Below are 57,671 nucleotides of genomic sequence, written 5' to 3'. Positions count from 1 at the left end.
CAAAGGATCTTTTTTCCTTGGTAGTCGTGTCTATTATGATCACTCCTCCAGATTATCCCACCGCTCGTCCTTTATGGATGGAGTGTTACTAAATCCATCATCATCTATAAGATAAGGTCATTCACACCTTTATTCAGATAGGAGTTTTTTTATGTCGGACAATGAAAAAAGTCAAATAGAAAAACGGGGCAGTACCAGACGTACCTTTTTAAAGAATTCCGGATTAGCGGTCGGTGGCCTCATTTTAGGGGGCGCCGTGGGAAGCATATTTGATGGGAATTCTGATAGTGATGTGAAAACAGAACAAAAGAATCAAACTCAAGGCAATAATCCGAATGAAGCCTTGATGTTTTTTTATCCAGAAGAATATCAGACGACAGCGGCAGCTGCTGAGCGCATATTTCCAAAGGATGAAACGGGACCCGGGGCGCTGGAATTGAATGCGGCGATATACATTGACCATCAACTTAACAGTGGATGGGGCGTAAATGAAAAAGATTATAAGCTTGGACCCTATTATAAGCCAGAGCCAACACAAGGTGAACAGGTTAAACTTTACCGAAAGGATTTGTTCAGGCTAGGCTTAAAAGAATTGAATGCCTATAGTAACAAAAACTATCAAAAGAAATTTACGGATTTGGACGCTACTGGACAGGATGAAGTTTTGGCTGCGTTTGAGAAAGGCGAAGCGAGTTCACTTTCTGGCGTATCTTCATCGGCATTTTTCCAATTGTTAAGAACTCTGACTATTGAAGGGGTTTATGCCGATCCATTGTACGGAGGAAATAAGGAGATGCTTGGTTGGCAGATGCGGAAATACCCTGGTTCTCGAATGGGGTATACAAAGGAAATCCAAAGCAAGGATTTTGTAAAGCTAGATCCAAATAGCCTTCAGAGTCATATGAAGCATTAATCTCGGAAAGGGCTGAAACATATGGCAAAAAAACTATCAAAGGTACCCGTCGTCATTGTCGGCATGGGATGGGCTGGGGGTATCATCGCCTCGGAATTAACGAAAGCGGGAATTAAGGTTGTTGGACTTGAACGCGGGAAAGAACGGGATATGAGCGATTATTCAATGGTGCATGACGAATTGCGATTCCAACATCGTGAAGAATTGATGCAAGATCTGTCAAAAGAGACGATTACCCACCGCAATAATCTGAAGATGAGAGCGCTCCCTATGCGAAGTTATGGAACATTTATCGTAGGTGAAGGTCTTGGGGGGGCTGGAAGTCATTGGAATGGGCAAACCTACCGTTTCCTTCCTTATGATTTTGAGATTAGGTCGCTAACTGAAAAAAGGTATGGCAAAAATAAAATTAAATCAGACTATCCCATTCAGGACTGGGGCATTACATATGACGATATGGAACCATATTATGATACCTTTGAAAAAATGGCAGGCATTTCCGGTGAAACCGTTGAGCTATATGGAAAACGTTCCAATCCCTATCCAACAGGTCCGATGATAAAAACACCTGTTTTGGCGGAATTTGAACAAGCAGCGAAGAAGCTGGGCTACAAACCATATATGATCCCTTCTGCAAATCTATCAGAGAATTACAAAAACCCGGATGGCATTTCCCGTTCAGCCTGTCAATATTGTGCGTATTGTGAAAACTTCGGGTGTGAGTACGGGGCAAAAGCAGATCCGGTCGTTACGGTCATTCCCGTTGCAAAAGAAACGGGTAACCTTGACCTGCGCACCTATTCAAACGTCACCCGTATTGTAAATGACGGACGGAAAGCGACAGGTGTTATTTATGTGGATACCTTCACTGGCGAAGAATTCGAGCAGCCGGCAGAAGTAGTGGTATTAGCGAGTTATGTATTTAATAATGTCAGGCTTTTGCTTAATTCCAAGCTTGGAACACCTTATGATCCAAAAACGAAAAACGGTGTAATTGGCAAGAACTATTGTTACCAAGTAAGTTCAGGATATTCAAGCCTTTATTATAATGATCGTGAGTTCAATATATATGGTGGTGCAGGAGCTTTAGGTATAGAAATCCCGGATTTCGCAGGTGATAATTTTGACCATTCGGATGTAAACTTCCTTCATGGAGCAGGAATTCGTACAACCCAGTATGGTAACAGGCCGATAGCGAATAATAACTCACCAATCGGAACACCTTCTTGGGGCGCTGAATTCAAAAAGCAATCAATCAAATATGCCAATAGCATCCTGCAAGTCAAATCTCAAGGAGCCAGTATGCCACATACACAAAATTACCTTGATTTGGATCCCACTTACAAAGATGTTTACGGTATGCCCTTAATGCGGATGACGTATGATTATACCGCCCAAGATCGCGAGTTAGTTAAATACATGGCGAAAGTAACAAGGTCGATTGCTAAAAAAATGGGTCCTGACCATATTGATACGGTCGCTGAACAAGGGGATTTTAACGTAAACACAGATACGAATACGCATAACACAGGCGGAGTCATCATGGGGACCGATCCCAACGATTCAGCCGTTAACACATACCTGCAAATGTGGGATGCTGAAAATGTATTTGTTGCCGGCTCTTCGGCATTTCCACATAACAGCTCGTTTAACCCGACTGGTACACTAGGAGCCTTTTCATATCGAGCGGCTGAAGGAATCGTGAAATACCTTAAAAAAGGCGGCTCTCTCGTCTAAAAGCTCTTCCTTTGACCGTACATAAACAGGATCTGTTCCCAAAAAAATTGGGGATTGGTCCTGTTTTTTGGTGAATTTTATTCAAAGCAACAAATATTGTATGTCTCATTCCAGTCTAATTGCCTTGTTTAATGGACATATTAAACAACATACCAAAAACGTAAATGCGGAGGTTTGAAAAATGAGAGGCAAATGGAAGATCACAATTTTATCCTCTATCCTTTCTGTAAGCTTTCTAACAGCTTGTAATGCCGGTAATAAGGACTTTAATGATCGAGAGGACGTAGATTACCGTCCCGTCCGCTATGAAAGCGACACGAATCCAACGGATAATAATGATGCAGAAAATCGATCATTCAAGCATGATGAAAACCCAGATCAAACAGACAAGCAAATGGAAAAGGGCGATAATCTTGAATTTAACAAATCAAGAGGTGACTTATAAAGCTTGACCAGAGAAAAAAAAAATCAGCTAAAATCTTTTGATGATACTTTGCAAAAGAAGGAAAAAGATGATTGGCTTTATTATCATTATGTAGACCTCGTTATTTATGGACTTTTAGCGGAAGAATGAAAATGAATCATATAAAAAAAGCTTGGAAGTTCCGAGCTTTTTTTATTTATTTTATTTTTGGGGAATAAGGGGCAGGATCGTTTAACAAATCATTGGGTGAATTTGGTAGAATGTATGAATATGAAGAAAAAACATACATACACGGTGGGGGAGATCTTTTGAAAACTAATCATTACAATATATGCTTTATATTAATAGTATCTTTGATGATCATTTCTGGATGCACTGGTCAAGATAACAAAGACAGCATAGCTTCCATTTCGGTTAATTCCGATTCTGAATATACGAATACTTTTAAAAAATTAAATGTAGGGGAATTGTATGATTTTGATTTCAAATTAAATGAAGCAGATAAAACGTGGGTAAATGTGTGGATGGAACGTTACAAAGATGGAAAGAAAGAGCCTCAACCGTTTGCTAAACTATCCTATGGGAATAGCCCCAACAAAGTGGAGGAAGGAAATGTAGGATTTGGAATGATAAATACGAATGATTCGCGTTTAGTTTTTCTTTACGCACCCCATGTAACTGCACCGCCACAAAATATAGACAAAATCCATTCTGATCATGTTTTTACAGGATGGGATTATGCTGTAGGGGAAGATAAAATGACATTAAAATTGGGCGAAACCTATGTATTAGGTGCTTATAGAGAATCTGATGGAAACTCGATAAGGACATACAATTTACTAGACGAAAATGAAGTGAAGAAGATGATAAGTGATGATAAAATTGTCTTTTTGCTTAAAATGAAAATTGAAAAAAAATAAAACAGATATATTGTATGTACATATACTTATGAAGGTAAGCCGTATCGAATCGAAGGTGCACGTTTCTCTGATACCACTGAGGAAGCGGGCTAGCGGATGAGGTTCCTATGAACGTTCATTATGGGAATGGTAGGATAATCATGTGTTGCTGTAGAACTAATGAACAAGAAGACAAATATAAGGAGGACACTATGAGTAAATTCAGTTTGTTTGGCAAGTTCAGTGTACAAGAAGGCGAACGTGACACAATGGTGGAAATCTTGTTGGAAGCAGCGGAATCAATGGAGAATGTAAATGAGTGCGAGATATATCTTGTGAATATTTCTGAAACCGAACCAAATACTGTTTTTGTTTATGAAGTATGGAGTAATGAAACTGCCCATCAAGCGTCACTTACACTTGAAGCAACACAAACCTTAATAAAGCGTGCAAAGCCAATCATTACTGGAATGGAGAGAATCGGCACCTTACAGACAAGGGGAGGGAAGGGCATTTCACACGATGCTTGATTCACGATTCAAGGATTCAAGGGTACAATCCCGTTAATAAATGAACCGGGCAGGATACAAGAATAAATCTTTACCATTAATACTAGTTACCAGATACAGCAAAATTGTGGGTATCATACTTTCCATTTTACAGCTTTGTTGGCTTGGTCATTATATTTTTTATTGTTCAAAAAGTCATTAGTATGGGGATTGACCAATCAAAAGAAGGTAAGGCTTTAAGGTCCGAACTTAACGAAATCAAAAAACTGCTTAAAGATTTAAACGGAAGATAAACATAAAAATGAAAGGCTCCATTTAATTTGGAGCGTTTTTTTGTTTTCCGTTCAGGTGTAACAAGACGTTAAGGTATGATCAATAGAAGCCGTTGCTTGTCGTGCACTTGAAAGTAACTTTCCTTAATGATAAAAATATTGCCATTTCGCTAATTTCAAGTCAATATTATGTAGGTATGAATTGATGGATAAGGAATGATTAAATGAAAAGAATTATATTAATGCTCTTGGCTGCAGCTGTTATCATGATCGGGTTGGTCTTGAATCATGCGATTGCCAAGAAGGATAAGGCCATCTATGTTGCTGTCAATGGAGATGATCAAAGTGCCGGCACAAAATCAAAGCCATTTCGCACACTCAATAAAGCCGCTTCTGAAGCGAAAGCAGGGACGACTGTCTACATACGAAAAGGAATTTACAATGAAAAGCTAGTCGTGAAACATAGCGGAACAAAATTAAAACCAATCATTTTTAGAGCTTACAAAACGGAAAAAGTGATTATTAGTGGGAAAAATTCAAAGGATGTTGAAGGTGATACATCCTTAATTACGATTAATAATAAAAATAATCTTACAATAAAAGGTTTGATGATACAGGATTTAACGACCGATTTATCGGATGAAACAGTCATGGGGATTTATGTAACAGGGTCCAGCAGTCACATTACATTGGAACATAACCATGTGCACCGGATAAAAACACGTGCAGCCGATGGCAATGGTCATGGAATCGCGATCTACGGAACAGGTAAAATGAGAGACATAAATGTTTTGGGAAATACAGTAGAAGATTTAAAACTTGGTTTCAGCGAATCTCTTGTTCTTAATGGAAACATTGACGGCTTTAAGGTGGAAAACAACATAGTTCGCCGAAATGACAATATTGGCATTGATCTGATTGGTTACGAAGGCACCTCTACTGATAAAAATGCTGACTTTGTACGTAATGGAGTCGTAAAAAAAAATCGGGTTTATGAAATATCTTCTTTTGGCAATCCAGCTTATGGGGAAGAGTATTCCGCCGCAGGAATTTATGTGGATGGCGGGAAGAATATAGCCATTGAAAAAAATACCGTTTATCAAAGCGATATCGGAATAGAAGCAACCTCAGAGCATCCTGGAAAATATGCTGATCAGATAAACATAACAAACAATACGATATATCATAACTTTTTCACCGGAATATCAATTGGAGGGTATGATGAAAAGCGGGGCGGGACTAAAAATTCTCTTATCTCGCAAAACATTATGTATCGCAATGATACAAAGGGTATCGATGGTGGCCAGCTTTTATTGCAGCATGATATAAGTAACAACGTGATCGAAAAGAATATTTTGACTGCCGGACCATCCCGCATATTCATCGCTAACTATTTTTCAACAAATAAAGAAAATGATCTAGTGAAGAATGTATTTCATCAAGAAAAAGGAAAAAAGGGGATATGGGTTTGGAAGGAAGAAGACTATACATCTTTTCCTATTTTCAAAAAAGCCTCAAAAAGTGATGCAAAATCCAGTTATTTAGATCCTGGATTTGTTAATTCGAATAAATATGATTTTAGGCTGAAAAAAGATTCACCTGCAAAGTCCATTGTAGACTGAATGTCGCAGGTTAACATAAACTCCCTTATTAACATAAAAAAAAAGGCTGCCAATTTGGTTGCCTTTTTTTATTGCAAAAGAAAAAATCGGCAGATCTGCATTCTAGGTTTGATTGATAATGAATCATTGGCTGGTTTGGTTAACATAGCAAAAAAACCGATTTTGAACCTTATCATAATTGTATTCATTATCGGACATAGCTATATGAAAGTGGTTTAATCCTGAGTGAGGTGAAGAAAATTGTGAAACAATTATTTAAGCTAAGATCTGCTTGGTTTCCAGTTTGGTTAATTACATTACTCATGTTAATCATGATAAGTGTTTACTTACCTGTCTTTAGTGGTGCGAATAAAAATGTACCAAATGTTCCCTTAATCTTTGTGAACGAAGATCAAGGCACTGTTGGAGCCTCTATATTAATGAAACTTAAAGAAAAACAAAATGGAAACTCCTTTAATTGGAAGGCCGCTGACAATGAGAAAAAAGCATTGAATCAATTAAAAAACAATCAGGCACATGGTGCACTAATTATTCCGGCTGATTTTTCAAAAGAAATATCCGAGGTGCAAAAATCGCTACTGTCAGGAAAAGAAACGGGAAGACCAGCAACATTGAAGATTTTATTAAATGAAGGGATTGGCCAATCATCGTCCATGATTGCAAGCAACGTCCTGCAACTGGTTGCTGCGTCCACAAACCAGGAAGTCAGCGGTGAAATAAAAATTATATTAAATCAAAAAGGGATTTCCTTGTCCCCTGAAAACGCATCCCTGATGGATAATCCAGTTCAGTTCAAGACGGAAAATGTACTGGGTCTTCCGGATAATCTCAATAAAGGAATGACGCCATTCGTAATGGTCATCATTTCTTCGATAACAGGGATGATGGGGGCAAATATGATTCGCGGGTACCTTAGGAAAGCAAACGGCGATCTTGAAAACAATGGTTCTTCCTTGAGCTATACAAAAATCCTTAAAGCAGAAATGATATTTAGCATCATTTTAGCCTTTGGTGTCTCCTCCGTTTCCCAAATAGGTGTTTTTGGCTTCTTTGGGAGTTCACACACGTCCAGCATTTTTTTGATTTATCCATTTTCCTTTTTCTGCTGTCTGACCATGATTTCCTTATTCAAATCGCTTTCCTTAATCTTTGGTGGATGGGGGATGCTTGTGATGTTTCCAATAAACATCATGGGCATTTTTTCAAGTGGCGGACCGATACCTTTATCAACCCTGCCTATTGTCCATCGTATATTTAGCTATATCCTGCCTACGAAATATATGGTAGATGGCATGAGGGCGCTGCTATATTATAATGGCAGGATGCAAGCAGGACTCGGCACGGCTTTATTCGCCATATCCGTTTATTTCATTGTCACCCTCGCCATCATCATTGCTTTCATTGTATATTCATCAAATAGAGACAGAAATAATGCGAGTGAGGAAGAGGAAGAGAATATGCAAGTACCAATTGACAGTGAAATTCATGTCAAAAAATAATGATTACCGTATGGAAGAAGAATTGGATAGGACCGAATTACGGGAGCAAAAAGAAAGATACAGGTTTGTAGATCGGATTGAGTTTGCGGATGGAGCAACATCCAAAAAAAAGGCTATATCGCTGTAGAGTGCATCTTAGCACTAGGAAAAATGGGAAAAACTTACCTAGTGGGTAAGTTTTTTCGGCTAGAAGTTACTTCGAGAGATAAACGCGGGCTTCATAAGGTTTTAATGTATTTGAAGAAATCGTATCACAGCCTTGATCCGCATAGTTAGTGATTAACAGTTGTCCAGCTTCACCATTCAGATGCCTTGGCCATTCAAAGGGGGCCGCTTCCTCTGTAAAGTTACATAGAACCAGTAATGTTTCATGATCCAATGTACGTGTATACGCATATATTTGCTCATTCTCTTTTAATACAAGGTCATATGCACCGTACACAATTATGTCATGTTCTTTTCTTAGCTTAATTAGTTTCTGATAGTAGTAAAAGATGGAATTCGAGTCTTCCAATGCTTGCTTCACATTAATTTCCGCATGGTTTGGGTTCACTTTTAACCAAGGAGTGCCTGTAGTAAAACCTGCATTTTGACTATCGTCCCATTGCATGGGAGTCCTGGCGTTATCACGGCCTTTCATATAAATGGATTCCATTACTTTAGCTTGATCCTCTTGACCCTCTATCACTTTTTCACGGTACATATTCAGAATCTCGATATCCTTATAATCATCAAGATCCAATTTAACATTTGTCATGCCTATTTCCTCACCTTGGTAGATATAAGGCGTTCCCTGCATCATATGAAGGAAGGTTCCAAGCATTTTTGCGGATTCCACTCGGTAAGATGTATCATTGCCAAAGCGAGAGACCATTCTTGGCTGATCATGGTTGTTCAAATAAAGGCTATTCCAACCTTTTCCTTCCAATCCTTTCTGCCATTTTGTCATGCATTCTTTAAGATCGTCCAGCTTTAAAGGCTGTACATCCCATTTCCCGCCTGGTCCTGAATCCAAATCCATATGCTCGAATGTGAAAATCATATTTAGCTCAGTACCTCCATTGTTCGCATACTTAGTGGCATCTTCAACCGATGCCCCAGGACATTCGCCGACTGTCATCATGTCATATTTCGAAAGTACCTCACGATTCATCTCCTGCAGATACTCATGGACATGAGGACCATTCATGAAGAAATCGCCGCCCCAATCGTATCGCTTTCCGCCTGGTGTGCTGGGCAATCCTTCGGCTTTGGAAATGAGGTTAATCACATCCATTCGAAAACCATCAATGCCCTTATCAAGCCACCATATCATCATGTCATGAATTTCTTTTCTTACCGCAGGGTTTGCCCAATTTAAATCAGGCTGTTTTTTGCTGAACAGATGAAGGTAGTATTCATCTGTTTCTTGATCATATTGCCAAGCTGGACCACTAAAGACCGATGTCCAGTTGTTTGGCTCTTTTCCATCTTTGCCGGGGCGCCAAATATAGTAGTCTCTGTAAGAATCATCTTTTGATGAACGGGATTCAATGAACCATTTATGTTCATCCGATGAGTGATTAACAACAAGATCCATCATCAATTTCATATTTCGTGAATGTAATCCTTCTAAAAGGTCTTCCCAGTCATTCAAGGTACCAAACTCATCCATAATGTCTTGATAGTCACTAATATCATAGCCATTATCATCGTTTGGAGATTTGAAAACAGGGGATAGCCAAACGACATTGACTCCTAATTCATGTAAATAATCAAGTTTTGAAATAATTCCAGGCAAATCGCCGATTCCGTCCCCATTACTATCCATGAAACTCCGGGGATATATTTGATAAACAACACTTTCTTTCCACCATTTTCTCTCCAATTTCATCTTCCTTCCACTTTTAATTTGTTTCTTAAGTCTCATTCTGCCGTTATTTAACAGCACCTTTCGTCACGCCACTAATAATCCATTTTTGAGCGATGATATAAACAAGGACCATAGGGGAGAGTGCCATTAAATAGGAGGCAAATGCTAAGTTATAATTGGTTGTAAACTGGGACTGGAATACATATTGGACCAGCGGCAATGTCATCGAATCACGATCACTTAAAATAACAAGCGGTAACATAAAATCATTCCATGCCCACAAGCATGTTAAAATTCCGACTGTTGCGTTTATTGGGCTTAATAACGGAAAAATGACTTTCCAAAAAACTGTCCAAATACTTGCCCCATCCACATAAGCTGCTTCTTCCAATGACTTAGGGATCGAACGTATATAGCCCACATAAATAAAAATATTAAAAGCCAAGCCGTATACAATATAGAGAAAGATAAGTCCTGTCATATTATTCAATCCAAATAGGCTCGTTTGCTTGACAACAGGCAACATGATGATCGGAAAAGGTACAAACATCGCACTGACAAAATAGTAATAAAGCAACTTGAAGAATCGTCTATGCATATTACGGGCAATGGCATAAGCCACCATCGAATTAGTCAGTAAGGTAAGAGCAACTGTAAAAACGGTAACGATAAAACTATTTTTAATAGATTGGAAAAAATTCGTCAGGCGAATGGCTTCGGCGAAGTTTTCCCATCGTAATGTTTGGGGCAGTGCCAAAAGTGAGTTGCTCATTTCATCTGGTGACTTGAATGCTGTCACGATTGTAAGGTAGAGGGGAAATAAGATAACCAATGAGCAAATAATGAGCAGTATGGTTATAGGCCAATTTATTTTTTTACTTTCCATTACATATCCACCTCACGTTTTTGAAGGAATTTAATTTGGAGGATTGAAATAACCACAATTAAAATAAAGTAGACCACGGAATTTGCCGCCTGATAAGCGAATTCCCCCCCTGAGAAGCCCCCTTTATATATCAATACCGAAATGGCTTCCGTTGATTGACCTGGACCTCCATTTGTCATTGCAATAATATGGTCAAACACCATTAAAAAGTTTTTCATCGCGAGCACCATATTTATGGTGAAGAAAGATGCAATAAGTGGAAATGTAATGTGTTTAAAACTTTTCCATTTCCCCGCCCCATCTAAACTGGCAGCTTCGTACAATTCGGTTGGAATCGTTTGTAATCCTGCCAAATAGAGAATGGTATTAAATGCAACGGCTTGCCATACAGCCACAATCACAATTCCAACCCATGCTAAATCCGGGTTACCAAGAATATTTTGTGTTAAAGATGTGATGCCCAGCTTTTCAGCAATTTGAGGAATGAAAAATGCAAATAGGTAATTAAAGATAAACCCAACGATTAATACGCTTAGAATATTCGGCACGAAAAACACGGCTCTAAGTGTATTTTGAAATTTAATCTTGGCATTAAGTCCTATGGCAATGGCCAAACTAATGATATTTACGAGTAAAGTGGAAACAATGGCAAATTTAAATGTAAAGCCATAGGATGCCAAGATACGCTGGTCTTGGAATAAATTCACATAGTTTTTCAAGCCAACAAAATTAAAATCCCCATACCCTTTATAATTTGTAAAACTATAAATCATTCCTTGAAAAACTGGAACTGTATGAAATACAAAAAATATTAAAAATGCTGGAAGCACCATCCAGTAATAGGTCTTGGATTGTTTGACCACTCGTTTTTCCCCCTTGTCATTCTCTCGCTTTGACTTTATTCCACTCATCATCCAGTTTTGCAAGGAACGGTTTGACTTCTCCTTTAATTAAAAAATCCTGTACTAAATTGGCTGCCTGCATACTAGCAGGGAAATAGTGTTCCGGAAAACCAGTAATTTTTTGTTGTACAAAATAAGGATTTAGCTCCTTTAAAGCTTCATCATTTTGTAAAACATTTTTAACAGCAGAAAAACTGTTTTGTTCTTTAATGTAATACTGTGAATTTTCCTTTTCTAATAAAAAATGAATGAACATTAACGCTTCTTTTTTATGTGGTGTATTTTTGGACATCGTTAATGCAGTATCTACACCCGATACGAGTTTGTTTTGAGAAGAATCATTGGATGCAGGTAAGGGAAAGGAGCCGAGTTTTATATCTGGGTTAATGGCTTTAATGGCTGAGATGGCCCAGCTTCCCTGGATATACATAACTGAATCGCCATTTGCAAACGCCCGATTGCCTGCATTATAGTCACGACCAAAATTATCCTTATGACCGTAATCGAGCAATGTAAGCATTTTTTCCGAAGTTTCCTTGTAACGCTCCGTAAAAGTTGTTTTATTGGAAATGCGGTCTTGAATAAAGCCGTCCCCCTGCAAGTTACCTGCTAAAGCATTAAAAGAGACCATTGCAGTCCAAGCATCTTTGTACGTAAAATAAAAAGGTAATTCTCCCTCTTTTTGAATCTTTTTCGATAGGTTAATCAATTCATCCCATGTTTCAGGGACTTGTAAGCCTAACTCTTTAAATTTATCCTTGTTATACAAAAGCATATTAGCATTCGTCGCAAAGGGAATTCCATTATCCTCATTACTCGTTCTGCCTAATAAATTGAGCATATTAACATAGTCCGGTATAACTTTATTGATCGCTGGATCCTTTGAAAAATCGTAAAATAATCCTTCCTCTGCAATATCTCCATACGTAGCATTACCTCCAATCGCTAAAAGGTCCGGTACATCTTCTTTCACCAACCTCGTCCGTAATACCGTCTCGGAATCAGGAACGTTATTCTGTTCAATATCAATATGGGGGTGCAATTTTTCAAACCTCTCAATTAACTGATCGAATGTCGCTACAGCTTCAGGCTTATTTTGAAAAAATTCAATATGGATTTTTTCATCGGCCGTCGTTTGATTCGTACATCCTGCAAGTAAACTGGCTATAAATGCTGTAGTACAGAGGCAACGCCACTTATTCTTCATATACGCAACTCCCGTCTGAAAATTTCGTCTATTTTATGCGTAAGTAAACGTTTACTTAAATGCTATTAATGATTTAGAGTAAACGTTTACGTTAAGCCATTTATTATTGGAGTGATAATAGTGCAGTCACTATGTCCACCCCAATTCATACATTCGTTTTTATTCGCTATAGGCACGGACTGTATCACGTTCCGCAATATGATGAGGATAACGCTGGTTTATTTTTAAAGTTGGATTCAATAAAAGTTGAATGGAATCTTTACCCATCTTATATAAGGGCTGCGCTACCGTCGTAAGCGGGGGAATGGCCTTCTCGGCTGTAGCGGTATTATCGTATCCAATAATGGATATTTCTTCCGGTACACTGATGCCTTTTTTATATAATAGTGATAATGCACCTACAGCCATTTCATCGCTTGCACAAAATACAGCTCTTACTTTCGGGTAATTTTTCAATAAGTTCTTCATCCCCTCAATACCACTCTTGAAAGAAAAATCTCCAAACGTGATCATTTCCTTGGTCACTGTTATTCCAACGTTATTTAATGCATCTTTAAAGCCTTCAATACGTGGAGTTGTCGAAATGACATCGCTCTCCGTACCTGCAATCATTCCAATATCAGCATGGCCTTTTTTTACTAAATATGTAGTGGCATCGTAAGCAGCTTGATAATCATCTACTTTAATAAATGGAAGTGGATATTCTGATTCTGTGGCTACTAATACAACCGGTACTTTATTTGTTTCAATTGTTTTATAGTAATCTAGCGTGATAAATTCACTGACGATGATAATTCCATCCACTCGTTTTTCATACAATGCCTGCAAGTAGTTGATCGTTCGTTTACCATCATGATTCGTTTTACAAATCATTACACTGTAACCGAACTCATGTGCCTGTTCTTCGATTCCGGCTAAAACCTCACTTGCAAATAAATCGGATACGTTGGGAACGAGTACTCCTATCGTTTTAGTTTTGCGATTAATTAAACCTCTAGCAACGGCATTAGGTTGATAACCAAGTTCTTCTATTACCTTTTTCACTCGCTGTTGTGTTTCATCCGAGTAGCCAGGCAAATTATTTAGAATACGAGAAACAGTCGCAACGGATACATTTGCTTGTTTTGCTACATCTTTAATGGTAATCGACATGTTGCACCAACTTTCTACGTAAACGTTTTCTAAAAAAACAGTAACATATAAATAAAGCGGTTTCAATACAATTTATTTCAAAATTTGAATATTCTAACATGGATCGTTTGAATGGTTTCATAGGCAATCATTAAAAAAGACAAATATTATAAAAGCAGTGGAAAAGGGTGGGGAAGGGTCACCGGTGATAATTATAGCGGCCTCGAGATATGGAGAAATGCCCAAGATAGTAAATGCACCACATAAATGAAATCAAAAAAATAATCACTGAATATAAAAAAATATCTAGAACAGAAATTATCTAAGCAAATAGGCGGTTATTTCTACTTTTGGGAGAAAAACCAGACTTTGGCGATGGAAGATGAACCAAACAAGGGAAACCTCAGCTCTGAATCAGGATAAATGAAGCGTCTTTTGGAAGCGGAAGTTCGCTGCTGAAAATAATCCCGACTTCCGTTAGACCCCGGGTTCGTTCAGAAGGAAGAGCTCCGTTTATTTGGACTGATCATCAATCAACAGAGTAACTTTTTTGTTTTTACTGTCTATCCAAAGCGGATTAACCATACTTCATTTTGCGGTAACGGAATATCTTGTGAAGAAATAAAATTCGAAAATATCTGAAAAATCATTGAAAACGTTTTACGCATGTGCTAGGGTGTTTTTAGAAAACGTTTACCCAGAAGGTGGGTAAAAATTACAAGTAAAGATGCAGCAAGGAAAGCCGTTGTAACTGTTTCTGGCATTCGGAAAGAAAAGCAGTGCTTAGAAAAGTTTGGAAGAGACTAGATTATTACGCTATTGCTGTCAATGTAGCGAATTGATGTTGAGAAAGATTACAACAGGAGGTCTCCTTTCGCCAATCCCCCTGGGTAATCGATTTCCGGATTCGCTAAATGATGTTGATGCAACGGTAACCACCAGTACTCAAAGCCGCATTCTGTTCAAGTGATGAAATGGCTGTCTACTCACGAACATTGATTTTGCCATCATTTCCTATGAGGCAGAACCCACTTTCAGCAACGTAAACGTTTACGTTGCTTTGACGATTTAGTTCTGTGCAGGCCGAATCTACCGCATATAAAGTTGGAGATTTACAGAAAATAAGACCAATACTTGAAATTAAAATGAGAAGGAGTTTTTAAGATGGTAAAAGTAACTGTTTGGAATGAAAATCGACATGAACAAAAAAATCCAGTTGTAAGGGAAGTCTACCCTGAAGGTATTCATGGTGTAATTGCTGCCTTTTTGCAAGAAGCAGGATTCCATACAAAAACAGCTACATTGGATGAGCCCGAACATGGTTTAACAGATGCTGTTTTAGAAGAAACAGATGTGCTGATTTGGTGGGGGCATTTAGCTCACGATGAAGTAAATGACGTAGTCGTTGAAAAGGTCAAACAGTGTGTATTGGATGGGATGGGCTTAATCGTATTGCATTCTGGTCATTTTTCCAAAATATTCAAAGCGTTAATGGGGACGAGCTGTGATTTGAAATGGCGTGAAGCGGATGAGAAAGAGCGTCTGTGGGTTGTAGCGCCAAGCCATCCAATTGTAGAAGGAATTGGAGAGTTTATCGAATTAGAAAAAGAAGAAATGTACGGGGAACATTTTGACATCCCGGCTCCAGACGAATTAGTCTTTACGAGCTGGTTCGAAGGCGGGGAAGTTTTCCGCAGTGGCTGCACATATACACGAGGCAATGGAAAAGTCTTTTATTTTAGGCCAGGCCATGAAACGTATCCAACCTATCACAATAAAGATATTCAACGTGTCATTATGAATGGCGTGAAATGGGCACACCCAGTTGACAGAAAACGTCCTATATACGGAAATGCTGAACCACTGGAACGAATTGCAGTGAAAAATTAAGGCTATTAAAGGGGAAACTGATTATGAAAACAGTAAAAGTAGGAATCATCGGTTGTGGAAGTATCGCTCAACACCGCCATTTACCGGAATATAAAATGAACAAAGAAGTCGAGATCGTAGCGGTTTGTGATATAAATGAACAGCGCGCCCTTGAAGTTTCCAAGCAATATGGTGCAAAAGCGTATACAAATCATGAAGAATTACTCGCAAGCGGCACGGTGGACGCAGTGAGTGTTTGCACGCCAAACTATTTGCATGCACCCATATCCATATTAGCTTTAAACAAAGGCGTTCATGTATTGTGTGAAAAACCAATGGCTACATCAAAGGAAGAAGCTCAGGCCATGATTCAAGCTGCAAAAGATAGTGGCAAAAAACTTATGATCGGTCATAATCAACGCTTCGTTTCATCACATCAAAAAGCACGGGAACTAATCGAATGTGGTGAAATGGGAAGAATCTACAGCTTCCGGACCGCATTTGGTCATGGGGGGCCTGAGCAATGGAGTGTTGACGGTAAAGAGAGCTGGTTCTTTAAAAAGAATGAAGCGTTTATTGGAGCCATGGGAGATTTGGGTGTGCATAAAACAGATTTACTTCGTTACATTCTTGGTGAAGAAATCGTTGAAGTAGGTGCATTTGTACAAACGAGTGCCAAAGAATTTGCCAATGTCGATGACAATGCGGTTTGTGTATTGAAAACGGAAAGTGGAATTATTGGAACGCTCGCAGCTAGTTGGGCGTACGTTGGACAAGAAGATAACTCCACGATTATTTACGGTGAGAAAGGAATTCTTCGTATAGAAGATCATCCAACGTATTCCTTAATCGTTCAATACGCAACAGGGGAAGTTGCCAATTATGAGCTGGGCAAAATTCAATCAAACGATGAGGGCGGCCAAGATAACTCACATGTGATTGAGCAATTTGTAGATGCCATCGTAGAAGATAAAGAGCCAGCCGTTTCAGGTGAGGAAGGGGCAAAATCCCTATCTGTTATTCTAGCCGCTTTAGAATCTCATGAAACCAAACAAATGGTAAGTACCTTTTTAGCGATAAAAGAGGCAGCAGTTTAATATTGTCGGGGTCCTTGGTTCTCCTGCGATGAACTTCTTTACTGGTAGCTTAAAAAAGGCTATCTATCAAATGGGTCGAGCGTCTATCAAGGTGCCGGAAGGAAAATGAAAGTTGTACGTGAGCAAGTATATTTAGGTAAAAAACTGAGTAGGCGTTCGTCCAGAAGATTTTCATGATGAGCCAGTTTTCATTGAAGCCTCACCCAATACTCTCGTAATAAAGATATTCGTATTTCTTTTACTACCAAACCCATTAAAAAGAAAGCAGTCTCTAATAATACTTGTATGGACTTTGAGATATATTGCTTTATAAATAAATTGTGAAGGATAAGGATTGTTTGTTCCAATCTGCCGGAAAAAGCAGTTGTGGAGGTGCCTTGCCGCGAATCGAAATGGCATTACACCAGCGTATATGGGTGAACTTCCAGAACAGCTTGCGCCGCTGAATCGTTCAAATACATATGTATTGACCATTGAAGAGGCCATGATGACAAAAATGGCCAAATATTATATCAGGCAGCGATGCGCTGGATCCGCATAAAGCGGCAGAACTTTCAATGATGATATCATCAGCAAGTGTGACGACTAAATTGAAGAAAATGGCAAGATGCGCCAAAAATATAAAACGAATCAAGAAGCCATCAGACAGTACTACTGTCTGATGGTCGATGATAGTCATTCAATACTTTAAGCGAAAATGAGGGACTCCTATGGCCACAACAAAACGTCTGCATAGTCGTAAGTCTTGTTCCTGATGAAGCACCATCTGTCCTCATTTTATTATGTAGGCATTCGTAGATGCCAAAAGTCCATCTAATACAACACTAAGGATTTTTTGAAGGATAGGTTTGGATAAAAAATCCTTCCGTTTCCGACCATTCCCCATAGAGGATAGTCTCATTCGTTTTATAAATTTATTTCTGAAGCTTCTTCATAAGCCATTCTTTTGATTTTTTTACGGATTGAAGTTCTTCCTCTTTTATTTTGCCGTCCTCGATTACTAAGATAGAAGGAGGTTCATCTCCAGAATCCAGTCCAAGCATATCAGGTGTGACACTTCCTGTCTCCGTATGAAGCTTTACACTGATTTCCCCGCCTGGCTCAAGATATAAATCACGCACTTTCCGAAGAGTAAATACACCTTGTTTTCGAAGCATGGTACGTACCTGCTCAAGATCCAGATGATTATTTTTCATTTGTTTCATATCCCATTCGCCATTACGGATTATCAATGAAGGTTGCCCTTTGAGCAACTTTTTCATGCTATCTTTTTTCAGGGCGCAAACCTCTATAAAAACCCCCAAAGGCAAATGGCAAATCAATCATTGAATCACCTCATCTACTGTACTATTTCTCCCCTATTGACAAGATTTAAACCAAATAGTACTAGGATTAATTTTTCTATAATGGCACTTTTTATTATAGAGTAGAGATTTATGGACTGAAGGAAAATGGGTTGAACGAATGGATACGGGTATCGAAGGAGAGAAATTTGGTTTTTATCGGATCGCAAAAAAATGTATCCATATAAAGACGCCAGCGTATTTCTTCACTTGCTTTCTTCTCTTTGCAGCGGAGGTATCATCCAAAAGGGCTATTGTAAGCAAATGAATGAATATAATTCTGTTTTTGTATCAAAATAATGAATGTCCAAAGGCTTTTCTGTTTTTGGTGAAGCAGTCTAATATTGGAATTGTTTGCACAGTTTTTTATTTGGGATAACCTGAGAGGGAATACTCGAGATCTGTTTTTGCTCCAGCTAGTCTTCATTTCTCATTCTTGTACAAACGCATCGCATGGAGGTGACATGATTATTGAAGTTTAACAAGAAAAAAATCAACGTTGTGGATATTCAAACAGCGAAGAAAAGTGTGTTTGCCACAGGTGTGGGAAACGCCATGGAGTGGTTTGATTTTGGCTTATATTCCTATTTGGCTGTTATCATTAGTGAAAACTTTTTTAGTGCTGTTGAGAATGATGAGCTAAAATTAGTGTTCACTTTTGCAACCTTTGCCATCGCTTTTTTAATGCGCCCCATTGGCGGTATTATATTCGGTAAAATCGGAGATAGATTAGGAAGAAAAGTCGTTTTAACAACCACGATCATTTTGATGGCTTTTTCAACTTTACTGATTGGTTTATTACCTACATATGATCAAATTGGTATTTGGGCGCCGATCCTTTTATTGATCGCCAGAATTATTCAAGGTTTTTCAACTGGCGGGGAATACGCTGGTGCAATGGTCTATATTGCAGAATCTTCTCCAGATAATAAACGTAATATGCTTGGTAGTGGTTTGGAAATTGGTACGCTGACAGGGTATATATTAGCTTCAATACTTGCCAGTGCACTCTTTATTGTTTTATCTGATCAACAGATGGCCTCATGGGGCTGGAGAATCCCATTTCTACTCGGCTTACCCTTAGGGCTGATTGGATTGTATTTAAGAAAAAGTTTAGAAGAATCACCGATTTTTGAAAATGAACTTTCTGGTGACGAAGTCCAAGAGGAAGGCTTCCTATCTATTCTAAAAAATCACAAGAAAGATATTATCGTATGCTTTGTAGCTGTTGCCTTCTTTAATATTACAAGCTATATGCTATTATCATACATGCCTTCTTATTTAGATACGATCATTGGATTATCGAGTACTGTAGGAACCGTATTAATTACAGTTATCATGGTAATCATGGTGCCGCTAACTTTAATGTTTGGAAAGCTCAGTGATAAAATAGGCAACAAGACGATTTTATTACTCGGTTTAGGCGGATTGACCTTATTATCTGCCATTTCTTTTTATTTGATAAACTTGAATGCTTTAGTATTTATTTCGTTAGGGATCTTCATTTTAGGTGTACTGCTTTCAACCTATGAAGGCACGATACCCGGATCGTTACCAACGATGTTCTATACGGATATTCGATATCGGACATTGTCAGTGACCTTTAATGTCTCGGTTTCAATATTCGGCGGAACCACTCCATTGGTTTGCACATGGCTTGTTCACCAAACGGGAAATAACTTAGCACCTGGATTTTATCTGACAGTGGTGAGTATTATCGGATTTTTAGTGATATTATTCTTGTTCGATAGTACTTCAGGAAAATCCCTAAAAGGGTCTTACCCAACAGTCGCATCTAAATCCGATTTTCAGGAAGCAGTTGAAAATCCAAAAGATTCACTATGGTGGCAAAATGAACGAAGAGACAAATAAGTGTAATTAAATAGCATCAGTCAGCCGAATGACTACCCGAAATATAGACACTCGAACAAGAGCGTCTGTATTTCGGGTTTTTGTTTTATGTTGGTAATCACGATCAATAAAGTCATGAGGAAACACGAAGGAGTTATGGATGGAAATGACCATTCAAACAAAGGTTCTTGCTTAATTTGGAAGCATCATCCGGCAAGTGGTTTGCTCATTCCCCAATTAATGATCTTTGACTGAAATGCGGAGCGATTTTTATCCAAAATATCGGAGGAAGTAGAAAAGGGCATTTTCATATCAGTCTTGAATTTAATAAAGAAGTATGTCAAACAAAATTGGAGGTGAAATTTATGAAAGTACGCTTGAAATGTGTAACGAGAGAAAATTGGGAAGAGGCATTGGCACTGAAAGTGAAGGAACGGCAAAGGAACTTTGTACCGCCAGTAGCCGTATCACTTGCTAAAGTTTATATAAAACCAGACGGGGATAATATCGTTTATTTGCCCTTCGCCATCTATGACGGAAAGATGATGATCGGCTTTATCATGCATGCTTACGATGAAAATACGGCGAATATGTATTGGATAAACGGATTCATGATTGATGAGAGTCATCAAGGTAAAGGGTATGGCAGGGCGGCACTGTCTGAGATGGTTCATTGGATAGCGAATAGGTTTACTGGTTGTAAAGAAATTCGGCTCACGGTATTCAAAGAAAACGAAAATGCACGGGAATTATATAAACGTTTTGGCTTCCTTCCCACAGGGGATGTATATGGACAAGAAGATGTGTGGTTTCTGCCTCTAAAATAACGACGGTTCTCCTGAATGAATAAGGGGTGTTTTTAAGGATAGAAGGATGGACTTCTAAAAAATACATGTAAAAACCATCTCCTATCCTGACAAAATAGGAGATGCATCAAAATGATGGAAGCCTGTCGGTTATATAACCATGATGATCTCGGAAATGGATGAAATCGATCGGTTTTATCCATGTTAACGCTAATAATTGATATGAATTGATTCAAAATACGCTCTTAACATAATTAATTGAATGAATGACAGATTTTAAGGGTAAATTTGTTTAAAATTATGGGGCCTTTTGTGGATTTCATGGCAGCTTGAAATTAGGGACGTACTTGTCCTTTTGTTACACGGATGGTTTTTTATTGAGAAACAAGAATGAGGTGGGGCAGATCCATTCTCTCGACTTACATAGCTAATCAATAATGACATGCTGAAATTCCGGCATTTTCTTATCTTTTCGAAAACTGTCTGCAGAGTTGCCAATCATTTTCTTGAAAACTTTACTAAAATAATTCGCATTATCATAGCCTGTTTCCGTTGCGATTTCCTGAATCGTCTTATTTGTGATTGATAAGAGTTCCATTGCTTTCTGTATCCGTATCTTCGTCAGAAATTGAATAGGGGTCGTTTTCATGTACTTTTGGAATTTATTCGTAAAATAGTATTTGGACAGTCCGGCATGCTTGGCGATGGATTCCAATGATAGCGGTTCCTGATAGTTTGTCGTCATGAACTGAATCGCCATCAGGATATCATCCGGTATCCCAGGTTGTGGGCTATCCAGTCCTTTCGCAAAACGGTATAGTCCCATGATAAATTCATAGGCAAATGCAGAAGAAGTAAAGGTATCCTCTATGCCTTCATTTAACGCAAATTGATAGATTTTCTGAAGCAAAAAAATTAACGGGGCATTGGCATCCACTGGGACGACCAAGTCAAATTGTTTGATCAGGTGGTCCCAGCATTCCTCGGCTTTATCTCCCTTCAGAGTAATGAAGATAAATTCCCACTCCGGACTTTTTTCAGGAAGATAATAACAATGTTCACTTGGTACTTTGACGATAAATGCTTCGCCAGGTTTAATTGCATACGTTTTTTCACCTACCCGGACTTCTCCATATCCTTTCAGTGTATATTGGAAAATACACGTTTTTAAATCATTTGGTCGCATACGGCCATCCCAGTAATAATCAGTCGACGTTCGTTTTTCCAAACCGATGGAGGTTATCAGAGCTGCCTCAGTTAAAGGCTCTTTTGAAATATGATAGACAAAGCTATGGTTATGGTCATTTGATCGAGATAGCAATATATTACCTCTTTTCCGATTTTATTTACCATTGCCTGGATATTGGAAGCGCTGTATTATTTATTTTAACAATATGTTAATTAAAATTTACTAAATTTTCAACACTAACTTTTAATGGAGGATGACAAATGAAAAAGATTACATTCATCGGCGCGGGAAGTACCATTTTTACCAAAAACGTATTGGGTGACTGCATGTTGTCTCCGTCCCTCCAGGATTTTGAATTTGCTTTGTTCGATATTGACCCCGACCGTCTTTTAGAATCAGGAGTATTGCTCAACGCTTTGAAAAGAACAGTAAATGCCGGTGTTACGATCAAGACATACACAGATCGAAAAGAAGCATTGCATGGTGCAAAATATGTGATTAATGCCATTCAAGTCGGAGGATACAAGCCGAGTACAGTCATTGATTTTGACATTCCGAAAAAGTATGGCCTCCGTCAGACAATTGCCGACACAATTGGAATTGGGGGACTGTTCCGTGCGCTGCGTACGATTCCCGTCATGCTGGAGATTGCTAAGGATATCGAAGAAGTTTGCCCGGATGCTTGGCTCTTGAATTACACAAACCCGATGGCCACACTAACAGGAGCTGTTTTACGGCATACAAATGTGAAAATGGTTGGCTTATGCCATAGCGTTCAAGTATGTACAAGCGATCTACTAAAAGATCTTGCTATTCCATACGAAAACATTGAAGAACGAATTGCCGGCATTAATCATATGGCATGGCTGCTTGAAATCAAATCCAATGGCAAGGATTTATATCCTGAAATTAAGAAACGGGCGAAAGAAAAGCAAAAATCAAAGCATCATGACATGGTCCGCTATGAGCTAATGGACAAATTCGGATACTATGTGACGGAATCTTCTGAACATAACTCGGAATATCATCCTTTTTTCATTAAAGACAAATATCCTGAATTAATTGAACGATTCAATATTCCCCTAGATGAATATCCACGTCGATGTGAAGAACAAATTGCCAATTGGTTAAGAACGAAAGAAGAGCTGATGAATGACGAAAATGTAACGCATGAGCGCTCCAAAGAGTATGGATCGCGCATTATCGAAGCGATGGAAACGAACGAACCATTCGTATTTGGCGGCAACGTGTTAAATACCGGCGGCCTCATTTCCAATTTGCCGGAAAAAGCAGTTGTAGAGGTGCCTTGTATTGCGAATCGAAATGGCATTACACCAGCCTATATGGGTGAACTTCCGGAACAGCTTGCAGCGTTGAACCGCTCAAATATCAATACACAGCTATTGACCATTGAAGCAGCTATGACAAAATCATCCGAAAAAATTTATCAGGCCGCTATGCTTGATCCTCATACGGCGGCTGAGCTTTCCATGGATGATATTATCAGCTTGTGTGACGACTTAATTGAAGCGCATGGCGAGATGCTCCCGGAATATAAAATGGATAAAAAAGCTATCAAACAGTAAAACTTTCCGAAGTTAAATATCAGAACATTCTGATTATATAATCGTGAGCGATATCTTTCCATGCTACACTCATTTTGTTCAGTAAAATTTACTAAAAATTGAGGGAAGTCAAATGGCAACAATTAAAGATATTGCCAAACAAACGAATTTATCCGCTTCTACCGTGTCGCGAGTCTTAAATCATGATGAAACACTTTCTGCTTCACCAGAAACGAAACAAAGAGTTTTCCAGATGGCCAGAGAATTAAATTATCGGACGGTCAAAAGCAGGCGCATGCAAAATCTGGTCCATCAAAAAGAAGCAGGTAAAACAGGAGATACAAAAATTGGAATGGTACTGCTTCAGTCACAAAAGGAAGAAGCAAAAGATCCATACTGGCAGTCCATTCGGGAAGGCATTGAAAAAGAAAGTGCCGACAGGGGAATCACTTCGTTAAAGTTAATACGGCTTCAGCATATGGTCAAAGCAAAAGATGATCTTTCAGAACTGGACGGATTAGTTGTGGTTGGACGGATAGACACACAGATTCTTGAATCAATTTACGAATATAACCGCAATATTGTTCTTATTAACCAAGACGCGCATAAAGATCAATTCGATTCAATCATCTTTGATTACGAAAAAGCAGCCAGCCTGGCGATGGATCATCTGGGTGATTGTGGGTACAAGCGAATTGGCTATATTGGAGGGACAGAACGAATATCCGTCGAAGAAGCACAGGCATTGAAGAAGAAGGTTTATATACCTGACGCGCGCAAAACCGTTTATGAAAGCAAAATGAAGGAGCGAAATGCCTATGATCGGGATTTACTGTTTGTAAAAGAATATTCCATTCACTCCGGCTACGATTTAATGAAAGGTGCGGTTGGAAAGGGCAGCTTGCCAGAAGCATTTTTTATCGCGAGTGACTCAATGGCAATTGGTGCCATAAGAGCGCTTCAGGAGGCAAATATCCGTGTTCCGGATGATGTAGCAATCGTCAGTTTTAACGATATCGAAATGGCCCAATTTACAACACCGCCGCTGACAACCGTGAAAATCCCCACGGAAGAAATGGGCCGGTTTGGCGTCAAAATGATGCTTGATAGGTTAGAAGGCCGGGAAATGCCTGTAAAGATTATCGTTCCAACCACTTTAATTGTCCGGGAGAGCTGCGGTGTAAAAATGAAGAAGCTGGCAGAAAATCATCCACTAAAAGATATTCATTTGGAGGGAAATCCATGAAAAAACGAATGGTATTATCCGTACTTTCTATATCAGCATTGATTGCACTGACAGCCTGTGGAAATAACAGCGTGGATAGCGGAGGAGAAAGCGGCGGTCAAGTTAAATTGACACTTATGTCCACGGCAACGGTAAAAGCGGACATGGATACGTTTAAAGAAATCGTAGCGGATTTCGAGAAAGAAAACCCAAATATTGATATTGAAGATACATACCCAGGGGACGGTTACGAAGACCTTGCACGCGTTAAAATGGCAGCGGATGACATGCCTGACCTATTCGACACGCACGGGTGGGCAAAAAGTCGGTATGGGGAGTACACTGAAGATTTAGGTGATATGGAATGGGCAGCAAACTTGGATCCGGCGATGAAGCCTATTTTGACGGACGATGAAGGAAAACTTCACGCCTTTCCAATTAACCAGGCTCTGGACGGATTGTCTTACAATAAAACCCTTCTAGATGAATATGGCATTGAAGCACCGTCTACATTCGATGAATTCATGGAGGCACTTGAAGCCGTTAAAGAAAAAAGTAATGGAAAAGTCGTACCATTTTGGCTGGGAGGGTCTGATAAAAGCCAATTTGGCCAATATTTTGATCAATTTTCAACGCCGCTCCTTATCACCGATAAAGAAGACAGCTATAAAAAAGAGCTTTTGGACGGGTCCTTTGATTGGTCCAACTACACGTATCTTCCTGAAAAGCTGAAAGAAATGAATGATAAGGGATTGTTGAATAAAGACGTGCTGACAGCCCAATTAACACAGGGTCCAGAATTGATGGCACAAAATAAAATTGCGTTTACGATGCTGAACGGTTCTATTGGCCGTGAAGTAACGAAGCTGAATCCGGAATTGAAAGTTGGCACCATGCCGGTTCCCGCTATTCATCCCGGCGATTCACCTAGCTGGATCGGGGGAGAACGACTGACGCTTGCCGTATCGAAAAAATCGGAACATCTTGAAGAAGCAAAGCAATTTATCGAGTATATTGCCCAGCCGGAAGTAGCGAAAAAATTCGCGGAAGGAACGTCTCTTCCATCAGCGTTGACAAATGTAGAAGCAGACAATTACTTTGCGGAATTTTATAAACAATATGAAGGAACACAGATTCAGCCTTATTTTGATCGCATGTATTTGCCAAGCGGTATGTGGGATCCGATGGGCTCAACGGGACAAGAACTTATTGCTGGGACGATGGAGCCCGAACAGGTTTCTAAAAAAATGGCACAGGAATACACACGGTTAAGAGGTAAATAGCAGCATTTGGAAAAGGAGCGGACACCAGCTCCTTTTCTCCAATAGCTTAGAAAAAGGAGCTGGATAAAATGGCTGTAGTGCTGACGAAGGCAGCTGAAAAAACGAAAACGACGAGTCGAAAAATGAAAAAAACCCGGCGGGAATCTTCACTGTGGTGGATGTATCTGCCTAGTGCCCTGATTGTGTGTTTGTTTATTATCTATCCATTCTTGGACGGCATCAGGATCTCATTTACAAACTGGAACGGCTTCTCACAGACGTATGACTATGTTGGGCTTGATCAATATAAGCGGATGTTTGCCGACCCTGATACATGGCTAGTGGTGAAAAATACATTGCTTTTTGGCATTGGCAGCACGATTTTACAAAACATCGTTGGACTAGGATACGCTCTATTGCTCAATCACAATTTAAAAGTACGATCCTTTACGAGAACGATCATTTATTTGCCTGTTATTATCAGCCCACTTATTATGGGGTACATCTGGTATTTCTTCTTTGCATTCCAGGGCGGTGCGTTAAACGATATTATGATGTTTTTTGGCAAAGAGCCAATAAACGCACTCGGCAATCCAGCGGTCAATCCTTACATAATTGTATTCGTTAACACATTCCAGTTTGTTGGTATTGCGATGATTATTTATCTTGCTGGTTTGCAAAGCATTTCAAAAGATTACTTTGAAGCAGCGGATATTGATGGGGCGACTGGCTGGCAAAAGTTTAAAAACATTACCATTCCTCTATTAATGCCTTCAATCACGATTAATATCGTACTGAACATTATCGGCGGATTAAAACTGTTTGATGTAATCGTTGCATTGACGAACGGCGGTCCGGGAAATGCATCTCAGTCGATGTCGACATTTATGTATAACTTGTATTTTTCAAGACAGGATGCGGGTTACGCCGCAACGCAAGGGATATTAATGGCGCTGATTATTTTAGTCATCAGTATGGCTGCGCTTTTCTACTTTAAACGAAAAGAGGTTGAAGCTTAATGGGGCAACTTTCATCACGGACGAAATGGTTGCTGACCGCACTGGCGCTGTTAATCACTGCGTTTCACCTGATCCCATTTTATATTTTGATTACGACGTCCTTAAAAAAGACGGGCGATTTTACATCCAAATGGTCTTTTCCCGATTACTTTGACACAGAAAACTTCGCGCTCGCGTGGGAACATGCTAATCTGGGGAATGCATTTGTAAACACGGCAATCATTACAATCCTCTCTGCCGTGCTTCTCATCTTTTTCGGCTCCATGTCAGCATATGCACTGGCAAGAAGAACTACAAAGCTAAACAAATACATGTATTTTCTATTTGTCGGGGTTATGGTTATCCCCCCACTGACAGCACTTGTTCCATTGTACCGACTTGTTGTCGATATCGGGCTCATGAATACGCATTTGGTTGCGATTTTAAACAACGTCGCCGCCTTTATGCCATTGACGATTTTCTTATATGCAGGTTTTATCCGCTCAACCATTCCCAAAGAATTAGAAGAAGCCGCAAAACTAGACGGCGCCAGCACGCTAGGTGTATTTTTCAAAGTGGTATTTCCACTTTTGAAACCGATTACAGCAACAGTGTTGATCATTTCATCCGTATACATTTGGAACGACTACCAATTTGCAATTTTCTTCCTTCAAGATTCAAGTGTGCAGACATTGACCGTTGCACTTGCAGGCTTCTTTGGACAGAATGCCAGCCAGCTCAACCTCGTTGCTGCCGCCGCTTTAATGGCGTCGCTTCCTATGGTGATCGTATTCCTATTTCTGCAGAGGTTCTTCGTCGAAGGACTTGCGGCTGGAAGTGTAAAGGGATGATCGTTCAGGTCCGGTTTTATAACGGGCCTTTTTTTGTTGAACACCCCCACCTCGAAAACCTACTGTTTCCTTGGATTATCAAATCAGGTTTTTTAATTGAACTAGATGTGCGTCTTTACGAGCGCAAGCACTGTATCCAATGATTTTCCGATTATAAAGGTCGACAAATACATAGGGTATTTATGCTATAATTCCCAATATAAAAGATTGGAGAGAGAAACAATGAACTGGGTAGACTTCATGGCACTTTCTGGTATACTATTTTATTTAATTCCAATAGCATTTATTGCTTGGTTTTTAATCAGCTTTATCAAAACTCAAAAGGAAAGAAACACTTTACTAAGAGACATTTCGTTAAAGTTAGATAATGATAAAATGGCCAAAAAGGAAGAGTGATAAAAATACTCTTTCTTTTTCATTGTTCATTTTATTATTTCTGACAAAGTTGCTTGCCGTTTGGATATTGGTTTATTTAACTAGCGTGAATATACAAAGTATTAAACGCAGCTTCCTTTTATTATAGATGAATTCCTGAAGTAATAATTCCGTATTGTTGAAATGGAAACAAAAACTCCATATAATATGGGTAATGCACCATCGGGCGGGAGGACAGGCCATGAACAAAGAGGAACAGTTCATAATCGGTTTCAGGGAATTATATAACAAGATGGTTTGGCTTAATAAAGATAAGATGGAAGAGGGCCTCAAGGGTTATAAGCCTTCAGAAGTACATTGCATCGAATATATTGAAAAGAATATAGATTCCAACGTGACAAAACTTGCGGAGTCCTTTTATATGACTCGCGGTGCCATAAGTAGGTTGACTAAGAAGCTCATAAAAAAAGGCCTTATCGAAAGCTACCAGAAGTCGGATAACAAGAAAGAAATTTATTTTAGGCTTACTGAGCAAGGGAAGGAAGTTTATAAAATCCATGAGGAGCTGCACAAAGAATTTCAAGAGCGGGATAAAGGTGTATTTGAACAGGTAACCGAGGAACAATTTGACAGTATGCTAAGCTTCTTGGAAAAGTATAACAGCCATTTGGATGCAGAAATAAAAAAACAGGATCTTGGTATTAAGTCTTGATAAATTTGAACAAGGGAATGAAATCAAAGGCAGCCCAACTCTACGGAGAACGGGCTGCCTTTTTATTACTGTTATTTTGTTGACAAGGAAACAAAATAACGTTATTGTTTTGTTGACGAGGAAACAAAAAGATAACTGTTGAGGAGAATATCCAAATGTCCAAATTCAGATCACACAATGAACGGAATACAGAACGAACCATCAATAAACACGCTTTGATATTCGGTCTTATCTCTGTGTTTCTTTGCGGGATAGGCTTCAGTATCATAATGCCGGTCGTTCCATTTTTAGTGCAGCCTTATACAAGCAATCCGGGAGAACAAGCTATAGCCGTAACGCTTCTGACCTCTGTATATGCCGTTTGCGTGTTTTTCGCGGCCCCCGTACTTGGAGCTTTGAGCGACAAATATGGCCGCCGTCCAATGCTATTGGTTTGCCTTTTTGGTTCCGCAATCGGGTATATAGTTTTCGGATTGGGCGGAGCTTTATGGGTGTTGTTTGCTGGGCGCATAATAGAAGGTATAACAGGCGGAAGCATAAGCACGATCTTCGCCTATTTTGCAGACATCATTCCTCCAGAACAGAGAACCAAATATTTTGGATGGGTAAGTGCGGTTGTTGGAGTGGGCACCGTCATTGGCCCCGCTCTAGGCGGATTTCTTGCCAAGTTTGGTTATTCTGTACCCATGTATTTTGGAGCCATAATAACATTATTGAATGTTGTTTATGGAGCCTTATATATGCCTGAGAGCCTTGACAAAAATAATCGACTGAAAGAGATTCCCTTTGTAAGACTGAATCCTTTTACACAGCTGGTGAACGTACTTTCCATGAAAAACTTAAAAAGGCTGCTGGTCTCAGCGTTCTTGCTTTGGATCCCCAACGGATCTTTACAGGCAATTTTTTCACAATTTACCATGGACACTTTCAGTTGGAAGCCTGCACTAATCGGACTTATGTTTTCGATCATGGGCTTCCAGGACATCATTTCGCAAGGTTTCATAATGCCAAAGCTTTTGAAAACATGCAGTGATAATCAGATAGCCATCCTTGGAATGGTTTCGGAGATCATAGGCTACAGTTTGATTGCACTATCTGCATTATTTTCATTCTATCCTCTTTTTATTGCGGGGATGTTTATATTTGGGTTTGGTGATTCGGTCTTCGGTCCTTCATTCAATGGGATGCTCTCGAAGTCTGTCGATTCCAGTGAACAAGGAAGGATTCAAGGAGCCAGCCAATCTATTCAGGCTTTCGCAAGAATGATTGGGCCTCTCATTGGCGGTCAAATCTATGTAACATTTGGTCATGCTGCACCCGCTTTTATGGGGATGATCCTTATAGCAGCGGCAATAGCGGTTTTGCATAAGGGTACGTAGGCGTATAGGTAAATTGCCATCATTGTCTAACTTAGTGCAGCCGATTCATGATCCACTAATGGCGGGAGGCACCCTCGATACTGAAAATTAATGATTGGAGTTTCCTGCCCATTTTAGTTGCTTGTCTTTGCTTGTAAACTTCTTCTGTGTAATACACTCTTTTGCCGATAGAAAAACAGCCGCTAATCATATACGATTAGCGGCTGTTTTTTCCTTGCTTCATTTAACTAACTGGGTCTTTCCATAATTGTGGAGACTTTTTTATTATGGACATGTACTTGATTACGACCAGCTCGTTTTGCTGAGTATAAAGCTTCATCTGCTTTATGTAAAAGCTGATGTAGTGTTTCCCCTGTCCCGAACGTTGCCTCGGAAACCCCGCAGCTTATTGTAACAGAAATCATCTCATCAGCAGTACTTAAAGGATTTGTCTCTATAAACCTACGCAACTGATTAGCTAAGGTTTCGCCTTCTGATACCGTCCCCTTCAGTGCAAGCACGAACTCTTCACCGCCATAACGAGCAAAGAGAATATCTTCACTCAATTGCAATTGACAAGCGCTTACTACATGTTTTAGTAATTGATCACCAACATTATGACCATAAGTATCATTCACTCTTTTAAAATAATCTATATCAATTAAAATGATCGTAAATGGCAGGGAAACCTCTTTTGCTGGAGGAAACACTTTCTCGCATTTTTCAAAAAATGCCCGACGATTATAAATTTGTGTAAGCTCATCATGATAAGCTAGATGCTCTAATTTCATCTGCAGTCTTTTAAGCTCCGTGATATCCGTGAAAATAATCAATGAGCCTACAATATTACCATGATGCAATGAAGAAGTACGAACTTGATAAATATGTCTGGAATGATCGATAGCTAATTCTATTTCACAAGTAAACGCATTATTCCCTAACTTTAAAGGAAATGAGTCTCCTGATGTTAGTTTGAACCAAATCTTAGCAAAATCCATACCAAACAAGGATTCATTCAATTTTGGAAACATGCTTTTACACGCTTTGTTAAACTCAATTAAACGATAGGATTCATCCAATACAATAACACCATCATTGATACTATTGAAAATCGTATCTTTTGCGATGGGCATGAGAGTAAACATACGTGATGAGCTAATGGACCATAAATATAAAAGCGAAGAAATCCATAAAACCATTGGTACTGGATCGAATCCTGGGGGAGTTAATCCAAGTAAGTATATAAAAGCTGTTAGCATAGGGAGAAATTGGCCACAAATTAACGAGAATATTTGCAGTCGATAAATCTTGGCCGTCTCTTTCCAGTGAGAGAGTAATAGTAAAAAAGCTACAAACATACAAGCAAATGTGAAAACACCATGAATCATATACCATATTCCTATCTCTTGGTGAATATATGGAGCTCCCAAAGCTGGGTCAATTTCAAATATTCTATAATGAAAATGATGTAAATCATTCGTGGCAACCATTATTAAACTAATAAAAGGGATAGTAAGAAGAAAAACACCCATTTTTCTTGTGATTTTTATTCCTAGATACTGCATGATAAACATTAAACCTAAAGGTGGAGAAAAGGGCATGCCAATATATTCAATGATCGTCCAGAACTTTATTTGTTCAAGTGTTGTCGCCATTAAGTAAAAAGCAGAAGCGAAACAATATATCGTAATGGAAGCAGAGTAAAGAACAAAAAAATTAGCAATATTGGTATAGTTATATCGCTTGAAAAAAACAAATAGGCATAAATACAAATTAAGTACTCCTGAGGTACAGATTACAGTAATAAAAGCAGTCAATTGTGAATTCACGGTTATAAACCCCATTTTGAATAAAACTTTATCCTAAATGTAGCATACATGAAAATAAATGGGGAGATTTTGTAGAATAACTTCTTTATAGCGTTATTGTTAAAAAAGGGGATTGTTTAGAGGACGTAGCCAACAGACTACTAATCCTAGGGATCCTATTTCTTGTATGACTTCCCGTCAAATCTGGATTATTCTACTCTATCGAATCAAAGTCAGATAGATACGATAATCATTTTCTTAGTAAAAAGGAAATGGTTTTCAAAAAAACGTGATTACCGCTATTGGGAATATGAAGGTTATATAAAACAGACTATAAAAATGCAGAGGATACATGACAAAATGTGCCCCTGCATTTTTAGAGTAGAGAAAGCAATGATACACGTAAGAATTGGCTTACTTTACATATACTTTGCAAGCCAGTCAAATCATGATTGTTGGTTCAGTGGTGATTGTGATATTCCTGTAACAAACATTTTCTACAATGGATGTGAAGTGGAAGACTTCAAAAAACAAGTTTAGGAGCGAACCTAATGAAATCCATGAAAATTCTGCTATCCATTATATTGACAATGATGATACTAGCCGTCTCGGGCTGCAGTACGATGCAACAGGAGGAAGAAGATGAACCACAATTAATTGCTAACAAATCAAATGGGAAAATGGCGTTTTGGGATAAACAGAAAAGAGGAGCGAATTTTATGAATTCCACATCTTTACCCGAAAACTACAAAGCGGCGAAGGAGTTCAATATAGAATTTATTCGCTTGGCTCCGGATAAATGGGCAAAGGATCGTGACTTCCTGTTCAATGACAAGCCTGATGTTCATCCTGAAAGAGATTTTCTGATAGGTAGTGCAAATGAATACGAAGGGATCGATGAGGAGGATTTTGCAGAGTTGGAGGCAGATCTCGATGCTGCGTATGAACGGGGATCAAAAGTTGTCCTGACAGTGCTTAGTCTTCCGGGCAACCGTTGGAGGCAGTTCAATCATTATGAAAATGATGATCGTATTTGGAAAGATACTAAGTATCATGAACAATCTGCATCATTTTGGAGAGATCTTGCACAGAGATTGAAGAATCATCCGGCTGTGGTAGGCTATAACCTGATTAATGAACCACATCCCGAAACAGCTACAGGTTTCGGTGATTTTTGGACAGAGGATTATCGGGAGTGGTATAACAATGTAGAACATACAGCAGCCGATTTAAATGAATTGTATAAAACGATCGTCGATTCTGTTCGAACGGTGGATAAAGAAACACCCATAATCCTTAATTCGGGTCTGTATGCAACGCCATGGGCATTTGAATATTTAAAACCGATTAAGGACGATAAAGTTTTATATGCGTTCCATATGTATGAGCCATATGAAATGACCAGTCAAAATAAACGAAAAGGATTTACCTATAAATATCCTGGGCCGGTAGTAGTGGGAGAAAGGCAAACGGAGAAAGTGTTTAACAAAAATGCATTAGAGGAATTTTTGGAACCTGTAACGAAATGGTCAAAACAAAACAACATACCAGCAAATCGAATTATCGTCGAAGAATTTGGCATAAATCGATTAGTGGAAGGCTCAGATAAATATATGGCTGACCTCATTTCAATTTTCAACCAATATGGATGGCATTGGGCCTTTTATGCATTCCGCGAAGATACGTGGGAGGGGATGGATTATCAACTCGGGAATCAGGCGCCAAATTGGAAATACTGGGAGGCGCTGGAGAATGGAGAAAAGCCAAACCGAGAAGAAATTGAAGTACATAATCCGATTTGGAATGTGTTGAAAAAGGAATTAAAGGGAAATTAACTTCGATTTGTAATAAAACATAAAAAAAAGTGAAGTCTTAATGATAAGGTTTCACTTTTTTGATGGTATAAGGGGAGTTTTTAATGAATATTTTGATAGCTGATGATGAAAAACGATTGACAGACATATTGAAGACTTATTTTGAGAAGGAAGGATTCAATGTGTATGTTGCATACGATGGCGATGAGGCTCTGAGCCTCTTCTTTTCCCATAAAATCGATTTGGTTGTACTGGATTGGATGATGCCAAAATTAAACGGCATGGAAGTCTGTTCTGAAATAAAGAAAGTGAGCTTGGTGAAAGTGGTGATGCTTACAGCAAGATCATCCAATGATGATGAATTCCGTGCTCTGGATATTGGTGCCGATGAGTATATACGTAAACCATTTGACCCGCGAATTTTGATCATTAGAGTCAAAAAAATGCTTGGTTTGGAAAAAACAGTCAGAATCAGGGATTTAAAAATGGATTACCTGAAAATGAAAGTATACAAAAATGGTAAAGAGGTCAAGCTCTCCAAAAAAGAGTTTGAGTTGCTGACATTTTTGTATAAAAATAAAGGTCAGATTTTGGCTCGTGATACGTTGTTATCAATGGTATGGGGGATGAGCTATATCGGCGAAGAAAGAACAGTCGACACTCACATCAATAGATTGCGCGACAAGATTGGTGCCGATAATATCCTCACGCATAGGGGATTGGGGTATAGCTTTCATGATAAAGAGCAATAAAATAAGCATTAAGCTATTATCGATGGTCAGCATCATAATGGTTATCGTTTTCGGTGCTTCCTATTTATTGAACAACTATTTTCTATCTGATTATTATTTGTATAAGATGAAACAAAAACTTACATCAACTTATGATGAAATAAATGAAATGAGTATCAGTGAAATAAGGGAAATGAAAAGTTCCACTGAAAATATTAACAATGTCACGATTGTCGTCATCGAAAACAAAGGGAATATCGATGATTTGAATGAGCGGATGCAATTTAGTCTATATAAAGAGAAAATTCCATTGAACAAGTTTTGGATGTCCGAGGATACATTAAAAAAAGTAAGCGAGGGCATTCCAGTCAAACAGCTTTATAACCAAGGGAAAATTAAATCCAGCTTGCTTACACTATTATATGAGCAGGAGGGACATCTGGTTTTAATCGGGGCAGTTATCGTCCATAACTCCGATGCCATGAAAATTATCAATCAATTGTATTTTTACTCCATCGCTTTCGGGACCATCATTACGTTATTGTTGGTTGCCTATTATTCCAAAAAAATCATTACTCCATTGGAAAAGCTGAAAAGCGTGGCGAAAGATATTGCCAATTTGGACTTTAAACAAGTACATATAAAGTCAGGTGATGAAATTGAAGATCTATCTCACATTATCAATGATATGAGCTGTCGCTTGAAAAATGCCCATCTGCAATTGGAACAGAAAAATCAAAATTTGAATTCCTTGGTATCTAACATATCCCATGAGGTGAAGACACCTTTATCATTAATACAAGCCTATACAGTTGGTATAAAGGATGGCTTAGATGATGGTACATATACGAATGTCATTCTAGAGCAGGTGAAGAATACTTCTGATATGGTGGACCACTTAATTCTGCTTGCTAAAGTGCAGGCACTGGATATCAGCACGGAAACGTTTGATTTAAGAGCGTTTCTTCAACAGTTAATTGTTCACTATAAAATCTTATTGAGTAATAAAGGCATGGAAGTGCGCGAGGACTTGGCTTCAGCCGGGAATTGCATGGTGAAAGCAGATAAAAGCCAAATGGATATCGTCTTCAAAAACCTCATTGCCAATGCGATTAAATATGGGGAAGAGGCTTTTATTTTCATAACTTTGAACAATGAACCCGACGGCAGTTTGAAATTCGAAATAATAAATAAAACAACGATAGTTAAAAAAGAACATTTACAAAATATATGGAATTCTTTTTATGTTATAGAAGAATCGAGAAATAAAGAAATTTCCGGAACGGGTTTAGGCCTGGCAATAGTGGCCAATATATTGGCAAAAAATGATGTAAGATACGAAGCAACTTTAAAAGGAGAGAACATTCACTTTACGATCTGGTTTGAAACACAGTGAAGCATCACCACATTGGTGATGCTTCAGTTTGTAGACAAGAGGGGGTTCGGAATTAAAAATTCCGAACCCCTTTTTAAATTATCTTCGAATGTTCGCTGGATTTTAGAGATCAGGGCTCTACTAGCCCCCTTTGTTAGGAAAGTTTTGGACCTTGCCATGTCCAATTGGTAATCTTTTTTACATTCATGGAAGCGAAAGTAAGCATCGCCTGCATCGACAATTTTCGCATAGACAGGTTTTACATCTTGATGATGACGCAGATGATCAGACCTTCCACATGTGTTTGCCAGATATGCCGTGTCCTTGATGAATTTTGCTGTTTGTACATCGTGATAAAGATGAGCAGGTTGCACAGGTGTGTTGGGGCGATTTGTACTCACGATAGCCACCTTTATTCGTTATTGAGTAGGTTAATAGCGGACGTGAAGTCAATGGCAGCCTATATTTTTCCAACCAAATAGTTCGGTGGCACCAATTGATCTAACGTAATCATTTCAAGTTGATCTTGCTGAACAGAATTATGTTTAGAAGGCATCCTCATCACCTCAAGTTTTAATCCTCCTATTTTAAAACAAAAATGACTCGAGGTAAAAGTGTTCCATCTAAAGGTAAAACAAAGTTGATTGGAACGGAAGGTACGAGACTCCTGCGGGAAAAGCGCGTCTAGGGGAGACACCGTAGGCGTAATGCGCCGAGGAGGCTTCCCGACCGCCCGCGGAAAGCGAGTGCCTGGAGTGGAAAGCTCGTCAACATTGGTGATGCTTTTTTTTTGTCATAATTCTGTGACATATCGGAGGTACTATATACATCATAAATGAAATGTCATTTATTTATTAAATCCGACGATCGAAATAAAGGAATGAAAGGGTGGGGGAACTGTGAGAAGAGCGAGAGTAGGGAAAATTATTATTTTTACTTTAATATTGATAGCAGCTCTGAAAGTAACAAAACATTTTGACATAAACTCGGTTTCTACAGAAAAAATGATGGAAATTCAAAAAGTGGTAGATGAAACAAGTGTCGGGAAAATACAAGTGGATTGGAAAGAGGTAGCTGCCATTGCAAGTGTGGAATATGGAATAGACGCAATGTCAACGGCCGAATTAGAAAAGACGACAAACCTATTCATGGAGAAGAGGAAGAACCAATACCGATTGAAGGAAATGGATGAAGTGTATGAAGCACTGGGTTATGATGCAAAACAAAAAAAGGAAGTTAAAGCTTATTTGAAGCATTTAGATGCTGTGATTGATTTTTCAATGAAAAAAGAAGATAGCGTGCAAATGAATTTCATTTCAAGCTTAAAGGAGGGAGCCATAGAAAATTATAAAGAGTATGGCATTTTGCCTTCTATTACAATTGCACAAGCTATTTTAGAATCAGGTTGGGGAAAATCGGATTTGTCAGTGAAGTATAACAATATCTTCGGGATAAAAAGTTATAACTGGGATGGAGAGTCGGCCAATATTAGGACGAGTGAATTTCTTGATGAGGAAATTCAAGCGGATTTTAGAGTGTATGATACGGTTTCCGATTCACTCAAGGATCATTCAGTCTTTTTAACAGAAAATCCCCGATATGAAAAGCATGGTTTATTTTCTTCTAAAACGTATATCGAGCAGGCAACAGCTCTTCAGGAAGCGGGGTATAGTACAAAAGAAAATGAAGCCGGAAAGAAAATATATAGTGAGTTATTAATAGAATTGATTAGGCAGTATCAATTACAAGTGATGGATAGTGAAGCGCATCTTAAATATGGTTAATGTGTAAGCGTATGTAGTGATAGGTAAATCTGTAACGCGAAAAATCAAAAAGCGTTTTTGTCGGTATCTGAAGGGGCGGGGTGACCATTAAAAAATTACTGGTCGATCTTTTTTCAAATGCCAGGGGAGGACTTACTGGTGCGTGGGACTTCATCCGGAACAAACCTGTCCGTCCCTTGTATGCTAGTTAGCGATGTGCCACATCGATGGTGAGGGTATAAAATTTGGAGGCAGGAGTATGCTAATATACGTAAATAAGCTGCCGCGGGAGGTGAATCAGTATGAGCAATGCTGCAAGAGGTTCCAAAAAAAATAAACCAAATGATGCAAACCATGTGAATGCCGAGACGAAAGCAAATCAGAGACGAAATTCAGAAAAGAATAACCAAGACAATAAGGAAAAGTAAGCATATTGGGAGGCTTCAGTAGCGACTGCTTTTTTGAACCAAAAAATTGCATCTCATATAGAATTTTTTTCTAGAGAACTGATAGATCGACATCGGTTCTCTTTTATTGATTCATCACTTGAAAAAGAAGGTCATTTCTTTGCGTAAAATATCTAGGGTAATTACGATGATTAACCCGTTAATAAAAATATACAAAATACGGGGTTCGTGAACGGAGACACAATAATTATATATTCATAAATAGACCTCGTCAGAATACATTTTTTCTTATACCACAAAAAGGTAGCTAAACGGTTTTCCTTGAATAAGAACCCAATTTCCCATATGGGTTCAATTCAAGATCGGGCCTGGGTAACCAGCCTTGTCTGTATGATGCTCTTCAATGCTTAGATCATGACAACTTTTAAAACATCAGGCAAGCTTCATCTGCATCTTGGGCTAATTTGAAATACCCCTCATATTAAATTTCTTTCTGTATTGAATGGGGGAATAACGCTTATGCTCTTTAAATCTCCTAATGAAATAACTGAAATTCTCAAAACCGACCATAAAAGAAATATCCAAGACTTTTAAATCACTGCTTTTTAGCAACTCGGCCGCTTTTTCACATCGATATTCATTTATATACGTTATGGGCGTTTTACCGATTGCCTGATGAAAATATTTTGAAAAATAATTTTTATTCATATTTAATAGTGAGGCTAAGTCTTCAAGCAATATTTTTTTATCGTAATGATCCTGGATATAGGTGATTACTTTTTTTATGTTTTCCTGTTTTTCTTTTACGTTTGTTTGTAATTCCCAAAAAAGCTTTCGCTCAAAAAGCGCTAAAATAATTTCCAGTAACATGATTTTAATACTTAATGCAGATAATTCCATTGCAATGTGATTAGTTTTAATAATGGCTATTAACTTATCAACGATATATTTCGTTAACGGCCCGTCAATTTGAGTGGAAGAAGGGAACCGTAAATACCCCTTAGTTATAGGTGTGATAATGGAATTTTGGCTGGTATCCGGATAGTCAAAATTCAATATTTGCGGATGAAATACGATAGCATGATGAATCGAGGGACCGGTTGACGTAATTTGGTGCAAGTCACCGGAATTAATGAAAATAAACTGTCCCTTCACAACCTCTACCATATCCGAATTTACCGTAACTTCAATAACACCTTCCTCAACAAAGATAAATTCCAATTCCTCATGCCAATGATAGCCTACATGATAATCCCGTTCTCTGACCTTACTGTATATATGCAAGGGAAATGATGCAGTACCATGAGCGGAGTTTTCTTTTAAAGCTGACTTTTTCATATTACATCCCCTAAAGTGAAAATAGTGTTATTTCTTTTGAAAAAAGTGCAAGAAGTAATTATGTATAATCATTATACTTAAAATGTAAGCGCATTACAAAGGGGAGAAAAAAAGTGAAAGAAAATCAACAAAAGTGGTGGCATAAAAATGTCATTTATCAAATCTATCCTCGAAGCTTTTATGATAGTAACGGTGACGGAATTGGCGATATAGAAGGGATCATACTCAAATTAGATTATTTGGAAAAATTGGGGATCGATGTTATTTGGCTGAGCCCCGTTTATGAATCTCCCAATGTAGATAATGGTTACGATATTAGTGATTACTATTGCATTTTATCTGAATTCGGCACGATGCAAAATATGAATGAATTGCTACTGGAAAGTGAAAAAAGAGGTATAAAAATCATTATGGATCTAGTAGTGAACCACACTTCAGATCAGCATCCTTGGTTCGTTGAAGCGAAAAAATCGAAAGATAATCCAAATAGAGATTACTACATTTGGCGCGATCCGGTGAATGGTCAGGAGCCAAATGAACTAAAATCCAATTTTGGTGGATCAGCTTGGGAATATGATGAAAATACAAACCAGTATTATTTACATTTCTATAGCAAACAGCAACCTGATTTGAATTGGGAGAATGCAGAAATGAGAAATAGTATATGGGACATGATGAATTTCTGGATAGATAAAGGCATAAGTGGCTTCCGCATGGATGTAATCGATTTAATCGGGAAAGACCCTGATCATCTAATAAAAGAAAACGGTTCCAAATTACATGATTATTTGCAAGACATGTATAGAAATACTTTCGGAAACCATGATTTACTCACAGTCGGGGAAACATGGGGAGTCACAACGGAGAATGCTAAATTATACTCTGATCCTAAAAGAAAAGAATTAAATATGGTCTTTCAATTTGAACATATGCAATTAGATAAGGTACCAGGGAAACAAAGATGGGATTTAAGGAAGTTGGAATTAGTAGAGTTAAAAAACGTGTTAAGTAAATGGCAATACGCTCTTGATCAAGAGGGGTGGAATAGCCTATTTTGGAATAATCATGACTTACCGCGGATTGTCTCCAGATGGGGGAATGACCGTGAATATAGGGTAGAGTCAGCAAAAATGTTGGCAACGCTTTTACACGGTATGAAAGGTACTCCGTATATTTATCAAGGTGAGGAAATTGGCATGACTAATGCAGCTTTTACCTCCATTGAAGATTATATTGACATTGAAACTCAAAATATCTATAAAGAACGAATGGCTGCAGGTTTTAATGAAGAAGAAATAATGAAATCGTTTTATATGAAAGCAAGAGACAATGCCAGGACCCCGATGCAGTGGTCTGATGACAAGCATGCAGGTTTTTCCGAAGGTAAACCATGGATGAAAGTCAATCCTAATTACACTTCTATTAATGTTGAAAACGCCCTAAATGATTCAAATTCCATCTTCTTTCACTATCAACAACTAATTAAGCTGAGGAAGCACAATAATACGCTTGTGTATGGATCTTATAAGCTTCTTGATTCCGAGGATAAAAGTATTTATGCGTATGAACGGATTTTAAAGAATAAGAAGCTCTTAATTGTTTGTAACTTTTATGAGCATGAAAAAGAGTTTTGCTATCCGATTACTCATCATTCAGAAGTAGAAATATTAATAAGTAATTATATTGACTCTGGTTCAGATATCAAGAATATAAAGTTACGGCCGTATGAGGCAATTATCTATGAAATAAGTGAAGGGGAGGCTTGAAGAAAGTGAACAACAAAATAGAAGAAAATGCTCAACAAATATTGGATATTATCGGCGGTTCTGAAAATATACTGAGCGCGGCGCATTGCGCAACTCGGCTACGTTTAGTTTTAAAAGACGAATCAGTCGTAAATTCGGAAGATTTATTACATGTCGAATTAGTAAAAGGCCAATTCAGTAATTCTGGCCAATATCAAATTATAATAGGTGCCGGAACAGTAAATGAGGTTTATAATTCACTAATTAAATTAGCTAATATTACCGAATCGACTAAAGCAGAGGTTAAAAAAGAAGCAGACAAAAAAATGAATCCGCTTCAAAAGCTTGTGAAACTTCTGTCAGATATATTCGTTCCAATCATCCCTGCCCTTGTAGCGGCTGGTCTTCTGATGGGAATAAACAATGTGTTAACCTCTAAGGGATTATTCTTTGACGGTAAATCCTTAATGGACATTTACCCGCAAATGACCGACTTTGCCAACATGATCAATATTTTTGCCAATGCTGCTTTTGTTTTCCTGCCGATCTTAATCGGTTTTTCAGCTACGAGAATGTTTGGGGGGAATCCTTATTTAGGTGCAGTTATTGGGATGATAATGGTACATCCCGATTTGTTGAATGCTTATGGATATGGCGAGGCGGTTCTTAAAAATACTGTACCGGTCTGGAATGTTTTTGGCTTAACCATTGAAAAGGTAGGATATCAGGGAACCGTATTCCCGGTCCTGGCCGCGTCATTCATTTTGGCATGGATCGAGAAGAATTTACGTAAAATCATTCCATCCGCTCTAGATAACTTATTGACACCTTTATTGGCTGTTTTTATTACAAGCTTTCTTACCTTTACGGTCGTAGGCGGAATCATGAGGTCGGCAGGAGACTTATTGGCTGATGGGTTGGTTTGGATCTATGATACATTAGGCATGTTTGGAGGTGCTATTTTTGGATTTATCATGGCACCGCTAACATTGACAGGTATGCATCACAGTCTTCTCCCTGTTGATATCCAGCTGATTGCAGGAGGTGGTTCATTCTTGCTTGCCCTTGTAGCCAGTAACAACGTCGCTCAAGGAGGAGCAACATTTGCAGCCATGCTGCTTTCAAAGGATAAAAAACTGAAAAGTATAGCAGTATCTTCAGGTATATCAGCTTTGTTAGGGATTACAGAACCGGCGATGTTTGGTGTGAATCTTAAATTGAAATACCCTTTCTACGCAGCAATGATAGGTTCTGCATTAGGATGTGCTTATGCAGCTTTTGCCCATATCACAAATGTAGCCCCCGGACCGGCTGGTATTATTGGTTTTGTTACTGTCCAAGCTGGTGATGTTATAAACTTTTTAATAGCAGTAAGTATTTCTCTGATTGCATCCTTTTCGATAACCATCCTCCTGTCTAAAACAAAATTTAATAAAAGCTTGTAATCTTTATAGAATGAAATAAATAATCGCTAAAAAACGAGTTGCTTTAGCAGCTCGTTTTTATTAATTTTCGGTTTTGGAGGTAAATAACGATGGAATGGACACAAGAAGCACGCTATCGTACGTATGAAAGTATGACTGCGGAGGAACGTCTGAAGCTGGAAAGGTGCGTATCAGCCAGTCCGTGGCGGCAAAAATATCATATTCAGCCGATGTATGGTTTATTGAACGATCCAAATGGTTTTGTTTGGTTCAAAGGGCGTTACCACTTATTTTATCAATGGTTCCCTTTTGGCGCGGTACATGGGATGAAACACTGGTTCCATACAGAATCAGCTAATTTGGTCGAGTGGGAAAACAAAGGGGTAGCCTTACAACCAGAACTTTCATTTGAAAGCCACGGAATATATTCAGGAAGCGGTTTTGTGCATAAGAATTCTCTATATTTGTTCTATACGGGAAATAAACGAGATGAAGAATGGAATCGCCATTCCTCAAAGTGTTTAGCGATCATGAACAGGAATGGAAAAATAACGAAGCGGGATGTACCTATCATTAAGAGACAGCCAAATGGATATACCGAGCATTTTAGGGACCCGAAGGTATGGCAGGTGGAAGACAAATTCTATATGGTCGTAGGAGCACAACGTGAAAATGTAACAGGCTGTGTCCTTCTTTATCAATCCTATGATTTGATCGCTTGGTCACTGCTTGGAGAGATTGCAACGAAAGAAACGGATTTCGGCTATATGTGGGAATGTCCTGATTACTTTCCCTTACAAAATTATGGAATTCTATTATGTTCCCCTCAAGGGTTGAAGCCAGAAGGTGATTCATACCGCAATATTTATCATTCGGGCGTGTGGGTAGGCAAGCCTTTAAATATTGAAAATGGTCATTTCGACCATGGTGATTTTCAGGAACTCGATGCCGGCTTTGATTTCTATGCACCGCAAACGACGTTATCTCCTGATGGCAGACGGCTTCTTGTTGGTTGGATGGGGTTGCCGGAAATAGAGTATCCCACTGATTCAGAAGGATGGGCACATTGTTTGACCATACCAAGAGAGCTTTCGATTAAGGAAGGTCTTCTTTGTCAGCAGCCTGTTCGTGAATTAAAAGAGAAACGAAAAAAGGAAGCGCGGGCAGCCATGAATGTGAGTAACGAAGTAAGCGATCTGGGTGAACTTTCAGGTGATTGTTTTGAAATGATAGGTGAAATTGAAGTGGGTAATGCAAAGAGAGCTGGACTGAGGTTGCGTGTTGGAAAAGGGGAAGAAACGATACTTTATCTTAATACGGAAACTCAAAAGGTAGTGCTTGACCGTACAAACGCAGGTCTATCGTTTGCGCAAGACTATGGTTCCATTCGTCAAAAGCATTATTCGAAAAACAAGATACGTTTTCACATTTTCATGGATACCTCTTCGATTGAAGTGTTTGTGAATGATGGGGAAATGGTGTTTACATCGCGTTTATTTCCAAGAAAAGAAAGCCAGGGTATTCAGTTTTTTGCAGAAAAAGGTACAGCAAAAATCGATGCAGTCCAGTGGAAATATGACTGAATTCATTTTTGAGAAGTATAAGGGAGGAGTGAGGATAGATGAGCGGAAATAATCTAGTCGTTTGTGTGGGGGAATTATTGATCGATTTCTTTTGCATGGATATCGATGTGGACTTAAAGGCCGGTTCAAGCTTCGTTAAGCGAGCAGGGGGTGCTCCAGCGAATGTGACAGCTGCCATTGCAAAGTTAGGTGGAAATGCTGCATTAGTAGGTAAAGTAGGGAGTGATCCATTTGGCACATTCCTTATTGATGTGATGAAAGAAGTGAAAGTTGATACTGCGCTGGTTACAAGAGATGACCAGGTTCAAACTACGATGGCATTCGTCTCTCTTCAAGCTAATGGTGAAAGAGATTTTGTCTTTTTCCGTGGAGCGGATGAACAATTAAATATAGGTGAGCTGAATCTTGAAAAAGTAATGGCCGCAAAAGTATTACATTTTGGATCTGCTACAGCCATGCTTGGAGGTACAGTACTCATAACGTATTTTAACCTGATGAAGATCGCAAAAGAGAAAGGTATCTTTCTCTCATTTGATCCAAACTTCAGGGCAAATCTTTGGGAGGGCAGAGAAAATGAATTCGTAGAATTAACAAAACGAGCCATCTCTAAGGCCGATCTAGTAAAAGTCAGTGAAGAAGAATTAAAACTTATATCCGGACTAAACGATGTAAAAGCTGGGGTGTTATCCTTGCATCAGTTAGGTGCAAAAATGATTACCGTAACATTAGGTGAAAATGGAACGTTTGTTTCAAATGGCGATGAGCAATCCATCATCTCAAGTATCCCTGTAAAGTCCATTGATTCAACAGGAGCAGGCGATGCTTTTATCGGAGCATTGTTATACCAGATTTCCAACGAAGAAAATTTATCCATTTTTCTAAATGATTACAATAAGCAAAAAGAAATGGTGACCTTTGCAAACAAAGTTGGTGCCTTGACGTGTACGAAAATTGGAGCAATTTCTGCATTGCCGACTCTTGATGAAGTAGTAATGAAAAAATAGTGGAATTTCGCTCATTCCCGAAAGGAACCTTTTTTTTCAAACTTTTGCTGAACCTTCTGAACCAAAGAGCGAAAGGGCAAATTAAAACCAAGCAAAGTGGGTGGATCGTATCGCTTCGAGCGAGTGATTTATATAGAAGGAGTATCCAGCCCTTTCCAGGAAGAAGGCTGACTTTCGGATTTTCCAATAACCGTAAAAATCGAGGGCCGGTATATTCATGCTCAATAAATTGGGTTATAAATAATAATTGAGGCAGACATTTTCTTAATAGAATGTCTGCTTTTTATTCGAAAGTTCGCATTTGAAAAAGGTGTATTTAAAATATTATTAGCAAACCAAGGAGGCTTTTTTGTTTAGACAATCATAAACTATCGAAGTTGGTTGAACAAGCTAGTTCTCTCTATCATCATTGAAGGTAACTAAGAGGTTCTGATTATGAGTAGTGTTGACATGCATGAAAGTATGTTTGAAACGTGTTATCAGAGAATACTGGGAAGAGGCATTAGCACTGAAAGTCAAGGAACAGCAACGTAGCTTTGTACCGTCAATAGCCGTATCACTTGCTAAAGTTTATATTAAAACAGACGTGGAAAATATTGTTTATGTGCCCTGCGCCATCTTTGGCAAAGAAATAATGGTCAGGCAGCCATGTCTGAAATGGTTCATTGGATAGCCAATAGTTTTATTAATTGTAAAAAACATCGTCTAACTGTATGTAAAGAACGAAAATGCTCGCGGTTATCTTCCGATGGAGATGTAAATGATGGAGAAGATGTGTGGGGTGTTTCTATTCAGTAGTGAATTTTCTATCAAAAATAAGTGACTTTCTTAATTGGGAAGGTTGCAGAGTCAGCCTTTTCTATGAATATTCCTTAGGGAACATATTGTAGGAAAAAAATGGTTTTTAACATAAATGATTATACATAGTTGGAGTATGATCGAAACATAATTCAGAAGATTGACCTTATATGCCTGTTAGTATACACAAATAGAATAAACAAGTCACAGTGGAAGTAAAAAATAATGATAAGGTTTATTTATGATATTCAAAATAATTATACTAAAGTAAAAGGGAATTTAAGTGGCATTACCAGAAAAACAAAATCATTAAAAAAAGAAATATAAAAATTTTTTAAAATTAGAAGATGAGTTCTTAAAACGGAATAACTACATAATGAACAGTATGATATGTGTTTATTTAGCAGGTGCGTCAGCTGAAAATCAATGCTGTCTCTAATAAATGAGAGAGGGAGTTTAGTACTACTGGTAAATGTCATATCTGAGGATTTCATATATTCGACGCCCTTGGGGGAATACAAGTTAAAGTGGTGGTGATGGATAAGACGTCCACAATCATGTGCGGTCCCGGTTGGAGATTATACATACAGAAGTAAGAAGGAATTTGATTAACGTCTCATTTCATTAATTTACATGTAATAATTCATGGTAGAGTCATCTAGTAATAAAAAAGAGAATATAAGGTAATCCAATAGAGTTTAATAGATTATCATATATTCTCATGTAACGTACTATTCTGTTTTAAATAGCTGATTCAGCTTCTGTTCGGTTGGAACTTACTTTTTGCAGAGCTTTTACCATAGTGATAGTTTCCATTTCCATAGCTTCATTTTTACGTTCAATTGCTTTACCAATAGCAAACACGTCGAATAAAGACCAAATTCCAAGACCACCAAAAGTTAGCAACATTCCTATTCCCATACCGGTATTACCGGCATAAAATCTATGTCCGCCCCAAACTCCTGTGAACCACCAAAGAGCATAAGCAATTCCTTTTGATTTTGCCTTGCTATTTACTTCGGATTGAACCATTGCCAATTGTTCAGCAGTCATTCCTTGTTTAGCTAATAATGTTGTATTCATAAAATATTTCCTCCAAGTTGTTTGTTAGTTTGTAAATAATTCTTTATTAATAGGCAAATTAGCGTTCTACTTTTTCAATAGATATACCAGGAATGGAAATATCTCCACCCATAGTTGATTCATAAGTTAACAAGCCGGTTGATAATCCCATGATCGTAATTTTATCATCTTCTAGAATTCGAGAGTCAACGATAGAAGAGTCAAGCTCTGCATAAAGGATAGTATCGTAATCATCACCAACTGCAAATCTTATTTGAGTTGTACCGTCACCTTCAATTACTTGAACAACAGTCCCATGGAATTTTACTTTTTCACCTATATAGTCATCTGGAGTTCTAGCTAATTGGTCATAGGTAATTCCTGTGTCATACCCTTTCTTTTCTTTCTCTTCCGCTATTCGATCAGCTTCTTCTTGGGCCTTTTTTTCCGCTTCACTCGCTGCTTTTTCCTCCGCTTCTTTCTTAGCCTTAGCAGCTTCTTCTTTTTTCTTTAGCTCCGCTTCTTTTTCTTTACGTTCTTCATCTTTTAACTTAAAGAACGGTTCAGCTTCCTTCACTTTAGCTTCAAGCTGTGTGTTTTCTTCCTCCAATTGGCTATTTTTTAATGACATTTCTTCATTCCTGTTGTCTAGCTCTGTATTCTTACGAACAGCAGCATCATATTCTTCAACAGAAGGGCCAAACAATGAACCAATAAACAATGCGATAATGGCAGGGAGAATATATCTCCAATTTTTATGGGTAAACCTAAGAAATTTTTCAAACATCGTAACGAATTTCCTTTCATGTTGAATTATGATAAAAAAGAAACCGGCATAATTGAATAGCCCATTTAAACACCAATTATTATCTATGGAAATTATCATAGTTAATACGTTCCTAAGCCCGCTGTAGCATTTTCTTCTTTTTCTATGTCATTTAAACTAGATATAATTTCTTCATGCTTTCTCCTTTAGTCAGTATCTGCGAACATTCTTTTAAGTTGTAAACTAAAAAGTGATCCAATTAATAGGTAAATATATGTATGGAAATTGGCATGCTCAGCAAGAGATAAAAATAGGATGACTGCCTTAACATATTTTCTTTCTAACTATTTAAGAGAATATGAATTGGTACATGTTACTTATGGTTGCCCTTAATTGTTATTTTCCAATCTATTACATTTCCTCCTTTTGTATTACTAGTAAACCTAAATAAATACCTATATCTAGTAATAAACTCCCGTTTTTACAAAAAATCTGTTAAAAGACCGACTATTAGTATACTACTTATTTCCTATTTAGTCATTATAATTTTTGATAAATTAACCAATTGTAGTAACTTAGTCCTCACAATATGCCTCGCGATCGGAACTCCTCTCCTACTTATCAAAAATTCCAATGTTAGAAACCTTAACTTTAATTAAATCCCCTTTTCATTTGGTAATTGGAAATTCTACTTGGGGCTTAATAAAATCCGCCTTCAATATTGCTTTGGTTGTACTTTTCAATCCTCGCATGGAAGTATTAAATAAGAGTTCTTGGAGTTAATGTCTTTCCTTTAAAATCAGGTAGCCTGTACCATCCAAAAAAAGTTTTTGAATAGAAAACGTAACAAAGCGAAAAGTAATCATGATGAGCACTAAACCTTTTCTTTGCATAGGGTAGGAGGGTATGGTATATTAAGGTGTGAGGAGGGATGGGCAATGGATGAATTGGTAAATGGGCCAGATTCACTAAATGAACAAGAATGCTGTACGACAATTTCCAACGGCCGTAAAAGTCATCACTCAGATGCAGTAAAAAAGAATTTAACGACCCGCTTAAATCGTATCGAGGGGCAAATTCGCGGTATTAAGGGTCTGATTGAAAAAGATACGTATTGTGATGATGTGATAACTCAGATAGCGGCCACTCAAAGCGCGATGAATAGTGTCGCCAAGATTTTGTTGGAGGGGCATCTAAAAAATTGTGTCGTGGATCGGCTGAATGAAGGAGATACAGAGGTCATAGATGAAGTCCTAGTTACGATACAAAAATTAATGAAAAAATAAGGAGTGTTGGTTTGTATGGAAAATGTAACATTGAATGTTAGTGGAATGTCTTGTGGGCATTGTGTCAGCGCAGTGGAAGGGAATGTAGGAAAACTGGCAGGTGTGGAAAGTGTGAAGGTGCACTTGGAATCCGGTAAAGTGGATGTAACGTTCGAGAATGGAAAAGTATCACTCGAAAAAATTAAAGAAACGATTGATGATCAGGGGTATGATGTCGAGTAAGTCATGAGAGTGCTTTTAGGGCACTTCTTTTTTACAAAAAAATATACCCCATGGTGGTATGGAAAGGCGAGGATAACATGGGCGATCCCATAAAAGAAACAAGTATGCAAATTTCAGGGATGACTTGCGCTGCTTGTGCTAACCGAATTGAAAAAGGGTTAAACAGGCTGGAAGGCGTCAAAGAAGCTACCGTTAATTTGGCTTTGGAGAAGTCAGTCATTAAATACGACGCTTCAATAGTTAGTGATTCCGATATTGAAATGAAAATTCAAGATCTTGGCTACGATGTCGTAAAAGAGAAAAGGGAATTCACGATTACAGGCATGACTTGTGCTGCCTGTGCAACCCGAATTGAAAAAGGGGTAAATAAATTGGGCGGCGTGAGCAAGGCCAATGTGAATCTGGCGCTCGAAAGTGCAACCGTCGAATATACACCTTCCGAAATCACTCCGGCTGATATCATACAAAAAGTCGAAAAGCTAGGGTATGGAGCGATCATCAAGGAAGATAATAGGGAATCCATTGATTTCCGCCAAAAGGAAATTCAAAAGCAAAAGAATACATTCATCTTTTCCATCATTTTATCGTTTCCGTTGTTATGGGCGATGGTGAGTCATTTCAGGCTCACTTCGTTTATCTATATGCCTGATTTCCTCATGAATCCTTGGGTGCAAATGGCATTCGCCACACCTGTGCAATTCATCATAGGAAAGCAGTTTTATGTAGGGGCGTATAAGGCCTTGAAAAATAAAAGTGCCAATATGGATGTTTTAGTCGCAATGGGTACATCGGCTGCTTATTTTTACAGTGTCTATCAAGCCATCATTTCGGTTGGCTCCCATCACCATACGGCACAGCTTTATTTCGAAACAAGTTCCATTCTGATTACCCTCATTCTATTAGGGAAGCTTTTCGAAGCAAAAGCAAAAGGGCGTTCTTCCGAGGCAATCAAAAAGTTGATGGGTCTCCAGGCAAAGACAGCCTTGGTGTTAAGGAATGGAGAGGAGCGGGAAATCCCCCTTGAAGAAGTACTCGTAGGTGATCTCGTTTTGGTGAAGCCAGGTGAAAAAATCCCTGTAGATGGGGAAGTGGTCGAAGGGAACTCAGCCGTCGATGAGTCCATGTTAACGGGAGAAAGCATTCCAGTCGATAAAACGATCGGTGCTAATGTGATTGGTTCTACTTTGAATAAAAATGGTCATCTGAAAATGAGAGCAACAAAGATAGGCAAGGATACAGCTCTTTCCCAAATCATTAAAGTCGTTGAAGATGCTCAAGGTTCGAAAGCTCCCATTCAGAGGCTTGCTGACAAAATTTCCGGAGTGTTTGTTCCTATCGTTGTCGGAATCGCCCTTTTAACTTTCCTCGTTTGGATCATTTGGGTGAACCCTGGCGTCTTTACACCAGCTTTTGAAGCCATGATTGCGGTGCTCGTCATAGCCTGTCCCTGTGCTTTAGGTTTGGCAACGCCAACTTCCATCATGGCAGGATCGGGGCGGGCTGCAGAATTCGGAATCCTCTTCAAAGCAGGGGAGCACCTGGAAACGACGCATCATATCGGTACGGTCATTTTGGATAAGACGGGTACGGTAACGAATGGAACCCCGATGCTGACCGATGTCATTGTCGCGAATGGCATGGAGGAAGAAGAATTCCTCTCTCTAATCGCCTCAGCTGAAAAGCAATCTGAACATCCACTTGCCCAAGCAATCGTCCAAGGAATTCAAGCAAGAAAGATAGCACTTTCCGACGTTGAAGAGTTTGAAGCGATACCTGGTTATGGGGTGAAAGCGATCGTGAAGCAAAATGGGCTATTGATTGGAACGAGGAAACTGATGAAGCGAAATAATGTGGATATCGCTTCGGCGGAAGCAGTGATGGAAGAATTTGAAGCGCAAGGAAAAACAGCCATGCTTGCTAGCATTGAAGGAAACTATGCAGGGATCATTGCTGTTGCGGATACGATCAAGGAAACTTCGCTGGATGCGATTGCCAGGTTAAAAGCGATGAATATCGAGGTCATCATGATAACCGGCGATAATCAAACGACAGCTAATGCCATCGGCAATCAAGTGGGCATCGGCAAAGTGATTGCCGAAGTCCTTCCTGAAGGGAAGGCGGAAGAGGTGAAAAAACTCCAGGACTCCGGTAAAAAGGTCGCGATGGTCGGTGATGGCATAAATGATGCACCCGCGCTTGCGTTGGCTGATATCGGCATGGCTATCGGAACCGGCACGGACATAGCCATGGAGGCAGCGGACATCACCTTGATCCGCGGTGATTTAAACAGTATTGCTGATGCAATGCTCATGAGCAGGAAAACGATGCGGAATATTAAACAAAACCTGTTCTGGGCCTTTGCCTATAACGTAATCGGATTACCGATCGCGGCAATTGGGCTGCTTGCCCCTTGGTTAGCGGGAGCTGCGATGGCCTTCAGTTCCGTATCAGTCGTTCTGAATGCGCTTCGCCTTCAAAGAGTGAAGCTCTAAAGGCTGGCTTTTTTACAATGAAAGCATTGGTACTCGTACCAATGCTTTTTTTTTATTATTACTCATCCATGAAGTTGGAGGATTGGAAATTAACTTTCTGGGATAATGGTAACGGCAATTGTCCGAACAGGAGCATCTTTTTCTTTTCCAGAGGCATGGTAGTATTTTGTCATCAATTCATTTAATTCAGTTTGAAATTGCATAAAGTGATCCTCAGCGAGCTTTAATTCCACCATAGAGAATGTTGCACCATCTTCCTCGCCTTTTTGTTCTTTCACTTGCTTTAGATAATTTTGATATTGCGTCAAAATTGATAACTGATAAAGGGAAACATAATCAAGCTTCTTTGCAGCTGAGGCTTTTTTCCATTCTTCTGCTTTGATTGTCGCTTCCATTTCATTTAAAGCGTAATATTTTTCGGATACGGATTTCACTTTTTTTTCGTTAATGACGCGAATGATCCCAGCATCCAACATAGCTTGTATATGTCTATATAAAGTTGCTTGAGGTACACCTTCGATGATTTTTACCATTTCCAGGGGAGTCATGCCATGTTCTTTGTTTCTCATCAGAACCTGTGAAATCTTCATTCGTACCGGATGCATTAAAACTTCAGCTTTATTGACCATGCAGTTCTCCTCGTTAGTAGTTAGATTTGATTCTTATTATAAATAATGAGAATGGCTATTGCAATATTCTAATCTGAAAGTTATCATTATCATTATCGATAATGATAATGATAATAGAAGAGAGGAGTTCAACAAATGGAGAAGCACTATGGTTTTAATGATTTGATGAATATCGATATATTCGCCTTCCTCCCCGTGATATTGCCATTTATGGCTGCGGCTTTCCTGTTGGTTTTCATTGCATGGATTGATTTGTACCGACATAGAAAAACGAGGGATAACCTCCTCATTTGGACCGCTGTCATCCTTTTTGTCAGTACGATTGGCCCAATTCTATATCTTGTAATCGGCAGAAAGGAGCGCGATAGATTATGAAACTTGAAATCCGGAATGTGACAAAAGCATTTAATGGAAAAATCGCTGTAGATGATTTCTCGATGGATGTCGAAGCTGGATCATGTGTCGGCTTGATCGGACCGAACGGTGCGGGGAAATCCAGCTTAATAAAAGTGATCTCGAATGTCATGGACTCAGACCGAGGCGAAGTTATGCTGGATGGACAGGACATATCGAAAATGAAAAGCCAAATTGGCTACCTGCCGCAGTATCCAAATTTTTATAATTGGATGACAGCAACAGAAACGCTTACGTTCATGGGGAGACTTTCTGGATTGCAAAAACGGGGTTTAACACGAACCATACCAGGACTTTTAGCAAAGGTGGGTCTGTGCGGTGAAGGGGATTCCAAGATTGGCACATTTTCAGGCGGCATGAAACAAAGACTTGGCATTGCTCAAGCGTTGCTGCATAGTCCTGCACTAATTGTCATGGATGAACCGGTTTCCGCATTAGATCCCATTGGCCGCAGGGAAGTGTTGAACCTGATTGGGAAAATAAAAAAAGAAACGACGATTTTATTATCAACCCACATTTTGAGCGATGCGGAAGAAATATGCGAAAGGTTTGCCATCATGAAAAATGGCAGGAAGATAGAAGATGCCACGATTACTAATCTATTAAGCCGTAATTGGAAAAATAAGCTTTGCGTGAAAATAACAGCGAAGGATCATAGATGGATTAACATTGTAAAAAAATTGCCTTATGTGAAGGAAGTGGAGGTCATTGGATCTGAGGTCAATATAAAAGTGGCAAACATTGAAGAAAACAAATCCCGAATTTTGAAAAACGCGCTTGAAAATGAAGTGGATATAATCAAATTCGAAACGAAAAGCGATACTTTAGAAGATATCTTTCATAAGTTGGTGGTCATGAAATGAATGCCTTTAATGTACTAATGAAAAAAGAATTTATCCATATGTTAAGGGAATATAAAGCTGTTTGGATGCCACTCGTTTTTATCCTGTTAGGGATCACTCAGCCAATAGTAACCCATTACTTGCCCTCTATCATCAAAGCATTGTCCGGGGGACAGGGTATCATGATTGATCCGAATCTGCCAGCCCTTAAGGGGGCGGCAGTATTAGCCAGTACATTAGGTTCGCAATTTGACCAGCTTGGTCTTATGATCCTTGTCATCTCAATGATGGGGATAATACAGACAGATAAAGCAGATGGGATGCTGGCATTTATTTTAACTCGACCTGTTAAGGCAAATTCCTATATTGCTGGAAAAATCGTCTCGAATTTTATGATTGCAGCCTTTAGTGTAGCAATTGGTTACATTGCTTCTACTATCTATGCAAATTACCTATTCACGAATGTTCCATTTTCACTAATGATACCTGCATTTTTGTTGTATCTTGTATGGGTCCTCTTTATCGTCACTTTTACAGCCTTGATCAGTATGATATGTAATGGTCAAGGCATGATCGCTTTAATCTCGCTTGTCTTCCTTATAGGTTGCAGAATCATCGTCAACTTAAATCCTGTACTCGATATAATCAATCCAGCAAGTATGAGCAATCATGCCATGACATTACTCATCACAGGTACAATAAGTTCACATGCTGTAATCAGCCTGCTTGTAGCGTTATTTTGGATGGTTTTGATGTTTTATGTAATGAATTATTGGATCTCTGATAAGAAATACAATCAAGTGTAACCTTAAAAACATCAAACGGATGGAGTTGTGTTACTTGTGAATCACTCACTTTATTTGTGAATTTCGCAATCTCTGCTACCGCAAGGTCAAGAAACCTTCACAAGATTAATATAATAGTGGAAAAAATAGAAAAAAATGAAACAAACGAATGGAAAAATGGTAACATTTAGATGGTGAGTGTTTTGGGTGGGAGTTGATAGGTGAAGAGAGGCATAACCAATAATTAAAGTTATCAGAACGCTATGTAAAAGCAGGTACGAAAAAATTGAAAAAGATTCGGTGATTATGTGAATAAACGAAAAAGTTATTTTGATTCCAATCTGGCTCTGTTAATTGTCATATTGATGATTTTCAGCAGCGTTAGTTTATACAGTGCGCAAAAATATGCACAGCTCAATGTAGATTACTTCCAACAGCAAATCGTATGGTTTGTCATAAGTGGTGTGATGGTCCTGATCATTTTTTATTTTGATTTTGAATCTATCATGAAATTGACCCCATATATCTATTCATTCGGCATTTTGCTTCTATTGTTCGTCTTATTAGGCCCCGAAACGATTGCCCCGGTCAGGAAGGGGGCGAAATCTTGGATCGAAATTCCTGGATTGGGTTCGATACAACCATCTGAGTTCATGAAAATATTTTTAATATTGATGCTGTCCCATATCCTGACTAAACATATTGAAAAGTTTCCAGTAGGGGATATAAGATTCGATATTAAGCTATTGTGCAAGATGGGGTTGCTGGCTGCTCTTCCTATTGGCCTAACCCTGTTGCAAAACGACTTTGGTACTTCATTGGTAATGGCCGTCATCACCATGGGGATTGTCCTCGTATCGGGAATCAATTGGAAGATGATCGCATCCGTGGTTACGGTAGTTGTCGCTTTTATATGTTCCCTAGTAATTACGTTTTTGTATGATCCTAACCTATTATTGGGCTTATTGGATGGCTATCAATTGGATAGGATCAATTCCTGGCTCGATCCATTTGGACATGGCCAGGGAATCGGATACCAATTGAAGCAATCGATATTGGCAATCGGTTCCGGCATGACCGACGGGAAAGGCTTCAACCAAAGCGATGTCTACATACCTGAGGCACATACCGATTTCATATTTACGATAGTTGCCGAGGAGTTTGGGTTCATTGGGGCGAGTTTGCTGATATCCCTTTATTTCTTCATTATCTATAAAATCGTTGCGACAGCTCTGAATTCCTCTTTTTTCGAATCCTTCATTTGTGTAGGGGTCATCTCCTTCTTGACCTTTCACATCTTTCAAAATATTGGAATGGTCATCGGGCTGATTCCCATCACGGGAATTCCGCTTCCGTTGATGAGCTATGGAGGCAGTTCGGTAATGGCTACGATGATGGGGCTTGGACTCGTATTGAATGTTTCATTGAAGAAGAAGGATTACATGTTTTCGAATGAGTGACAAATATCCTCATGACAGTTCTTAGATCAAGCGATGCTTGGTCTTTTTTTCGTTTAAAAAGCATATAAAATCAGGGATGATGTATGCTTCCTTCACCGCTATTTCACCTAACAAGCCTTAAAACCACTTAATAGTAAGGCAATCATTTTTTATGTTAGGTTGGTCACGTCTTCATGAAACACTGAAAAAGGGCCTTCTAGTGAACCTTTGTGATGTTGAACAAGGCGGCCACTAAGTGTATGTATTGATACATTCCTTTATAGTTAGGGAGATTATCGATATAATAAACGTAAATCAGTTATATAGAGGAGCAAACAGATAATGACGAAGATTGATGAGACACGGGATCTTATTATTAAGACCTCCTTGGCTTTGTTTAATAAAAAAGGTTATAGTCAAACATCTATTCAGGATATTATGAGTGAATCGGGCCTACCCAAAGGGGCAATCTACAGAAGGTTTGAAAATAAAAATGAAATCGCTCTTGCTGCTTTTGATTACGCTGGAGGTATTATTTGGAGTCATTTCTTTGAGTCTACCAAGTCTAAGGGAACAGCAACAGAGAAATTAATTGCTATGTGCCATGTCTATCAGGATGCTGTTCATAATCCGCCTATTGAGGGAGGTTGCCCTTTACTGAATACAGCCATTGAAAGCGATTTTGGTTTCCAGGAGCTTCATGAGAAAGCTTCGGAAGCTTATAATCAAACATTACTTTTTATTCAATCTGTCATTGAAGAGGGGATTAGAAGTAAAGAATTTCGTCAAGACGTTAATTCTTATTCACTTGCTTCCTTTCTGTTTTCAACAATTGAAGGTGCAGTGATGGCAAGCCGTTTATCACTCAATAATGATCACATATTCCACAGTATTGAACAAGTTGAAGTATTGTTGAAGCATTACAAGAATGGAAGGTAGGAGGTACTTTTACCTTCCGTTCAATAAATGTTCACATTTCCACTGGTTGCATAACTATGTTTCCTAAGATAGAATATCCTTATCGGACCGGACGGTTCGGTCCTAAAAGATTCGAAAAGCGAGGTATTTATTGATGCATATCCAAGTTGTGTTATTTGATGGTTTTGATCTACTAGATGCAATTGCTCCTTATGAAGTTTTTACTGCTGCGGCGATGTTTACCAATCAAGAGTTAACAGTGGAACTGGTAACAGCAGAAGGAAAACGCATGGTGAAAAGTGGTATTAATGACTTGCTGATTCCAGCGAGCGGTAAGCTTGACGTAACTCGTGGCGGAATCATCCTTGTGCCTGGCGCTTCCGGATCAGTTTATGGGGGTGGAGCCGATTCAGTGCCTGCAAAGTTAAAGAGGGCGACGGAGACGGAATTAAGTAACATGTTAAAATATGCTTTGAATACTTCAGACACACTTGTGTCCACAGTCTGTGGAGGTTCTCTCATTCTAGCAATGAACGGTTTATTAGTCGGTCGCCATGCCGTAACGCATCATATGGGAATGGAATTATTACATGCGACGGATGCAATTCCTATCAATGCACGAATTGTAGATGACGGAAATTTAGTAACTGGCGGTGGTGTTACTTCGGGAAT

The 57,671-nt window shown here is 38.8% G+C and carries 50 protein-coding genes and 3 pseudogenes (1 of these 53 running past the window's edge); 40 read left to right on the top strand and 13 right to left on the bottom strand.

What is annotated here, in order from left to right; genetic code table 11:
• Positions 1 to 151 precede the first annotated feature (151 nt).
• The 8 genes from AS888_RS08200 to AS888_RS26365 all read left to right on the top strand — a co-directional run bounded on the left by AS888_RS08200 (position 152) and on the right by AS888_RS26365 (position 8,002).
• Positions 152 to 913, top strand: coding sequence for a gluconate 2-dehydrogenase subunit 3 family protein (locus tag AS888_RS08200; RefSeq protein WP_061141652.1), 762 nt, complete (start codon positions 152 to 154; stop codon positions 911 to 913).
• 21 nt (positions 914 to 934) lie between these two features.
• Complete coding sequence (locus tag AS888_RS08195; protein WP_061141651.1) at positions 935 to 2,650, top strand: GMC family oxidoreductase; 1,716 nt, start codon at positions 935 to 937, stop codon at positions 2,648 to 2,650.
• A gap of 181 nt (positions 2,651 to 2,831) precedes the next feature.
• On the top strand, positions 2,832 to 3,095 hold the full coding sequence (locus tag AS888_RS08190) for a hypothetical protein (RefSeq protein ID WP_061141650.1): 264 nt from the start codon (positions 2,832 to 2,834) through the stop codon (positions 3,093 to 3,095).
• A 221-nt stretch (positions 3,096 to 3,316) separates the two neighbouring features.
• A complete protein-coding gene (locus AS888_RS08185; RefSeq protein WP_155645418.1) occupies positions 3,317 to 3,994 on the top strand; it encodes a hypothetical protein in 678 nt (225 codons plus the stop codon).
• Between the two features lie 191 nt (positions 3,995 to 4,185).
• Positions 4,186 to 4,503, top strand: coding sequence for a putative quinol monooxygenase (locus AS888_RS08180; RefSeq protein WP_061141648.1), 318 nt, complete (start codon positions 4,186 to 4,188; stop codon positions 4,501 to 4,503).
• Positions 4,504 to 4,978: 475 nt separating this feature from the next.
• The gene (locus tag AS888_RS08175; RefSeq protein ID WP_061141647.1) at positions 4,979 to 6,376 is read left to right on the top strand and encodes a right-handed parallel beta-helix repeat-containing protein; all 1,398 of its coding nucleotides are present in this window, start codon (positions 4,979 to 4,981) and stop codon (positions 6,374 to 6,376) included.
• A 242-nt stretch (positions 6,377 to 6,618) separates the two neighbouring features.
• Positions 6,619 to 7,875: an ABC transporter permease gene (locus tag AS888_RS08165; protein ID WP_061141645.1), complete on the top strand. Its 1,257-nt coding sequence runs from the start codon at positions 6,619 to 6,621 to the stop codon at positions 7,873 to 7,875.
• The gene (locus AS888_RS26365; RefSeq protein WP_155645417.1) at positions 7,862 to 8,002 is read left to right on the top strand and encodes a hypothetical protein; all 141 of its coding nucleotides are present in this window, start codon (positions 7,862 to 7,864) and stop codon (positions 8,000 to 8,002) included. Before AS888_RS08165 ends, AS888_RS26365 begins: the two co-directional genes overlap by 14 nt.
• Positions 8,003 to 8,068: 66 nt before the next feature.
• Here AS888_RS26365 and AS888_RS08160 read toward each other — a convergent pair whose 3' ends face one another.
• The 5 genes from AS888_RS08160 to AS888_RS08140 all read right to left on the bottom strand — a co-directional run bounded on the left by AS888_RS08160 (position 8,069) and on the right by AS888_RS08140 (position 13,940).
• Complete coding sequence (locus tag AS888_RS08160; protein WP_061141840.1) at positions 8,069 to 9,742, bottom strand: glycoside hydrolase family 13 protein; 1,674 nt, start codon at positions 9,740 to 9,742, stop codon at positions 8,069 to 8,071.
• 49 nt (positions 9,743 to 9,791) lie between these two features.
• Positions 9,792 to 10,613, bottom strand: a complete 822-nt coding sequence (locus AS888_RS08155; protein ID WP_061141644.1) for a carbohydrate ABC transporter permease — start codon at positions 10,611 to 10,613, stop codon at positions 9,792 to 9,794.
• Positions 10,613 to 11,446 (bottom strand): carbohydrate ABC transporter permease, encoded by an 834-nt coding sequence (locus tag AS888_RS08150; RefSeq protein ID WP_397251302.1) that lies wholly within the window; start codon positions 11,444 to 11,446, stop codon positions 10,613 to 10,615. The genes AS888_RS08155 and AS888_RS08150 overlap by 1 nt, the downstream gene beginning before the upstream one ends.
• Before the next feature lie 46 nt (positions 11,447 to 11,492).
• A complete protein-coding gene (locus tag AS888_RS08145; RefSeq protein ID WP_061141642.1) occupies positions 11,493 to 12,722 on the bottom strand; it encodes an ABC transporter substrate-binding protein in 1,230 nt (409 codons plus the stop codon).
• Positions 12,723 to 12,881: 159 nt separating this feature from the next.
• Entirely contained in the window at positions 12,882 to 13,940 is a 1,059-nt protein-coding gene (locus AS888_RS08140) for a LacI family DNA-binding transcriptional regulator (RefSeq protein WP_260320161.1), read from the bottom strand.
• A gap of 1,077 nt (positions 13,941 to 15,017) precedes the next feature.
• Between AS888_RS08140 and AS888_RS08135 the strand changes: the two genes are divergently transcribed.
• The 3 genes and pseudogenes from AS888_RS08135 to AS888_RS26120 form a co-directional block, all read left to right on the top strand.
• Complete coding sequence (locus tag AS888_RS08135) at positions 15,018 to 15,743, top strand: ThuA domain-containing protein (protein WP_061141640.1); 726 nt, start codon at positions 15,018 to 15,020, stop codon at positions 15,741 to 15,743.
• 23 nt (positions 15,744 to 15,766) lie between these two features.
• A complete protein-coding gene (locus AS888_RS08130; RefSeq protein WP_061141639.1) occupies positions 15,767 to 16,819 on the top strand; it encodes a Gfo/Idh/MocA family protein in 1,053 nt (350 codons plus the stop codon).
• Positions 16,820 to 17,161: 342 nt separating this feature from the next.
• A pseudogene (locus AS888_RS26120) lies at positions 17,162 to 17,408 on the top strand (family 4 glycosyl hydrolase); the annotation flags it as partial.
• Between the two features lie 325 nt (positions 17,409 to 17,733).
• On the opposite strand, the gene AS888_RS08120 reads toward AS888_RS26120, so the two are convergent.
• The gene (locus AS888_RS08120; protein WP_155645415.1) at positions 17,734 to 18,081 is read right to left on the bottom strand and encodes a DUF421 domain-containing protein; all 348 of its coding nucleotides are present in this window, start codon (positions 18,079 to 18,081) and stop codon (positions 17,734 to 17,736) included.
• Between the two features lie 552 nt (positions 18,082 to 18,633).
• On the opposite strand from AS888_RS08120, the gene AS888_RS08115 reads away from it, so the two are divergent.
• Both AS888_RS08115 and AS888_RS08110 read left to right on the top strand, forming a co-directional pair.
• Positions 18,634 to 20,034, top strand: a complete 1,401-nt coding sequence (locus AS888_RS08115; protein WP_061141636.1) for an MFS transporter — start codon at positions 18,634 to 18,636, stop codon at positions 20,032 to 20,034.
• A 344-nt stretch (positions 20,035 to 20,378) separates the two neighbouring features.
• Positions 20,379 to 20,840 carry a GNAT family N-acetyltransferase gene (locus tag AS888_RS08110; protein WP_061141635.1) on the top strand — a complete coding sequence of 154 codons (462 nt, stop codon included), beginning with the start codon at positions 20,379 to 20,381 and terminating at the stop codon, positions 20,838 to 20,840.
• 406 nt (positions 20,841 to 21,246) lie between these two features.
• Here the strand turns inward: AS888_RS08110 and AS888_RS08105 are convergent, their stop codons facing one another.
• Entirely contained in the window at positions 21,247 to 22,140 is an 894-nt protein-coding gene (locus AS888_RS08105; RefSeq protein ID WP_061141634.1) for an AraC family transcriptional regulator, read from the bottom strand.
• Positions 22,141 to 22,268: 128 nt separating this feature from the next.
• On the opposite strand from AS888_RS08105, the gene melA reads away from it, so the two are divergent.
• The 8 genes from melA to AS888_RS08070 all read left to right on the top strand — a co-directional run bounded on the left by melA (position 22,269) and on the right by AS888_RS08070 (position 30,375).
• Positions 22,269 to 23,594, top strand: a complete 1,326-nt coding sequence (gene melA / locus AS888_RS08100) for an alpha-glucosidase/alpha-galactosidase (protein ID WP_061141633.1) — start codon at positions 22,269 to 22,271, stop codon at positions 23,592 to 23,594.
• Positions 23,595 to 23,706: 112 nt separating this feature from the next.
• On the top strand, positions 23,707 to 24,819 hold the full coding sequence (locus AS888_RS08095; protein ID WP_061141632.1) for a LacI family DNA-binding transcriptional regulator: 1,113 nt from the start codon (positions 23,707 to 23,709) through the stop codon (positions 24,817 to 24,819).
• Complete coding sequence (locus tag AS888_RS08090; RefSeq protein WP_061141631.1) at positions 24,816 to 26,081, top strand: ABC transporter substrate-binding protein; 1,266 nt, start codon at positions 24,816 to 24,818, stop codon at positions 26,079 to 26,081. The genes AS888_RS08095 and AS888_RS08090 overlap by 4 nt, the downstream gene beginning before the upstream one ends.
• 122 nt (positions 26,082 to 26,203) lie before the next feature.
• A complete protein-coding gene (locus AS888_RS08085) occupies positions 26,204 to 27,079 on the top strand; it encodes a carbohydrate ABC transporter permease (protein ID WP_260320168.1) in 876 nt (291 codons plus the stop codon).
• Positions 27,079 to 27,909 (top strand): carbohydrate ABC transporter permease, encoded by an 831-nt coding sequence (locus AS888_RS08080; protein WP_061141629.1) that lies wholly within the window; start codon positions 27,079 to 27,081, stop codon positions 27,907 to 27,909. Before AS888_RS08085 ends, AS888_RS08080 begins: the two co-directional genes overlap by 1 nt.
• A 222-nt stretch (positions 27,910 to 28,131) precedes the next feature.
• A complete protein-coding gene (locus AS888_RS26115) occupies positions 28,132 to 28,305 on the top strand; it encodes a hypothetical protein (protein WP_185113046.1) in 174 nt (57 codons plus the stop codon).
• A 220-nt stretch (positions 28,306 to 28,525) separates the two neighbouring features.
• Entirely contained in the window at positions 28,526 to 28,996 is a 471-nt protein-coding gene (locus tag AS888_RS08075) for a MarR family transcriptional regulator (RefSeq protein ID WP_061141628.1), read from the top strand.
• A gap of 155 nt (positions 28,997 to 29,151) precedes the next feature.
• Positions 29,152 to 30,375, top strand: coding sequence for an MFS transporter (locus tag AS888_RS08070; protein WP_061141627.1), 1,224 nt, complete (start codon positions 29,152 to 29,154; stop codon positions 30,373 to 30,375).
• 227 nt (positions 30,376 to 30,602) lie between these two features.
• On the opposite strand, the gene AS888_RS08065 is transcribed toward AS888_RS08070, so the two are convergent.
• Complete coding sequence (locus AS888_RS08065; RefSeq protein WP_061141626.1) at positions 30,603 to 32,183, bottom strand: histidine kinase N-terminal 7TM domain-containing diguanylate cyclase; 1,581 nt, start codon at positions 32,181 to 32,183, stop codon at positions 30,603 to 30,605.
• Between the two features lie 530 nt (positions 32,184 to 32,713).
• Between AS888_RS08065 and AS888_RS08055 the strand changes: the two genes are divergently transcribed.
• The 3 genes from AS888_RS08055 to AS888_RS08045 all read left to right on the top strand — a co-directional run bounded on the left by AS888_RS08055 (position 32,714) and on the right by AS888_RS08045 (position 36,103).
• A complete protein-coding gene (locus AS888_RS08055) occupies positions 32,714 to 33,997 on the top strand; it encodes a glycoside hydrolase family 5 protein (protein ID WP_397251189.1) in 1,284 nt (427 codons plus the stop codon).
• 83 nt (positions 33,998 to 34,080) lie between these two features.
• Positions 34,081 to 34,728, top strand: a complete 648-nt coding sequence (locus AS888_RS08050) for a response regulator transcription factor (RefSeq protein WP_061141624.1) — start codon at positions 34,081 to 34,083, stop codon at positions 34,726 to 34,728.
• Positions 34,712 to 36,103, top strand: a complete 1,392-nt coding sequence (locus AS888_RS08045; protein WP_061141623.1) for a sensor histidine kinase — start codon at positions 34,712 to 34,714, stop codon at positions 36,101 to 36,103. The genes AS888_RS08050 and AS888_RS08045 overlap by 17 nt, the downstream gene beginning before the upstream one ends.
• A gap of 133 nt (positions 36,104 to 36,236) precedes the next feature.
• Here AS888_RS08045 and AS888_RS25600 read toward each other — a convergent pair.
• Positions 36,237 to 36,520 (bottom strand): annotated as a pseudogene (locus AS888_RS25600) (IS5/IS1182 family transposase); the annotation flags it as partial.
• 461 nt (positions 36,521 to 36,981) lie between these two features.
• Here AS888_RS25600 and AS888_RS08035 point away from each other — a divergent pair.
• Both AS888_RS08035 and AS888_RS26770 read left to right on the top strand, forming a co-directional pair.
• A complete protein-coding gene (locus AS888_RS08035; protein ID WP_061141621.1) occupies positions 36,982 to 37,866 on the top strand; it encodes a glycoside hydrolase family 73 protein in 885 nt (294 codons plus the stop codon).
• Between the two features lie 281 nt (positions 37,867 to 38,147).
• Positions 38,148 to 38,273 (top strand): hypothetical protein, encoded by a 126-nt coding sequence (locus tag AS888_RS26770; protein ID WP_260320160.1) that lies wholly within the window; start codon positions 38,148 to 38,150, stop codon positions 38,271 to 38,273.
• A gap of 438 nt (positions 38,274 to 38,711) precedes the next feature.
• Here the strand turns inward: AS888_RS26770 and AS888_RS08030 are convergent, their stop codons facing one another.
• Complete coding sequence (locus AS888_RS08030; RefSeq protein ID WP_061141620.1) at positions 38,712 to 39,590, bottom strand: AraC family transcriptional regulator; 879 nt, start codon at positions 39,588 to 39,590, stop codon at positions 38,712 to 38,714.
• Positions 39,591 to 39,703: 113 nt separating this feature from the next.
• Here AS888_RS08030 and AS888_RS08025 point away from each other — a divergent pair, with 113 nt between their 5' ends.
• The 5 genes and pseudogenes from AS888_RS08025 (at position 39,704) to AS888_RS27120 (ending at position 46,144) form a co-directional block, all read left to right on the top strand.
• On the top strand, positions 39,704 to 41,356 hold the full coding sequence (locus AS888_RS08025; RefSeq protein WP_061141619.1) for a glycoside hydrolase family 13 protein: 1,653 nt from the start codon (positions 39,704 to 39,706) through the stop codon (positions 41,354 to 41,356).
• A gap of 5 nt (positions 41,357 to 41,361) precedes the next feature.
• Positions 41,362 to 42,780: a sucrose-specific PTS transporter subunit IIBC gene (locus AS888_RS08020; protein WP_061141838.1), complete on the top strand. Its 1,419-nt coding sequence runs from the start codon at positions 41,362 to 41,364 to the stop codon at positions 42,778 to 42,780.
• Positions 42,781 to 42,869: 89 nt separating this feature from the next.
• Positions 42,870 to 44,342 (top strand): glycoside hydrolase family 32 protein, encoded by a 1,473-nt coding sequence (locus tag AS888_RS08015; RefSeq protein WP_061141618.1) that lies wholly within the window; start codon positions 42,870 to 42,872, stop codon positions 44,340 to 44,342.
• Positions 44,343 to 44,380: 38 nt separating this feature from the next.
• The gene (locus AS888_RS08010) at positions 44,381 to 45,346 is read left to right on the top strand and encodes a carbohydrate kinase family protein (protein WP_061141617.1); all 966 of its coding nucleotides are present in this window, start codon (positions 44,381 to 44,383) and stop codon (positions 45,344 to 45,346) included.
• 454 nt (positions 45,347 to 45,800) lie between these two features.
• A pseudogene (locus AS888_RS27120) lies at positions 45,801 to 46,144 on the top strand (hypothetical protein).
• Between the two features lie 741 nt (positions 46,145 to 46,885).
• Here the strand turns inward: AS888_RS27120 and AS888_RS08000 are convergent.
• Together AS888_RS08000 and AS888_RS07995 are read right to left on the bottom strand one after the other, a co-directional pair.
• Positions 46,886 to 47,227, bottom strand: a complete 342-nt coding sequence (locus AS888_RS08000) for a TM2 domain-containing protein (protein ID WP_061141615.1) — start codon at positions 47,225 to 47,227, stop codon at positions 46,886 to 46,888.
• A gap of 58 nt (positions 47,228 to 47,285) precedes the next feature.
• Positions 47,286 to 47,993, bottom strand: coding sequence for a hypothetical protein (locus AS888_RS07995; RefSeq protein WP_061141837.1), 708 nt, complete (start codon positions 47,991 to 47,993; stop codon positions 47,286 to 47,288).
• A 917-nt stretch (positions 47,994 to 48,910) separates the two neighbouring features.
• On the opposite strand from AS888_RS07995, the gene AS888_RS07990 reads away from it, so the two are divergent.
• The 3 genes from AS888_RS07990 (at position 48,911) to AS888_RS07980 (ending at position 51,972) form a co-directional block, all read left to right on the top strand.
• Positions 48,911 to 49,258 carry a metal-sensitive transcriptional regulator gene (locus tag AS888_RS07990; RefSeq protein ID WP_061141614.1) on the top strand — a complete coding sequence of 116 codons (348 nt, stop codon included), beginning with the start codon at positions 48,911 to 48,913 and terminating at the stop codon, positions 49,256 to 49,258.
• A 15-nt stretch (positions 49,259 to 49,273) separates the two neighbouring features.
• Complete coding sequence (copZ, locus tag AS888_RS07985; RefSeq protein WP_061141613.1) at positions 49,274 to 49,480, top strand: copper chaperone CopZ; 207 nt, start codon at positions 49,274 to 49,276, stop codon at positions 49,478 to 49,480.
• Positions 49,481 to 49,557: 77 nt separating this feature from the next.
• Positions 49,558 to 51,972, top strand: a complete 2,415-nt coding sequence (locus tag AS888_RS07980; protein ID WP_061141612.1) for a heavy metal translocating P-type ATPase — start codon at positions 49,558 to 49,560, stop codon at positions 51,970 to 51,972.
• Positions 51,973 to 52,061: 89 nt separating this feature from the next.
• Here AS888_RS07980 and AS888_RS07975 read toward each other — a convergent pair whose 3' ends face one another.
• Positions 52,062 to 52,601, bottom strand: a complete 540-nt coding sequence (locus AS888_RS07975; protein WP_061141611.1) for a helix-turn-helix domain-containing protein — start codon at positions 52,599 to 52,601, stop codon at positions 52,062 to 52,064.
• 135 nt (positions 52,602 to 52,736) lie between these two features.
• Between AS888_RS07975 and AS888_RS07970 the strand changes: the two genes are divergently transcribed.
• The 6 genes from AS888_RS07970 to AS888_RS07945 all read left to right on the top strand — a co-directional run.
• Positions 52,737 to 52,976 carry a PLD nuclease N-terminal domain-containing protein gene (locus tag AS888_RS07970; protein WP_061141610.1) on the top strand — a complete coding sequence of 80 codons (240 nt, stop codon included), beginning with the start codon at positions 52,737 to 52,739 and terminating at the stop codon, positions 52,974 to 52,976.
• On the top strand, positions 52,973 to 53,878 hold the full coding sequence (locus AS888_RS07965) for an ABC transporter ATP-binding protein (protein WP_061141609.1): 906 nt from the start codon (positions 52,973 to 52,975) through the stop codon (positions 53,876 to 53,878). Before AS888_RS07970 ends, AS888_RS07965 begins: the two co-directional genes overlap by 4 nt.
• Positions 53,875 to 54,663, top strand: coding sequence for an ABC-2 transporter permease (locus tag AS888_RS07960; protein WP_061141608.1), 789 nt, complete (start codon positions 53,875 to 53,877; stop codon positions 54,661 to 54,663). The genes AS888_RS07965 and AS888_RS07960 overlap by 4 nt, the downstream gene beginning before the upstream one ends.
• A 287-nt stretch (positions 54,664 to 54,950) precedes the next feature.
• Positions 54,951 to 56,102, top strand: a complete 1,152-nt coding sequence (locus AS888_RS07955; RefSeq protein WP_061141607.1) for an FtsW/RodA/SpoVE family cell cycle protein — start codon at positions 54,951 to 54,953, stop codon at positions 56,100 to 56,102.
• Between the two features lie 321 nt (positions 56,103 to 56,423).
• A complete protein-coding gene (locus tag AS888_RS07950; RefSeq protein ID WP_061141606.1) occupies positions 56,424 to 57,020 on the top strand; it encodes a TetR/AcrR family transcriptional regulator in 597 nt (198 codons plus the stop codon).
• 133 nt (positions 57,021 to 57,153) lie between these two features.
• Positions 57,154 to 57,671, top strand: partial view of a DJ-1/PfpI family protein gene (locus AS888_RS07945; protein ID WP_397251175.1) — the 5' portion only. Its footprint extends 487 nt past the window's final position; 518 of the gene's 1,005 nt are visible here — the first part of the coding sequence; its start codon is at positions 57,154 to 57,156; the stop codon falls past the right edge of the window.

Source organism: Peribacillus simplex (assembly GCF_001542915.1).
GTDB lineage: Bacteria > Bacillota > Bacilli > Bacillales > DSM-1321 > Peribacillus > Peribacillus simplex_B.
Note: the sequence above shows the minus strand (reverse complement) of the source record. Positions and strands in the feature narration are given on the sequence as shown.

Coding starts and splice junctions, on each gene's coding strand:
- AS888_RS08200 (WP_061141652.1), top strand. CDS start 152: ATGTCGGACAATGAAAAAAGTCAAATAGAAAAACGGGGCAGTACCAGA.
- AS888_RS08195 (WP_061141651.1), top strand. CDS start 935: ATGGCAAAAAAACTATCAAAGGTACCCGTCGTCATTGTCGGCATGGGA.
- AS888_RS08190 (WP_061141650.1), top strand. CDS start 2,832: ATGAGAGGCAAATGGAAGATCACAATTTTATCCTCTATCCTTTCTGTA.
- AS888_RS08180 (WP_061141648.1), top strand. CDS start 4,186: ATGAGTAAATTCAGTTTGTTTGGCAAGTTCAGTGTACAAGAAGGCGAA.
- AS888_RS08175 (WP_061141647.1), top strand. CDS start 4,979: ATGAAAAGAATTATATTAATGCTCTTGGCTGCAGCTGTTATCATGATC.
- AS888_RS26365 (WP_155645417.1), top strand. CDS start 7,862: ATGTCAAAAAATAATGATTACCGTATGGAAGAAGAATTGGATAGGACC.
- AS888_RS08155 (WP_061141644.1), bottom strand. CDS start 10,613: ATGGAAAGTAAAAAAATAAATTGGCCTATAACCATACTGCTCATTATT.
- AS888_RS08150 (WP_397251302.1), bottom strand. CDS start 11,446: ATGGTGCTTCCAGCATTTTTAATATTTTTTGTATTTCATACAGTTCCA.
- AS888_RS08145 (WP_061141642.1), bottom strand. CDS start 12,722: ATGAAGAATAAGTGGCGTTGCCTCTGTACTACAGCATTTATAGCCAGT.
- AS888_RS08135 (WP_061141640.1), top strand. CDS start 15,018: ATGGTAAAAGTAACTGTTTGGAATGAAAATCGACATGAACAAAAAAAT.
- AS888_RS08130 (WP_061141639.1), top strand. CDS start 15,767: ATGAAAACAGTAAAAGTAGGAATCATCGGTTGTGGAAGTATCGCTCAA.
- AS888_RS08120 (WP_155645415.1), bottom strand. CDS start 18,081: ATGAAAAAGTTGCTCAAAGGGCAACCTTCATTGATAATCCGTAATGGC.
- AS888_RS08110 (WP_061141635.1), top strand. CDS start 20,379: ATGAAAGTACGCTTGAAATGTGTAACGAGAGAAAATTGGGAAGAGGCA.
- melA (WP_061141633.1), top strand. CDS start 22,269: ATGAAAAAGATTACATTCATCGGCGCGGGAAGTACCATTTTTACCAAA.
- AS888_RS08095 (WP_061141632.1), top strand. CDS start 23,707: ATGGCAACAATTAAAGATATTGCCAAACAAACGAATTTATCCGCTTCT.
- AS888_RS08090 (WP_061141631.1), top strand. CDS start 24,816: ATGAAAAAACGAATGGTATTATCCGTACTTTCTATATCAGCATTGATT.
- AS888_RS08085 (WP_260320168.1), top strand. CDS start 26,204: ATGAAAAAAACCCGGCGGGAATCTTCACTGTGGTGGATGTATCTGCCT.
- AS888_RS08080 (WP_061141629.1), top strand. CDS start 27,079: ATGGGGCAACTTTCATCACGGACGAAATGGTTGCTGACCGCACTGGCG.
- AS888_RS26115 (WP_185113046.1), top strand. CDS start 28,132: ATGAACTGGGTAGACTTCATGGCACTTTCTGGTATACTATTTTATTTA.
- AS888_RS08075 (WP_061141628.1), top strand. CDS start 28,526: ATGAACAAAGAGGAACAGTTCATAATCGGTTTCAGGGAATTATATAAC.
- AS888_RS08070 (WP_061141627.1), top strand. CDS start 29,152: ATGTCCAAATTCAGATCACACAATGAACGGAATACAGAACGAACCATC.
- AS888_RS08055 (WP_397251189.1), top strand. CDS start 32,714: ATGAAATCCATGAAAATTCTGCTATCCATTATATTGACAATGATGATA.
- AS888_RS08050 (WP_061141624.1), top strand. CDS start 34,081: ATGAATATTTTGATAGCTGATGATGAAAAACGATTGACAGACATATTG.
- AS888_RS08045 (WP_061141623.1), top strand. CDS start 34,712: ATGATAAAGAGCAATAAAATAAGCATTAAGCTATTATCGATGGTCAGC.
- AS888_RS26770 (WP_260320160.1), top strand. CDS start 38,148: ATGAGCAATGCTGCAAGAGGTTCCAAAAAAAATAAACCAAATGATGCA.
- AS888_RS08030 (WP_061141620.1), bottom strand. CDS start 39,590: ATGAAAAAGTCAGCTTTAAAAGAAAACTCCGCTCATGGTACTGCATCA.
- AS888_RS08015 (WP_061141618.1), top strand. CDS start 42,870: ATGGAATGGACACAAGAAGCACGCTATCGTACGTATGAAAGTATGACT.
- AS888_RS08010 (WP_061141617.1), top strand. CDS start 44,381: ATGAGCGGAAATAATCTAGTCGTTTGTGTGGGGGAATTATTGATCGAT.
- AS888_RS08000 (WP_061141615.1), bottom strand. CDS start 47,227: ATGAATACAACATTATTAGCTAAACAAGGAATGACTGCTGAACAATTG.
- AS888_RS07995 (WP_061141837.1), bottom strand. CDS start 47,993: ATGTTTGAAAAATTTCTTAGGTTTACCCATAAAAATTGGAGATATATT.
- AS888_RS07990 (WP_061141614.1), top strand. CDS start 48,911: ATGGATGAATTGGTAAATGGGCCAGATTCACTAAATGAACAAGAATGC.
- copZ (WP_061141613.1), top strand. CDS start 49,274: ATGGAAAATGTAACATTGAATGTTAGTGGAATGTCTTGTGGGCATTGT.
- AS888_RS07980 (WP_061141612.1), top strand. CDS start 49,558: ATGGGCGATCCCATAAAAGAAACAAGTATGCAAATTTCAGGGATGACT.
- AS888_RS07975 (WP_061141611.1), bottom strand. CDS start 52,601: ATGGTCAATAAAGCTGAAGTTTTAATGCATCCGGTACGAATGAAGATT.
- AS888_RS07970 (WP_061141610.1), top strand. CDS start 52,737: ATGGAGAAGCACTATGGTTTTAATGATTTGATGAATATCGATATATTC.
- AS888_RS07965 (WP_061141609.1), top strand. CDS start 52,973: ATGAAACTTGAAATCCGGAATGTGACAAAAGCATTTAATGGAAAAATC.
- AS888_RS07960 (WP_061141608.1), top strand. CDS start 53,875: ATGAATGCCTTTAATGTACTAATGAAAAAAGAATTTATCCATATGTTA.
- AS888_RS07950 (WP_061141606.1), top strand. CDS start 56,424: ATGACGAAGATTGATGAGACACGGGATCTTATTATTAAGACCTCCTTG.